Consider the following 57671-nt stretch of genomic DNA (forward strand, 5'->3'; position numbering starts at 1 on the left):
CTGCGGGAAACCTACGCCGAACTGGGCCGCCAACTCAAGGCGGAGTTCCCCGGCTGGCTTCTGGGGGTCTTTACCGGCAATCCGGAGCTGGGGTATGCCACTGGTTTGCGCGCACACAAGCGGTATCAGCTGTACAACGGCAGCATAGCGGCACAGTTGCTGCTGTTTCGTGTGCATGCACAGCCTGTGGAAGGGGATTCCAGCGCGACCCCGCTCCTGTCGCCCGGTGGTCAGATGGTGGCTAACCGGCTGCGCAAGAATCTGCGGGTCAACGGCAAGTGGGCGCAGAAACAGGGTATCGACTGTTATCGCCTCTACGATGCGGATCTGCCGGAATACGCCGCCGCCGTCGATCTTTATCGGGCACTCGACGGTGAGCTTTTCGCCCATGTGCAGGAGTACCGCGCGCCCGCCTCAATTGCGGAGGACCGGGCCCGGGCCCGGCTGCGGGATCTGGTGCGGGCGGTGCAGGAGGTGCTGCAACTGCCCCGGGGCAATATCAGCATCAAAGAGCGCCGCCGCCACTCCCACAAGGCGGCGCAGGGCAAAGCCGCATCCGCCCAATACGAGAGCCGGAGTGATGCGCGGCCCTCCCTGTGGGTCAATGAGTACGGCGCCGAGCTGGAAGTGAATCTGTGGCGCTACCTGGATACGGGTTTATTTCTCGATCACCGTCCTGTCAGGCAGTATCTGCGCCAGCATGCGCGGGACAAGCGCTTTCTGAACCTCTTCTGCTATACAGCCACAGCGACGGTGCAGGCGGCGCTGGGCGGCTGCAGCCAGAGCACCAGTGTGGACATGTCCAAGACCTATCGCGCCTGGAGCGCGAGAAACTTCCAGCGCAATGGGCTGGACCCCTACCGGCACCAGCTGGTGGAGGCGGATTGCCTGCAGTGGCTGGACGCGGCGCAGCAGAACCGGCGCGGCCACTACAACCTGATTTTTCTCGACCCGCCCAGTTTTTCCAATTCGGCCAAAATGCGCGGGGTGCTGGACGTGCAGCGGGATCATGTAAAGTTGATTCGCCAGTGTGTGACCCTGCTTGCGCCCGAAGGCATTCTCGTTTTCTCCACAAACCTGCGCAGCTTCAAAATGGACGATGCATTGCAAGGGGAATTCCTGCTGGAAAATCTTTCCGCGAAATTGCTGGACAGGGATTTTCAGCGCAATCCGAAAATTCACCAGGTCTGGAGGATCCGGGCACACAGCTGATGCACAGGGCAGGGCTCACTCAGTTAGTGTCAACAAGCCCTAACAGGTTGTTGAAAAAGGCATCCTGCCTTTTTCAACAAACGAAAAGCGAAAAATGTGATTTTCACTTTTCTCCCAAAATCAACGACTTAGGCGTCGCCGATTTTGCCGGAACATCCATATTCCGGTAGCAGGCGTCGAAATTCTTTGAATTTCAGCAGCCTGCTAAGGCAACTCCATGACCACGCGAAAACCCACTTCGCGGGACAGTGTGCTCTGGTCCAGGCCCTTGCGGTAGTCGGAGCTGGTATTGGCGACCGGGTCGCGCATGGAACCGCCGCGCAAAGTGCGCTGGGAGCAGTTTTCAATAGCCACCGGGCGGCCATCGCTGCGGCCGCGGCTGTGATTGGCCACAAAACAATCCTGAACCCACTCCGCCACATTGCCGGCGGTATCGTAGAGTCCGAACGGATTGGCCGGATAGTGACCCACAGGGGAACTGGTGGCGGTGAAGAGGCCGGTGAACTGACTGGCGCAACCGCGGCGGCAGTTTGCCTTTCCATTTGCTTTGCCCTTTCCCCACCAAAAGGGGCTGCTGCTGCCACCGCGGGCTGCGTATTCCCATTCCGCCTCGCTGGGCAGGCGATAGCGTTTGCCGGTTTTGCGCGACAGCCAACGGGTATAGTCCACAGCATCTCTCCAGGCCACGTTGATGACCGGTCGACTTTTCCGTCCCCAGCCGGCGTCGCCAGGCAAAGCTGCGCCGGCTTCTTTGGCGAAGAGATCGTAGTCGTCAAAGGTGATCTCGTGGGAGGATATGGCGAAAGCCCTGCCTATGCGGACCCGGCGCTCGGGTTTGGCGACAGCCCGTTTGTTGTTGCCCATGGTGAAGCGGCCGCTGCCGACGACCACCATTTCCGGGCCCCGACCGCCACCGGACAGGGGGGAGCGGAACCGGCTGCCGGGTACAAAGGCCCGCGCCAGGGTTACCGCAACCGACAGATCACTGTCCTCGATGGTGATCCAGCGCCGCTCGGTGACGTAGCCGGGCCTGCTGATTTCCAGGTCGTAGGGCCCCGGCGGCAGAGCCATGCCCGGCTCGTAGCGGGGCGCTATGTTCATAATCCGCACCCGGGCGTTGCCGGGGCTGGTTTTCACGCTCAAACTGTATCTGGGTGGCTCGGGAGTGGGGGCGGCCACTTCGGCTTCGTCCGCCGGGCCGTCTGCGCTCGGATCCGCAGGGGGTACTGCAACCCCGGCGGTATCCATCGGCGGGGCCTCATTTTCTTGTGGCGCCAACACGACATCCGCGGGTGTCGGTGTTTGCTGTGCCTGCCGCGCCTCGTGCGCGTCCCCTTGCAAAATTTCCCCGGTGAGATCCTCTGTAGCGGGCACTGCCGCCGGTTCCGGGGGCGCCGCTTGAGGTATGGGGGCAACAGGGTGCGCTTCGCCCGGCAACAGCAGGGTGGCAGTCAGCTGGCGCGCGGATTCCAGCGGGCCATAGTCGAAGCGCCAGGCAAATACACGGCTGTGCAGGCTGAGGCCCAGCCAGCAAACAAGTATCACCGCCAGAGCGACGGCGCCTGAAATCCAGCGTCGTCGCGGTTGCCGGGGCACCTGCTGCAAGACCTGCCTGACCCGAATGACGGTGGTCTGTTCCGCGCGCTCGGGATTTTCCTGCAACGGTTTGTCCCACCACCGGCGCCAGGCGCTGGACAACTGGTTCGATAGGGTTCCGTACAGTGTGATCAGCAATGCACGAATCAGGCTCGATGTGCCCACCGGATTGGAATCCTGCTGCATGCTCTGTACGGCGGGCTTGCCAGCCAGCGTCGCCAGCAGTTGGTCGATTGTGTCCACGGCTTCCAGGCCCCTCTGGAAGCGGTTGTCCGGGTCCTTGGCCAGGAAGCGGTCCAGCATAGGCTGGTAGAGAGAGTGGCGCGCGGGCAGTTTGGGTACCGGGTCGGTGAGGTGCTTGATGGCGATGGCTACCGCCTCCTCCGCCTGAAAAGGAACCACACTGGTGATCATTTCATAGAGCACCACCCCGAGGCTGTAGAGGTCCGCGCGGCCGTCAATGGCGGCGCCGCGGGCCTGCTCCGGGCTCATATAGTGGGGGGTGCCCACCACCATACCGGTGGTTGTCATACGGCTGGTGCCCGCCACTGTGCGGGCGACGCCAAAATCGGTAAGCACCGCCGAACCATCCTCGCGAAAGAGTATGTTTTCCGGCTTCAGGTCCCTGTGCACATAACCCTTGCCGTGTGCATGGTCCAGTGCCAGGGCGATCTCACGGGTGATGTTCAGCGCCTCCAGCGGGTCCATGGCACTTTTGGCGAGCCGGTCGGCAACGGAGCCCCCGGCCAGGTAGTCCATGGCGATGTAGTTGAGGCGCCGGTAGCAGCCGATATCGTGAATACCGATAATATTGGGGTGTGACAGCTGGCCGACAATATTGGCCTCGCGTTGAAAACGCTCGCTGAAAATAGGGTCCGCATTGAGAGCCGGCGACATGACTTTCAGTGCCACCTGGCGGCCGACACTGCGCTGTACCGCCAGATACACGGTAGACATGCCACCCTGGTTAATTTTTTTCAGAATACGGTAACCGGGGATTGCCAGTGTGGTGGAGCTGCTTGCGACTTCCATCGAATCCATTTCCCCGAATCAGATTTTGTCGATCAGCCAGTAGGCTGTCACTGCGATGGCAAGCGCTGCCCCCGCCAGCCACCGCCACCTGCGCAGGGCCGCGCTATAAGTGCACCTGAGCCACCAGCGAAAGGGCCAGCGGATATTGGTACCGGAACTGATGGTGGGGGCATCGATTAACTGTACGGTGACATTGTCCCTGCCGCCGGCATCCAGTGCGGCGGCGATGAGCAGTTCTGCGGCACGGCGGTTGTCGGCATTCTCCGCCAGGATTTTTTCGATCTGGTCCGCCTCGACCTCGGCGCTGAGGCCGTCGCTGCACAGCAGCAGCCGCTGACCCGGGGCCCAGGGGGAGGAGACCCGGTCCACCTCCAGTTTGGGATTGGTGCTGCCGCCGATACAGCGGGTGATGACGTTGCGGTTCGGGTGGCTGGCGGCTTCGGTGGAGTTGATTACACCCGAGTCCACCAGCATTTGCACGTAGGAGTGGTCGCTGGTCAGTTGTTGCAGCTGGCCCTGAATCCCCCCGGGCGTCCAGAGATATGCGCGGCTGTCGCCGACCCAGTATATGTGGAAATAAGCTCCATCCTCCGCCGCAACCACCACGGTGGAGCCCATATTGGTGCTGTCGTGTTCCTCGCCAACCAGAAGTGCATGGGCGCGCTGCAGGGCGCGCTCATAGTGCCTGTCAGTGGTGGAGGAGCGCCGAACCTCCTCGACGACGGTTTTGCTGGCAATCTCACCCGCCTGGTGACCGCCGAGGCCGTCAGCAACCACCCAGATGCCGCGATGCTCATCTCCCCAGAAGGCGTCTTCATTCTGTTCGCGGGTATAACCCGGGTGAGTCGCGCCAGCGCTGCGCTCAGCCAACCTGACCCGCTGCATTTCGCCGGTACTGCGGGGTACCTCACTTAGTTTGGCTTCACTCACTGCCCTGCAACTACCTTGTTGTTATTGTGGATTGTCAGATACGTCAGCTGGTACTGCTTATGTCTGCTACTCGCTGAAAACTCTCGTCATCTGCATTCGTCTGGTGGGAGGCCTATGGTTCAATGCATTAAAATGTACGTTGATACCTGTTATATAGGCCTTCACCCGGGCACAGCACAACATAATAATGCGCGAAGCCATTCTACGCTGCAAACCGATTCACATGTCAACAAAAGCGGGCGTGTTAAACTTCAGCGCCTGAGTGGGAGCGGGCCGACGCTGTTGGGGGTGATGCGCAGTCCGGGACCTATGTATTGCCGCGCTCGTCGCAGTCGATGAGGCGGGAGAAAAAAGGATAATGTTTCCATGCTCAAACTTTGCGATCTCAGCGATGCCAGCGTCAGCGTATGGTTGGTTGCACCAAAAGTGACTATCGGACGGGCAGCGGGTTGTGACTTGACCATTGCGGACGAAACTGTTGCCAAACTGCACGCGGAAGTGGTGATAGAAGGCGAGCAGTTGATGTTGCACAACCTCGCCGGCAAGCAATTGTGGATGAATGACAAACCGGTGGAGACCAGCTGTGCCGTCGGGCTCAACGACCGGGTCAAAGTGGGCAGTCGGGAACTGATGGTGGTGGATCCCAAAGTGACCAAGTTGCAGGCCTCCGCTGCCGCGGCGCCGGTGTCCTGGGCTTTGCGCGCCAACCACCCGGCGATCGCCGGCCGGGTATTCCCGATTCGTGAGAGTACCGTAGTGGGTCGTTCGGACGAGAGTGATATCACCTTTTCGCTGTCGCATCTGTCGCGCCGCCACGCACGCCTCGAAATCCGGGGCGGACTCTTGTTTGTGACGGATCTCGGCTCCGCCAATGGCACTTATTTGAACAATGAGCGTGTGTCGGAAACCCGTGTCCGCCGGGGCGACGAACTGCGTTTCGACACCTTGAGTTTCAGTATCGTGGGGCCGGCCGATGATCGCGACCGCACCACGGTGCGACCCGTGGTGACTGCGGCCGGCGAGCGCAGGGCCGGGGCATCGGTGGCCAGCCTGAGAAACGATATCCCGTCCCCCACCGAGGCGACGGTTGAGCGGCGGCGTTATGACGCCGGCCAGACTGCAGCCGATGGGGGGCGGGGTGTCTATTGGGTGCTCGGCATGCTGGTGTTGGGGGCTGTCGCCGGTCTCTACTGGGTCTACAGCCGGGGTCTGGTCTGAGTTTATGGCGCGCCCGTTGCTTCTCTATACAACACTCGGCTGCAGCTTGTGCGAAAAGGCCAAGGCCGAGATCTGGCCTTTGCTGAAACCCTTCGATCTAAGTCTCCAGGAAGTGGATATCGCCGACGACGCCCTGCTGTTGGAGCGGTTCGCGACGCAAATCCCGGTAGTGGGTCTGGGGGATCCCGACGATGTATGCCCCTGGCCATTCGATGGTGAGCAGCTGCGGCACTGGCTCGACAACCGGCTTTGAATCCGCCCTGGCCTCAAATCTCGTGCGAAAACAGTCAGAGTTTGGCCGCCGCCTCATGGTCCCGTACCAGCGGTTGCGCAGCGCCGCTGCGGTAGGCGTAAATCACCGTATAGGCGAGTACGTTTTGCACGTACTTTCGCGTTTCCCCGAAGGGAATTGTCTCGATCCAGACGTCGTAGGGCAGTCGGTGTTGGGTCTCACGCAACCAGCGGGCTACCCGCGCCGGCCCCGCGTTGTAAGCTGCGGTTGCAAGAATGCGGTTGTTGTCAAAGCGGTGGAGCAGGCTGCCGAGGTAGAAGCTGCCCAGCGCGATGTTGGTGCTCGGGCTCAGCAGATCCCAACTGCGCCTGTAGGGTACGCCGGCGCGCCGGGCCGTGTCGCGGGCGGTTGACGGCAGCAGCTGCATCAGCCCGAGGGCTCCGGCGGAGGACTTGGCGTCGCGGCTGAAGTGACTTTCCTGTCGTGCCACCGCATAAATCAGGTTGGGATCCAGTGGCGACTTTTTGCTGACTTCACCGACTATGTCGGCAAAGGCAAGGGGAAAACGGAGTTCCAGGTCGTCCAGGTAATCGGCGGCGAGTACGGACTGGATCGATTTGTGGTACCAGCCCCAGGTGCTGGCCACTTTACCGGCCGCCAGCAACTCCTGTGGTGACATGTTTCGCGTGGCGTATTCCCACTCCCGGCGGGCGTGGTAAAACTCGCCGATGGCCTGCAGTTCCCGCGCGCGAAGCAGAGCCGGGCGCCGTGCCATTTCTGCGACCTGGACCGGTGTCACGGGCACGGGCCGGTCGATAAAACGGTAGTTGTTGCCGATGGCATCGGCGGCCAGGAATCCGTAGTAACTGCGCTCGGCGGCAGCTTTCTGGTAAAGGTGTTTAGCCACCTCCGCGCCGCGCTGGCCATATAGTTCCCGTACCGCCCGCGCCTTCCAGTAAAGCCAGCGTTCCTGTTCCTGGATCTCTTGTGGCAGTCGGTCTATCCAGAAATTGACCTGTTCCCAGTCCAACCGGCGCAGCGCCTGCCGCGCGAGCCAAGTGGTGGTGCGGGCATCGGCAATATCGTCATGGCGCTGCATGAACTGCTGCAGACCCTGCAGATCCTCCTGCTGTGCGTAGCGCAGGGCCAGGTCGCGTAGCAAATCCTTGCGTTCGGCAGCGGAGAAAAGGAAGCTGGCTTCATAGCGCCCCCAGGCCCGGTCGGCCTGCTCGGCGTCGGTGCGCGCCAGGCGGTGCAACCCCAACAGCACTATGTCCCTGTCCTCCGGCTGACCGGTGCTGAACCGCTGGTAGTCCAGCAGCAGTTCCGGCTGCCGGTGTACCTGGCGCATAAGCTGCGCCCTGGCACCTTGGGCACTGTCCATGCGACGCGCGATGAACGCCGCCAGCTCCAGATTCTTCTCTTCCACTGCCAGCTTGTGACGCTTCCAGTTGAGTGCGGGGGTCAGCCCACCGTCGGCGATCCAGCGGGCGAACACCGGATCGCACTCCTCAGTCTGTGAGTGACCTACCATCCATAATTCCTGCACCAGGCCGTAGGCCTGGTCCTTGTCCCCATGTCGCGCCAGGGCATCGGCGTAATAGCATTGCAGTGAGGCACGCTTGACAGTGTCGGGTTGGTAGTACTTGAGATAGGCGCGGAAGCGCTTGCGCGCACCCAGCTCGCGGAGAAGGCGTACCCGCATCCAGTCACCGATGGCGGTATCGCGGTTGTCGGTCAGGAACGTATCTATCTCCGCCAGCGGAAGGCGGTGAATACGCCGGGTGATGGACCAATAATCCAGGTAGGGGCGCAATGGGTAATCTTGAAGTTGTGCCCTGAGCTTGCGGTAACTGCCCTGGTCGCCACCGGCAATGGCTGCACGGGCCGCTGCGAGTTGCTCGCGCTGTGTCGCCGCAGTTCCCGTCTCCGATGGAGCGGCGTCACTGTGTGCAGCAGCGACCATCAGCAGATAAAGCAGCGCAATTCTATGACTACCTGAAAACATCCAAACCACCTGATCAAAAAGCGCTCACTGGTGAATTTATCAGAACCCTGCGGGTAATTCTGCGTAAAATATCCCTCTTTACACTTGATCCGGTGGCTTGTCCCCTGTTGCCGGACCAGTCGCCGGCGGTGGGCCATGCCCTAAGGGCGATAGTTGAAACAGTATTTTTCAACAGTCTGCTGCCCCGGACAGAGGTGTTCGGGGGGCAAATCAAGCGTCTAACTGCTTGATTTGTAGGCAGATATGGGCCGCAAACCCGGCTTGGGGAAAGCCGGGCAAGGTTGTTTCGACAACCTGATAGAGTTTAGCAGGCCGCTGCAAAAGACTTGGCTAGCAGCTGGCGGCCCGGACAGGGGTGTCCGGGCCGCAAATCAAGTGTATGACTGTTTGCTCTGTCGTTGAGGCTTTGCGGACATGGGCCGCAAACCCGGGCTGAAAAAAGCCGGGGGAGGCTTTTCCAGTAACCTGTTAGTTTTTTAGTTGTTGTTATGTTGCTTCAGCTCGATAGTGTCGACCTGCGTTACGGCACCCAGGTGCTCGCCGACTGCGCCAGCGCAAAGATAGAGCGCGGGGACCGTATTTGCCTGGTTGGTCGCAATGGTGAGGGAAAGTCCAGCCTGTTGCGCCTGATAGGGGGCGGAATTGACGCGGATGGAGGCGAGGTGATCTACAGCACCGGCCTGGTGGTGGGGACCCTGGAGCAGGAGCTGCCCTCCGGTTGTCGCGACACTGTGTATCGACACGTGGCCGCTGGACTGGGGGAAGTCGGCCTCTGGCTGGCGGACTACCGCGACCGGCCGTGTGAGGAGTTGCAGACCCGGATTGAACGGGCCCACGGCTGGGAGTTGCTGGCGCAAATCGACAGTGTCATGGACCGGCTGGGTCTCGAGTCCGGTGCTCTGGTGGGCGACCTGTCCGGTGGCTGGCAGCGACGCGCAGCACTGGCGAGAGCGCTGGTGGCGGCACCGGATCTGTTGATACTGGACGAGCCCACCAACCACCTGGATATCGCTGCGGTGGAATGGCTGGAGGAATTCCTGGCGGGCTTTCGCGGCGCCCTGTTATTCGTCACCCACGACCGCGCTCTGGCCCAGCGGCTCGCACACAGTGTGTGGGACCTGGACCGGGGTCAATTGCGGGTGTTCCGGTGTCAGTTTGATCAATACCAGAAACAGAAGGAGGCGCTGCTGGAGGAGGAGGCGCGCAGCCAGGCACTGTTTGATAAAAAACTGGCGCGGGAAGAGGACTGGATCCGGCGGGGTATCAAGGCGCGGCGGACACGCAATCAGGGCCGGGTGCGCGCACTGCAGGAGCTGCGCCGCCAGAGAGAGGCCCGTCGCGGCGCCCAGGGTTCCGCCAAGCTGGTACTGGATGCGGGCGAGAGGTCCGGCAAACTGGTAGCGGAGCTGACCAGAGTCAATTTTTCATACGGGGGCTCTGAGCCCATCATCCGGGACTTGTCGCTGACGCTGTTGCGCGGCGAAAAGGTCGGCCTGATCGGCCCCAACGGCGCCGGCAAGAGCACCCTGATCAAGCTGCTGCTAGGGCAGTTGCAGCCGGATAGCGGACAGGTCCGGCTGGGTACCCGCCAGCATGTGGCCTATTTTGACCAGCGCCGCGACCAGCTGAATCCGGGGCTCTCGGTACTGGATAATATCGCCGAGGGGAGGGAGTCGATTTCCATCGGTGGCCGGGACCGGCATGTGATGTCCTACCTGGCCGATTTCCTTTTTTCCGGCGTCAAGGCGCGCACCAGAGTGGAAGCCCTGAGTGGTGGCGAGCGCAACCGGGCACTGTTGGCCAAGTTGTTCAGCCAGCCGGCCAATATTCTGGTGCTGGACGAGCCCACCAATGACCTGGACGTCGAAACCCTGGAACTGCTGGAGCAGCTGCTGCTGGATTTTGCCGGCACTGTTTTGCTGGTCAGCCACGACCGGGCTTTTCTCGACAATGTGGTGGGTTCCTGCCTGGCTTTCGAGGGCGATGGGCGAGTGCGCGAGTATGTGGGTGGCTACGCCGACTTCATCCGCCAGGGCGGCTGTTTCGGGGCCTGGCGGGACCCGGTGCCAAAGGCCGGTAGCACAAAAGCCCAGCCGGCCCGCGAGAGCGGCGCTGGGATTTCCGGGGCCCCGGCAAAAAAGAAAAAGCTCAGCTACAAGCTGCAGCGTGAGCTGGACGCGCTGCCGGGGCAGATTGAACAGTTGGAAGAGGAACTGGCTGCCCTGGAGGCTGAGGTGGGCGCGGCGGATTTTTACAGCCGCGAGCCCGCCGTCATCGACCAGCGGTTAAAGCGGTATGCGCAGCTGCAGTCGCAGCTGGACGCCGCCTTTGATCGCTGGGCGGAACTGGATTCGCACCAATAGACGGAAGAGCGGATGTTCGCCGTTACTTCTTATCCGCCTCGGCACTGTGCACCCTCACTGCCAGCACATCGCAACCGGCGCCGTGCAGCACGCCGTTGGCGGTCGAGCCGAGCAGCAGTGCCAGGCCGTGGCGGCCGTGACTGCCAATTACGATCAGATCAGAGGCAAATTCGTCTGCCAGCCGGTGGATCTCGGTGGCGGGCTGCCCCAATACCACCCGCTGGCGCTCCGCCGGTACACCCAGTGACTGTGCAGCTTTGTGCAGTTGTTCCCGGGCCTGGGTCTGCAGCTGCTCCTGCACTTCCGACAGGTCCATGGGAATGTCGCCGCCATAGGCGAAGGTAAGGGGTTCGATCACGTGGACAAGGCTGATCTCAGCACCGGATGCCTTGCCGATTTCTGACGCTTTTTGCAGAACCTGGGCAGATTCTTCGGACAGGTCCAGTCCCACGAGTATACGTTGATAGCTGGCCATTGCTGCATAGCTCCTTTTGGGTTCTTTTGCGGTGGCGCTGTGGCCCCACCAGAGTCTACTGTAAAAAAAACTTGTTGACATGAATAGCGCCGTTTCGCGCACAATGGGCGCCCTTTGACACCGGCACGGAGAAGCCATGGCCAGCTGGCTGCCCCTCATTATCGTCCTGTTTGCCCTTGTCCTGGTGGTTGGGCCGGTGATGTGGATCAAGCCTAGCCGCCGCGACCGCGATCTCGCGGCTTTGCGCCAGCGCGCAGCCAAAGCCGGTATGACGGTGCAGATGATGCCGCTTCCGGCGGCTCTGGGAGAGGGGTCCGCCGCGGTCTATTTCGGCCGTTGGGAGGACAATCGCCGGTTGCAAACGGACTGGGTGCTGGAGTTGCAGCGGGTCTCCCACGCGATGCATTTCGCCGGCAGGTGGGACTGGCGCAACGGGCGCGCTGCGCCGCAGAGCGCCCGAGCCGCACTGGTTGAAATGCTCGGGGTGCTGCCGGAGGACGCCTGTGCGGTGGTGGCCAGCCGCGGGGGCCTGGGGGTGCAGTGGCGGGAAACCAGCGGCGATCCGGGCCTGGCAGCGCTGGAAGCCGCACTGGGTCGCTTTCGACCGCTGATTGAACAGGCCATCCGGTTGCCACCGGGTCGGCCCGATGCGGCATGAGGCGCCTGGCGGGCAGTTGAAAACGTATTTTTCAACTCCACGCTGTCCCGAACCGGGATGTTCGGGCCGCAAATCAAGCGTGTAGCTGCTTGATTTGTCATGGACGGTTTGCGGACATGCGCCGTAAACCCGGGTTGAGGAAAGCCAGGAAAGGCTTTTTTAACAACCTGCGAGGGGCCCTGCAGGGCCGGATTATCGTCGCTCTGGCGACCACAAACGCCGCCACTGGCCGAATGGGAATGCAGCTGTTTGCTTGACCAAGTCGGGGACGGGGCTTATATATTCCTGCAGCACTGTGTAGAAAGTCTGCAGGTGTAGTAATTTTTTTTTAGCTAAATCAAGTGCTTATGGGTAAATCACTGGTTATCGTCGAGTCTCCTGCCAAAGCGAAAACAATCAACAAATACCTCGGCAAGGACTTTGTAGTGAAGTCCAGTGTGGGCCATATTCGCGATCTGCCCACTGGCGGTGGCAACAAGCAGCCCGTGGATGCCAAGGAGCGGGCCCGGCGGGCGGCCGAGACGCGCAAATTGTCGCCGGAACAGAAAGAAATTCATCGGCGCAAGAAAAGCCGCGAGCAGTTGATCAAGCGCATGGGTATAGATCCGGATCACAACTGGAAAGCCCATTACGAGATACTGCCGGGCAAGGAAAAGGTGGTCAGCGAACTGCGCAAGCTGGCACAGGACGCCGATTACATTTATCTGGCCACGGATTTGGATCGCGAGGGGGAGGCTATCGCCTGGCACCTGCGCGAGGCCATTGGCGGGGGTGGTGAACGCTACCGGCGGGTGGTGTTCAACGAGATCACCAAATCGGCGATTCAGGAAGCCTTTAAAGATCCGGGGCGGCTCAACATCGACCGGGTCAATGCCCAGCAGGCGCGCCGTTTTCTGGACCGCATTGTCGGTTATATGGTATCGCCGCTGCTGTGGGAGAAGGTTGCCCGAGGCCTTTCTGCCGGGCGGGTGCAGTCGGTAGCGGTGCGCCTGGTGGTGGAGCGGGAACGGGAAATCCGCGCTTTTATCCCGGAGGAATACTGGACTCTGTTCGCCGATACGCAAACCCGCAAGACAGAGCCACTGCGGCTGGAAGTCAAGCGCCAGGGCGGGGAAGCTTTCCGCCCCGTTAACGAATCCCAGGCCAGCGCTGCGGTCAGGGCGCTGCAGGGATCGGAATTCAGGGTTACCGCCCGGGACGACAAACCCACTCAGTCGAAACCCACCGCACCTTTCATCACCTCCACCTTGCAGCAGGCGGCGAGCAACCGACTCGGCTTCAGCGTCAAAAAGACCATGACACTGGCTCAGCGGCTGTACGAGGCGGGCCATATTACCTACATGCGTACCGATTCCACCAACCTCAGTGGCGAGGCGGTGGAATCGGCGCGGGCGTTTATCGGCGAGCAGTATGGGGACAAGTACCTGCCGGAAGTGCCCAACAGCTACAGCAGCAAGGAAGGCGCCCAGGAGGCACATGAGGCGATCCGGCCCTCGGATGTCCGGATGCAACCGGCAATGCTCGCGGGTGTGGAGCGTGACGCTGGAAGGCTGTATCACCTGATCTGGAGCCAGTTTGTCGCCTGTCAGATGACGCCGGCACAGTTCACTTCCACCTCAGTGGTGGTGGGTGCCGGGGAGTTCGAGCTGCGCGCCCGCGGGCGGGTGATCCGGTTTGACGGCTTTCTGAGAGTGGCGCCGTCGATCGGTAAAAAAGAAGAGGATCTGGTGCTGCCGGATGTGAAGGTGGGGGAGCAGCTGTCCCTGAAGAAACTGGACCCCAAGCAGCACTTCACCAAGCCGCCGGCACGCTACAGCGAGGCGACACTGGTCAAAGAATTGGAAAAGCGCGGTATCGGTCGCCCCTCCACCTATGCCTCTATCATTTCCACCATTCAGGACCGCGGTTATGTTCGCCTGGAGAGCCGGCGTTTTTACGCCGAAAAAATGGGCGATATTGTCACGGACCGCCTCGGGGAGAGTTTTACCAACCTGATGGATTACGGCTTTACCGCCAACCTGGAGGAGTCCCTGGACGCAGTGGCCGACGGGCACAGGGGCTGGAAGGATCTGCTGGATGCGTTTTATGCGGATTTTTCCCAGCGGCTGGAGAAGGCCCAGGCGGCAGACGGGGGAATGCGCCGCAATACGCCCACGGACACAGATATCGAATGTAGTAAGTGTGGCCGCCCCATGCAGATTCGCACCGGTTCTACCGGTGTGTTTTTGGGCTGCTCGGGTTACGCCCTGCCGCCCAAGGAGCGCTGTACCAACACCATGAACCTGGTGTCGGGCGATGAGGCTGTGGATGCGGATCAGGACGATGAGGCGGAGTCCCGCCAGTTGCGGGAAAAGCGCCGCTGTCCCAAATGCGGTACCGCAATGGACAGTTACCTGGTGGACGAACACCGCAAACTGCACATCTGCGGTAACAACCCGGATTGCAGTGGCTTCGAGGTGGAGCAGGGCACTTTTAAAATCAAAGGCTACGACGGCCCGGTGATAGAGTGCGATAAATGCGGCAGCGACATGCAGCTGAAGCCGGGTCGCTTTGGCAAGTATTTTGCGTGCACCAACGAGAACTGTAAAAACACCCGCAAGCTGCTCAAGAGCGGGCAGCCGGCGCCGCCAAAAATGGACCCGGTACCCATGCCCGAGCTGGCGTGCGCAAAAGTGGACGACCATTATATTTTGCGCGATGGCGCATCGGGACTGTTCCTGGCCGCCAGCCAGTTCCCGCGCAAGCGCGAGACCCGGGCACCTTTGGTCAAGGAACTGCTGCCACACCAGAGCGAGATAGATCCCAAGTACAGTTTTCTCTTTTCCGCACCCACTGAAGACGATCAGGGGCGCGATACGGTAGTGCGCTTTAGCCGCAAGACCCAGGAGCAGTATGTGCAGTCCGAGGAGGACGGCAAGGCGACGGGCTGGCGAGCTTTTTATCGCGACGGCCGGTGGCAGGCGGAGGCCGGTAGCAAGAGTCCGGCGGCAAAGCGCAAGCCGGCGGCCAAGAGGAAATCGGCCTCCCGTTCCGGATGAGCAATCCCTATACCGGCACTGTAACCTCGGCGCTGCGCAAGAGCGAGCTGCTGTTGGCGGGGCAGCCGGCCCAGGGGTTGCAGGCCGCGGCACTGCGGGAGGCGGCACTGATGCAGCTGTGGAGGGCATACCTGGCTTATCTGGCAGAGCTGTCGTTTCAATTGCAGCTGGGCCTGGAGCCTCAATCCGCCGCAGAGCTGCAGCAGCGCCTGCAAGCCAGCGCTAAAGCCAGTGGGGAAGTGGCTGAGCTTATCGCCCTGGAGGAGGATTCCTGCAGCTGGCTGACCCAGCTGCAGGCCTGCTGGCGGTTGCTGTGGCGCCCGGGGAAGGGTAACGCCGGGGCGCAGGGGGGTGTTGATCTTATTTCCACCGGTAATCGTGCGGCGGCCAACCCCGAATCACTCAATGACGATAGGTTGCGGGCCTGGCACCTGGCGTTGCAAGAGCTGGTACAGAGGCACCGGGCCCATACCGAGGAGTGGTAACTCCGCCGTCCGCTTTCCATCCCCAGAGTCTTTACACGGATCTGTCGTGAACGACTGCCCCCCCGTATGTTACACTGCCCCACAAGATGCCGTGTCAAAAGGGGAGAATTGCATGTCCTCCGAAACGTTTGAAATCATTGAGCTGGCCAATGGCGATATAGCGCTGCGCCGCGCCGGCCACAGGGAGGACCCGCTGGTGCGCATTCACTTTTCGGAGGAGAGTCTGCACTTTTTGCGCGAGCACAAAATCATCATTGCGCGCGCAATGCTGGAAGCGGGTATCGAGGCGGTGCAGAATATCGGCGATTCGGATGTGGACTTTATCGATGAAGAGGAAGTGGAGCCGGTCAACCACACCATCCATTGAGGGTGAACAATACCCCCGTCAGTACGGCATCCCGGCTAGAGAGCGCAAGGCAAGGGCGGACGGGCCGCCTCCACTTGTAAAGCTCAGGGGCTCTGTCGTATCACGCCTACAGCCAACCCTTCGATAGCAAAATTTTTGTCCCGCATGTCCACCTGGATCACGTCGAAATCCTCGTTCTCCGGCAGTAGCTGGACCATTGCCTGATTGCCTTTGCGCCGAAACCGCTTGACGGTCACCTCGTCCTCAATGCGCGCCACCACTATCTGGCCATTGCGCACCTGGTCAGTGCGCTGCACCGCCAGCAGATCGCCGTCCAAAATCCCCGCGCCGCGCATACTCATACCGTGGACCCGCAGCAGATAGTCCGCCGGGGGGTGGAAAAAGTCTGAAGGCAGTTCGCAATAATCCTCGATGTTCTCCTCCGCCAGAATGGGATTGCCGGCTGCCACCCGGCCCACAACCGGCAAGCCTGGCTGGTAGTCGGGAATGCGGATTCCGCGCGAAGCACCGGCCACCATCTCGATAGCCCCCTTGCGCGCCAACGCTTTGAGGTGCTCCTCCGCCGCATTGGGGGAGCGAAAACCCAGTTCCTGGGCGATCTCAGCGCGGGTTGGGGGGTATCCGGTCTCGTCCAGATAGGACTTGATCAATTCCAGTACTTGCGCCTGACGGGCAGTGAGGTTGGTCATGTGATCACCTGTCGTGTTTCTGTATTTATATACAGTTGCTGTGATTATATACAGATTTGCCTGCTGCGCAATGTTTGGCGCCCGACGGCTAACTGCTGCTAAAGTGGAACGGGACAGGTTGTAAAATTTGCGTTTAATTGCGCGACAAGAAAGGAACTATAACAATGCTTGATGCGAAAATGCCCGAAGCGTGGCGCGTTCTGCGCATCCAATCGGAACTGGTGGACGGGATCGAGCGGCTGATTGCCCTGAACGGCGCCGTGACCGTTTTCGGTGGGGCGAGATTTACCGAGGATAGTGCTGAGTACCAACAGGCTGTCAGGTTGGGAGAATTGCTGGCCGCGGAGGGAGTACCGGTGATTACCGGTGGTGGGCCGGGTTTGATGGAAGCGTGTAATCGCGGCGCTTACCCCCAGAAGGGCAAGTCTATCGGTTTGAATATTGAACTGCCGTTTGAACAGTTACCAAACCCCTATCAGGATATCAGCCTGAATTTTCGCTACTTTTTTGTACGTAAATTTATGTTTGTTAAACACGCCGTTGGCTTTGTCGGCATGCCCGGGGGTTATGGCACTCTGGACGAGCTGTTCGAAGCGTTGACCCTGGTACAGACGCAGAAGGTACGGCGCTTTCCGATTGTGCTGGTGGGTAAAAGTTATTGGTCGGGACTGCGGGACTGGCTGGTGGACACGGTGCTGGAGCGCCAGTGTATTGATGCCACTGACCTGGATCTGTTCAGAACTGTGGATACAGTGGATGAGGCCGCGGAGCTGATTCTCCATTATATCCGCGAGCGGGAATAGCAGTCCCCCACCAAGTGCCAGCGATCCATTGGCTAGCGGTGAAACGCAGCTGTGGGCGGAATTGGTCCGAAAATCTGCCGATCTTTTAGCGACAGCTCCAATTGGTTTGTGACCCCGGCGGATATTGCATGCTGCCATTTGCGTGCACGGTTTCAGGCCCGGTGATGGCAGGTTCTGGTAGTGCACCTGTCCAGCCTTCAGAGCCCCTGTTCCTGTCCTGTCTTCCTGTGTGGCTCTTTCTATCCCGACTGCCCCTAACAGCTTGTTGAAAAGACCCTCCCCGGCTTTCCTCAACCTTGGTTTGCAACGCAGGTCCGTAAGCCCTCCACGACAAATCAAGCAGTTACATACTTGATTTGCGACCCGAACATCCCTGTTCGGGACAGCGGGCTGCGGGTGTTGATATTACTGCCCGGCGCGGCTAGTGGCCACAGGGTGGGCGGGTTATGCTAATCTGCATCAGAACCGAACAACTGTTTTAATTGGTAGTTTGAATTTCATGAGCCAGCCGGACACCGTTACCCGAATTCTGGATGCGGCAGAAGTGTTGTTCGCCGAAAGAGGCTTTACCGAGACTTCTCTGCGCACCATTACCAGCACTGCGGGGGTAAACCTCGCGGCGGTCAATTATCATTTCGGTTCCAAAAAGGAATTGATTCAGGCGGTTTTCGAGCGGTTTCTCACGCCTTTCACCACAACCCTGGCGGATGAGCTGGACCGCCGCGCCGCACTGGAACAGCCGCTGCACCTGGAGGGACTGCTGGAGAGCCTCTACCGGGTCGGTCTGGGCAGCCTGGCCGCCGAGGGCCGCGACCCGCAGCGCTTTATGCGTCTGCTGGGACTTGCCTACACCCAGTATCAGGGGCATCTGCGCCGTTTTATCGTTTCCAGGTACGGTGACAGCTACCGGCGATTCGCCGGCCTGCTGGCCCGGGCGCTGCCGGAGCTGGATCCGGTGACTATCTACTGGCGGCTCTATTTCATGCTGGGTGCGACTATTTTCACACTGTCGAGCTTTGATGCCATCGAGGCTATTCTGAGGGAGGACTTTGGTGCTGAGAGCAGCCTGGGAGAGACACTGGAGCGGCTGGTGCCCTCCGCATCTGCGATGTTGCGCGCCGAGTAAAACCAACTGGGAGCCCTTTGTATGAGCGCAGTGATCGGGCCGGTGATGGCCGATATCGGTGGTACCTACCTGTTGCCGGAGGACCGGGAACTGCTGGCCAACCCACTGGTAGGAGGGCTCATATTCTTCGCCCGCAACTTCAGCGACCGGGAACAGTTGCAGCAGCTGGTGGGTGAGATCCGCGCTGAGCGGCCGGATATCCTGCTGGCCGTGGATCAGGAGGGGGGCAGGGTTCAGCGGTTTCGCGGTGACTTTACCCGTATTCCCTCCATGCAGCTGCTGAGCGCGCGTGCGGATCCCGATCAACTTAGGGACGCCGGCTGGCTGATGGCGTCGGAGCTGCTGGCGGTGGGGGTGGATTTCAGCTTTGCACCGGTACTGGACGCCGATGATCGACACTGCAAAATCGTCGGCGACCGCAGTTTTGCTGCGGATCCGGCCAAAGTTTCCGAGCGGGTGCGGCCCTTCATGGAAGGCATGCACCAGGCCGGCATGGCCACAACCGGCAAACACTTCCCCGGCCACGGCCATGTGCTGGAGGACAGCCACGAAGAACTGCCGCGGGACCAGCGGACGCTTGCACAGGTCATGGCTTCCGATGCACTGCCCTTTATCGAGTGTATTCGCGCGGGTGAGTTGGATGCGGTGATGCCCGCGCATATCCACTACGTGCAGGTGGACGACCGGCCGGTGGGCTTTTCCCCCTTCTGGCTGCAAAAAATCTTACGCACGAAGCTGGCCTTTAATGGGGTTATTTTCAGTGATGACCTGTCCATGGAGGGTGCCGGAATGGCGGGAACTTACGGGGACCGTATCCGGGCGGCGCTGACCGCCGGCTGTGACATGGGGTTGGTGTGCAATAGCCGCGTGGGTACACTGGAAGCACTGGCAGCGCTACGGAATTTCGTCCCCATCCCTGAATCGGGCGCACGCCTCGCGCGCATGCGCGCAAAAACAAAAATAGGCTCCTGGGAGGAGCTTGCCGAGAGCGACCGCTGGCGGCGGACCAAATCCTGGCTGGAATCAATTGATCCTCTGGCTGCCGGCGTTTAGTCGCGGGCCGGGCATAAGACCGGTGCGAGGGCGTACAGGTTGTTGTATGTGAATGCCAAAATTTTAAAGGCGGCAATCCAGTGAATTCAGAAATTACCCATTGAATTGTCGGATTAATAACAGTTGTTGATCGGGAGTAGGCAGTGGAATCGGCGCAGCAAATGATATTGTCCTGGATAGGGGACAATCGACTGTGGATAGTGGCAACCTTCATAATTGTGTTGGGGACCGCACTAGGGGCCTGGTTTTGTACCGGCTTCGTGCGGCGCCTGCATCGGCGTGCGGAGAAAACCGCTAATCCCTGGGACGACGCGCTGGTGGCGGCTCTCAATCCACCGGCAATGGTACTCATTTGGCTGCTGGGCCTGACCCTGGCGGCGGGGCGGGCCGGCAGTGCTACCGGGGCAGAAATATTCTCCCTGGTGGTGCCGGTGCGACAGATCGGACTAATCCTGGTGTTGACCTGGTTCGCATTGCGGTTTGCACGCAATGTGGAGGCCAATTTACGCAACCCCCAGTACATGAGCAAACCGATGGACGCGACCACTGTGCGCGCCATGGGCAAGCTGGTACGGGTCTCCATCCTGATTACCTCGGCCCTGGTGTTGATGCAGTACCTGGGTTACAGCATCAGCGGTGTGCTGGCATTTGGTGGTATCGGTGGGCTCGCAGTCGGATTTGCCGCGAAAGATTTGCTGGCCAACTTTTTTGGCGGCCTGATGGTTTACCTGGACCGGCCGTTTGCGGTGGGAGACTGGGTGCGCTCGCCGGACAAGGAGATCGAGGGGACGGTGGAGGATATCGGCTGGCGCCTCACCCGGATAAGGACTTTTGACAAGCGACCACTGTATATTCCGAACTCGGTATTCAACCAGATTGCGGTTGAAAATCCCTCCCGTATGTTGAATCGTCGAATTTTTGAAACCATCGGTGTCCGCTATGAAGATGCGGGGCAATTGTCAGCTATCGTTACCGATGTGAAGGCGATGTTACAGGAACACCCCGAAATAGACAGCAATCAGACGTTGATCGTCAACTTTAATTCCTTTGCGCCTTCATCGCTGGATTTTTTTATTTATTGTTTCACCAGGACCACCGAATGGGTGCGTTTCCACGAAATCAAGCAGGATATTCTGCTTACGGTACTGCGGATAATTGAAGGGCATGGCGCCTCCTGCGCTTTCCCAACCTCCACCGTGCATATCGCGGAAGTCCCCGAAGGGTTCGGGGAAACGATTGCGAAGGGGTGAGACGTAGTGCGAACGATCACTGTGTCGCGAAAAGCATATTTTGACAGTTTATGTGGGATTGACCCGCCCCCAGGGACAAATCATTGCGTATTTCCTTGGAAATGGCGAAATAATTTTATCGGCAAATCTGGACACTGGCATCGTTTTATCTAAGAATCAGACAGCCGCATCGAGACTGACTTGGTGGGCAGTATAAGTGCGGTGACGGGCTCGCTACCCGTGGCCGGAATTGGGGTGGCGTTTGCCCCTGTTTTCCGTAGGGGTATAGTGGTAAGCGCAATAAAAATAATGAGGTTGGCTCAATGAGTGATCGCGTTACGGGTACCGTCAAATGGTTCAACAATGCCCGGGGTTATGGTTTTATCACCCGGGGCGAAGGGGGTGGTGAGGATATTTTTGTACACTATCGCAGTATTCGCGGCGAGGGGTACAAAACTTTGAACGAGGGACAGATGGTGGAGTTCGAAATGCAGCAGGGGGATAAAGGCCTGCTGGCGGAAGACGTGGTTCCCTGCGAATAGCGGTTGCCCCTGCACATCTGACTGAATATTTCCCTTCCCCCCGACAGGGTCCGGCCGCTGCCCGAAATTTCTCGGAAAGCGGCTGAAATAATCTTGTCGCTAACCTGGCAGGTTGTTGAAAAAGCCCTTCCTGGCTTTCCACAACCCGGGTTTGCGGCGCATGTCCGCAAATCCTCCACGACAAATCAAGCAGTTACATGCTTGATTTGCGGCCCGAATATCCCTGTTCGGGACAGCAGGCGGCTGAAAAACACTTTTTCAACAGCCTGCTAGGGCCTGTGGCCCGCCTTTGCGCGTTCTCGCTACATAGCGCTTACCATACGCAACAACTGGCCGCAGAACCAGGCGGCGTAGGTTCCTAAGGCGTAGCCCAGCACCGCCAGCAATACGCCAACCGGCGCCAGCGAGGGGTGAAAGGCCGCCGCTACCACCGGGGCAGACGCGGCTCCGCCCACATTGGCCTGGCTGCCCACCGCCATAAAGAAGGTCGGGGCCTTGATCAGCTTGGCCACCAGCAACAGCAGTCCCGCGTGTACCGCCATCCAGATGGCGCCCAGTACGAACAGCTCGGGGCTGTCGCGCAGGGCAGTGATATCCATATGGGTGCCTATGGTGGCGACCAGAAAATAGATGAAGACTGAGCCCACTTTGGAAGCGCCGGCGCCCTCGAGTTTTTTCGCCGGAGAAAAGGCCATGGCGATACCCAGAGTAGTGGCGATGATGATCAGCCAGAAAAACTGGCTGGTAAAGCTGAAGCGGGCCAGTTGCGGTGCGTGGGTCTGGAACCAGGGGGCCAGCTGGTCGGCCCCGGCATGGGCGATGGCGGTAATTCCAAATCCCACTGCCGCGATCAGCATCAGGTCCGGTAGCGAGGGGTTGCGCGAGTGCTTTTTCTGCAATGCCTCGACTTTTTCGCGCAGGGAGGTGATGGCTGCAGTGTCGGCACCGCGGCGTTGATCGAGTTGCTTGGCGTTGCCGGCCATAATCAGCAGCATCGCCATCCAGATATTGGCGATAATCACATCGACCGCCACCATGGCTGAAAATATCTGATCGCCAACACCGAAGATTTCCTTCATAGCGGCCTGGTTGGCGCCGCCACCGATCCAGCTGCCGGCGACGGTGGTCATGCCCCGCCAGACGGCTTCCGGGCCGCTGGTACCGAGCATGTCCGGATCTATGCTGGCCATGATCAACAGGGCGATTGGCCCGCCGATGACGATGCCCAGGGTGCCGGTAAGAAACATAATCAGGGCTTTTGGACCCAGGTTGACGATGGCTTTCAGGTCAATACTCAGGGTCAGCAGAACCAGACTGGCCGGCAGCAGGTAGCGCGAGGCCACGTAATACAATTGGGACGACTCGGCGTCGATAATGTCGAAGGTGGTCAGCAGGGATGGAAGGAAATAACACAGCAGCAGGGCTGGCACGAAACGATAAAAGCGTTTCCAGAAGCGGTGCTCGCTACCGGCCGTGTAAAACACAAAACCGAGGATGGCGGCGAGCATGCCTAGAATAATGGCATCGTTAGTAATCATAAAAAGGACTTCGTTTTTTATTTTTGCAAGAGTGGTTATTCGGTGGCGGTGGTCGGCGCTTCGGGTGCTTCGACGGTGCGCACCTGAAGCAGTATGCCAAATTCGGGGTTGTCCAGATAGTGCAGTTCGCCGCTGCGCAGACGCCGTTCCTGACGGAGCTGAGTGACATGACGGGCAAAAACCGGAGTGGGAAAGTCGACCTCCGCGGGGTAGGCAGTTGCCAGTGCCCCACCAGCCTCCAGGCCGGTGTCCGCCGGTACCCGGGTCAGTCCCAGGGGCTCTGCCGTGGGTGGGGGCGGCGGCACGGGCTTGCTGGGCAGGGGTATGGCATCGACTTCCGGACCACTGGCGAATTCGCTGAACCACAGATTGGTGCTCAAGTGGAGGTAGCGCGCCACACTCAGGGTAATGCTGCCCTCCAGTTGGTGCAGGCCTCCCAGGCTGGTGCCGCCGGAAATCAGTATCGCCGGAGAATTCTGTTTGTTTTGCAGAACCTGTCGCCAGGCTTTGTGGAGAAGCACCCGGTAGCCATCCCGGTCCAGTGCGGCGGCCTTGTTGTCCAGCTGTGTCATGGCCGGCGTCAGCAGCGGAGTCCCCTCTTCGGTCAGGGTGCTGAAATCAATCCACTCGCGGGGATATTGCATCTGCGGCGCTGTCGGCCAGGTCTCGCGGGACTGGGCCATGCCGCTATCGCGGCTGAATGCGATCAACTCGATCTCGAAGGTGGTGCCTGCATAGCCGGCGGCCTGGCTGCCGGTACTCAGCAGCAGTAGCGACAGCGTCGCGCAAAGGCAAAGGGTGCGGGTCATGGCGATACCAGTCTCATCGTTATGGCTGTTGCGAAACCCGGGCGGGCTGGTGCCGGCCCCGGAAACAGGCGCGATTCTAGGCCCGGCACCTGTGCTTTTACGGCGATCACCAATCCGGTCACAGAGTCCCGGCCTGATTACCGCGCCCATAGTATCATTGTGCCAGTTGCTCCAACACTCCCGAAACCTCCTCCAGCCGCTGTTCGGCTCCACCCTCGTCGAGGGAAAAATTGAGCTGGTTGGCGCCGGCCAGTTGGTAGCGCCCCGGCTGGGTCTGCACCAGCTTGACCAGAGTCAGCGGGTCGACCCGGGTGTCCTCGGCGAATTCAATACGTCCGCGGGCCGCAGAGGCCTCGAGCTTGCGAATGCCCATGGTATTGGCCCGTAGCTTGATTTCGGTGGTGTGGAACAGGTGTTTTACGGGCTCCGGCAGCAGCCCAAAACGATCGATCATCTCCACCTGCAACTCTTTCAGGGCGGACCTGTCGGCCGCGTTGGCGATACGCTTGTACATGATCAGGCGGCCGTGGACATCCGGCAAATAGTCTTCCGGAATAAGCGCCGGTACCCGCAGATTGACCTCTATGGCGGGCGATTCCAGTGGCTGGTCGATATTGGGCGTGCGGCCCTCGCGTATGGCTTTGACCGCGTGATCCAGCATATCCATATAGAGATTGAAGCCCACGCTTTGAATCTGCCCGCTCTGCTCCTCACCCAGCAGTTCCCCCGCGCCGCGGATTTCCAGATCGTGGGTGGCCAGCGTGAAGCCGGCGCCCAGGTCCTGGGCCTCACTGATCGCCTCCAGGCGTTTGGTGGCGTCGGTGGTCATGACCTTTTGGTTGGGGGTCAGCAGGTAGGCGTAGGCCTGGTGATGGGAGCGGCCGACCCGGCCCCGCAGCTGGTGCAGCTGCGCCAGGCCAAACTTGTCGGCGCGCTCGATGACGATGGTGTTGGCACTGGGAACGTCGATTCCGGTTTCGATAATGGTGGTGCATACCAACAGGTTGAAGCGCTTGTGATAAAAATCGCTCATCACCTGTTCGAGTTCGCGCTCGCGCATCTGCCCGTGACCGATGGCGACCCGCGCCTCGGGAATCAGTTGCTGCAGCTCCTGCGCCGCGCGCTCGATACTTTTCACTTCGTTGTGCAGAAAATAGACCTGTCCACCGCGCAGTATTTCCCGCAGTACCGCCTCCTTGATCAGGCTTTCGTCCCGTTGCCGCACAAAGGTTTTTACCGACAGGCGCCGCGCCGGTGGCGTTGCAATAATAGACAGGTCGCGAATTCCGGCCATGGCCATATTCAGGGTGCGGGGAATCGGAGTCGCGGTGAGGGTGAGGATGTCCACTTCGGCGCGCAGGCTTTTCAGGCGCTCTTTCTGCCGTACACCAAAGCGGTGCTCTTCGTCGATGACCAGTAAACCCAGGTCCTTAAAATCCAGGTCGCTCTGCAGCAGCTTGTGGGTCCCCACCAGTATGTCCACCTTGCCGGACGCGACCCGCGCCTTGACGCTGTCCACCTCCTTGCTGGTGCGGAAGCGCGAAATCAATTCGATATTGATCGGCCAGTCGGCGAAGCGGTCTTGAAACGACTGAAAATGTTGTTGTGCGAGCAGGGTGGTGGGGACCAGCATCGCCGCCTGTTTGCCGGCGTGGGCGGCGACGAAGGTGGCCCGCATAGCCACTTCCGTTTTGCCAAAACCCACATCGCCGCAGACCAGCCGGTCCATGGGTCTGGATGACAGCATGTCTGCGACTACCGCCTCGATGGCCTGCTGCTGATCCGGAGTCTCCTCGAACGGAAAACCCGCGGCAAATTCCCGGTAGGACAGTCCCGGGTCGGCGAAGGCGTGGCCGACCCGCGCCTCCCGGCGGCCGTAAATGTCGAGCAGCTCGGCGGCGGTGTCGCGGACCTTTTCCGCCGCCTTGCGCTTGGCTTTCTGCCATTGCTCGCTGCCCAGCCGGTGCTGGGGGGCCAGGGTCTCGTCCGCGCCGGAATAGCGGCTGATCAGGTGCAGGCTGGCCACAGGTACGTAGAGCCTGGCCTGGTCGGCGTACTCCAGGGTGAGAAATTCGGCCGGCTGGCCGTCGATCTCCAGATGCTGCAGGCCGCGGTAACGTCCAACGCCGTGATCCACATGGACCACCGGCGCTCCGATTCTCAGCTCGGCGAGGTTTTTAACCGCATTGTCCACCTCGTCCTTGGCTTTGCGGCGGCGGCGTTGTTGCAGTACACGATCGCCAAACAGCTGGGGTTCGGCGATCAGGCTGATACTGGGGTCCAGCAGGCAGAGTCCCTGGTCCAGCGGTGCGACGGTGATACCAAAAGCGACATCGCCAGCGGTGAATTCCTCCCAACTGGGAAACTGGCCTGGCCGCAGCTGGATTCCCTGCAGCAATTCCAGCAGCGCCTCGCGGCGCCCACTGCTCTCCGCGCAAAACAGCACCCGCCCGCGGAATTCCTCCAGGTAGCGTGCGAGCGCGGCCAGTGGCTGATCCGATTTGCCACCCACCGGCAGTTCCGGCGGAGACAGGCTGCCAAAGTTGTGGTTGCCCACCGCCTGCGGCAGTTTTTGCTCGGAAAAAACAGCCCTGGGCAGGGCTTTAAGCGCCCGGTTGAGTTCGTCGATGTCGAGCAGAATCTGCTGAGGCGGCAAAATGGGGCGGGTCAGGTCACCGCGGCGGCTTTCATAGCGGCTGTCCACTTCGCGGCGGAAATTCTGCAGAGGCTGCTGAATATCCCCGTCCACAAACGCGATGCTGTTTTCCGGAAGGTAATCGAACAGGCTCGCACATTGATTGGGAAAAAAGAGCGGCAGATAGTACTCGATTCCGGCGGGCGCTATTCCCGCGCTGATATCCTTGTAAATGGGTACCTGGGCCGGGTCCGAGTCAAAAGCGTCGTGCCAGTTTTCCAGGAAGTCCGACAGGCCCCGCTTGTGCAACGGAAATTCCCGCGCCGGCAGCAGCTCCACCTGTTCTACCTTATCGATAGTGCGCTGGGATTCCGGATCGAAGGTCCGCAACGAGTCGATCTCGTTGTCAAACAGGTCGATCCGGTAGGGCAGGTTGCTGCCCATTGGAAAGATATCCATCAGGGCACCGCGCACGGCGAATTCGCCGTGTTCATAAACAGTGTCCACACAGTGGTAGCCCGCCTGCTCCAGCAGGCGGCGCTGTGTTCCCGGGTCGAAACTCTGACCGGTCCGCAGCATCAGCACATTGCCTGCTACATAGTCCTTCGGCGCCAGCCGGTGCGCCAGTGTGCTGGCCGATACAATTACTATACCGCTGCCCATCTGTGGCAGCCTGTACAGGGTGGAGAGGCGATCGGAAATAATGTCCTGGTGTGGGGAAAAGGTGTCGTAGGGCAGTATCTCCCAGTCCGGGAACTGAATGATCTCCAGCGGCCCTGTGCCCAACGCCGCGGCGCCCCGGTCCGGCCTCTCGTCATCTCGCCGGGGCTTGTTAAAAAACTTCAGCTGGGCCTCCAGGCGGTGCGCTCTGAGGCTGTCTGCAGCGATCAGCAGTGTGGGTGCGGCATTGCGCCGGGCCGCATTCAAAATCGCCAGCGCGGCGGCGGCACCGTGCAATTGGCCCCAGTACTGACGGTCGTTGGCTGAACGAAATCCGGGGGGCGACAAGGGGTTACATTCAACCATTTTTGGGTAAATTTCCGCGTATTTGTTCGGGGGAGGGGTGCGAGGGGCGCTATTGTAACGGCGAACGGCCGCGAGCGCAGGTGGCGGTGGAAAAATAGCGGCACCGATATCGCCCGCGGTTGTATTGGGCAGTGCTGCGGGGGGCTTTCCAGGGGGGCGCGGGTCGGTAGTTTTACTACAATTTGCGGGCGTTTTTTCCCCCGCTTGCGCCCCTTTGGGGGAATGCTGATAATGCGCAGCCACGCACTCGGGCCAGCCCCGAAAGGCGGAAATTTTCCTCCTATAAACCACCATGCAGAGGTGTCCGACTGTGACTCAGAAGCGACCCAAGCCCGCTGACTTCTTCAAGGATTGGAAAGAGCGCGAAGCGCTGGCCGAGACCATGATCCCGATGATCGGTAAGCTCAACCGCGAGCGCAATGTCGGCATCTATATGTACGGCCGCAATCTGGTCAACCGCTCGGTGTTGGACATCATGAAGTCGCACCGTTTCGTGCGGCAGGTGGAGGAGAATGAGCTGTCCGAATGGGAGACTTTTCCCGTGCTGGAGGCTATTTCCAAGATGGGTCTGGGGCCGGTACATATCGACCTTGGGACTCTGACCAACAAGTATATGCGGGATAATCGCGGACTGTCGGTCGACGACTTCGTGCGCGAGGAGCTGTCCGGGGCGGAAGGTGCCGGCAAGCCGATCCCCGAGGCCCGCGACGTGGTGATTTACGGCTTTGGCCGCATCGGTCGCCTGGTGGCGCGGCTGCTGGTGGAAAAGGCGGGCAGTGGTGACGTGTTGCGCTTGCGGGCCATAGTGTTGCGCAAGGGCAAGGCGGACAACGACCTGGTCAAGCGCGCCTCACTGCTGCGCCGGGATTCCGTGCACGGTGCCTTCAAGGGCACCATCCGCGTGGACGAGGACACCAGCACCCTGATCTGCAATGGCAACGAGATCAAGATTATCTATGCCAATTCCCCGGCGGAAGTGGATTACACCCAGTACGGCATCAAGGATGCGATAGTGGTGGACAGCACCGGAGTGTGGCGCGACGAGCAGGGGCTGGGGCGGCATCTGGAGTGCCCGGGGGCGTCCAAGGTGCTGCTGACCGCGCCCGGTAAGGGCGATATAAAGAATATCGTCTACGGCATCAACAACAATGACATTACCGAGGATGACAGGATACTGTCCGCGGCTTCCTGCACCACCAACGCCATTGTCCCGGTGCTGAAGGCGGTGATGGATGAGTTTGGTGTCGAACACGGTCACGTGGAAACGGTGCACGCCTATACCAACGATCAGAACCTGATCGACAATTATCACAAGGGCGAGCGCCGCGGTCGCGCCGCTGCACTGAATATGGTGCTGACCGAAACCGGGGCCGCCAAGGCGGTGGCCAAGGCGCTGCCGGCGCTGAAGGGCAAATTGACCGGCAACGCTATCCGGGTGCCGACTCCTAACGTCTCCATGGCCATACTGAATCTGCGCCTGGGGCGGGCGGCCAGCAAGGATGAGGTGAACGAGTATATCCGCAAGGTGGCGCTGCACTCGCCGCTGCGCCAGCAGATCGACTACACCAACTCCCCGGAAGTGGTGTCCTGCGATTTTGTCGGATCCCGCCGTGCCTGTGTGTACGACTCAATCGCCACCATAGTGGACGGCGACAATGCGGTACTCTACTGCTGGTATGACAATGAGTTTGGCTACAGCTGCCAGGTGGTGCGTTGCCTGGAGGACATGGCCGGCGTCCGCTACAAGCTGTTCCCGCTGCAGGACTGATCCGGCGACGGGCAAAGTGTGACTGTTGGGGTGGCCCTGGTCTCTCGTCGGCCCTGGCCAGCCCCGTGAACTGCGGCGGTGACTGCACCGCCGTTTCCCACCCCGGGCACAGCCCCAAGTGCCTGTTTTTACCCAGAAAAATTCCCTTGTCCGAGTCATTTTGGCCGCTTCCGCACTGGTAAAGATCCGGGCCGATCTTTATAATGCGCGCGATTTTAGCGGGGCCACCGTGCGCCGAGAAGTTCGCTTCCTCAAGGTCCGGTCAGTGGACCCAGCGGTTTAAGTCCTCAAAGAGCGAGAATTCCCGAATCTGGTTTTGTGCCTTCACGGTATACCCGGCCCCCGGATGTCGGCTGCGCCAAAGCCAGTTTCGCATGTTTTACAAACTAGAAACTTAGGCATAGGCGTATGAGAAAGATCCGTCGGGGATTGGATTTACCCATATCCGGCGCGCCCGAGCAGGTCATCCACGATGCCCCTGCGTCCAGGACTGTTGCCGTGCTCGGCCCCGATTACCACGGGATGAAGCCGACCATGGCAGTGGCCGAGGGGGATAGCGTCAAGCTCGGACAGCTGCTTTTTACCGATAAGAAGACCGAAGGTGTGCGCTACACAGCGCCTGCATCCGGCAAGGTGGTGGCGATCAACCGGGGTGCCCGCCGCGTACTGCAGTCGGTAGTGATTGAGGTGGACGGCGAGGCGGCGGAGGAGTTTAGCTCCTACTCCCCCAGTGAACTCAAGACCCTCACCGACGCACAGGTGCGGGACAACCTGGTTGAGTCCGGTCTCTGGGCCGCGCTGCGCACCCGCCCTTACAGCAAGGTACCGGCTACCGACGTAAAACCTTCGGCGGTATTTATCAACGCGATGGATACCAACCCACTGGCGGCGGACCCGGCGGTCATTATCCCGCAACACCGCGATGCCTTCGTATGGGGTGTGGAGGTTCTGTCCAGACTGGCGGATAAGACCTTTGTCTGCACCGCTCCCGATGCCGATATTCCAGTCCCTGACTCAGACCGCATCCGCCGCGAGACATTCGCCGGTCCTCACCCCGCCGGTCTGCCGGGTACCCATATTCACTTTCTGCACCCGGTGAAGCCAGGCCGCAGCGTGTTTACCATCGGCTATCAGGACGTCATCGCGGTGGGCAAGCTGTTCACTACCGGGCGCCTGTTCACCGATCGTGTGGTGGCTCTGGCAGGTCCGCAGGTGACCAGGCCGCGCCTGCTGCGCACCCGCCTGGGTGCCAGCCTGGCGGAACTGACTGCCGGAGAATTGAAGGAGGGGGACAACCGCCTGGTGTCCGGTTCCGTTTTTGGCGGTCGCACTGCCGCCGGACCACTGGGCTACCTGGGCCGTTACGACAACCAGGTGAGCGTTCTGGTTGAAGGCTACGAGCGCCCCTTCCTGCACTATCTGCGCGCCGGTAACAAGCGGTTCTCCATACTGCCGATCTACCTTTCGCGCCTGTTCAAGAACAAAAAGTTCGACTTCACCACCAGCACCAACGGTTCCGAGCGGGCCATGGTTCCCATTGGCACTTACGAGAAGGTCATGCCGCTGGATCTGCTGCCCACGCAACTGCTGCGCGCGCTGATTGTCGGTGACACTGCCACCGCCCAACAGCTGGGTGCGCTGGAACTGGATGAAGAAGACCTGGCGCTGTGCACATTTGTCTGCCCGGGCAAATATGAGTATGGCCCGATTTTGCGGGACAACCTGACCCGTATTGAGAAGGAGGGTTGAGAATGTTGCGCAAATTTCTGGATTCTCTCGAGCCGCACTTCCACAAAGGTGGCAAGTACGAAAAATTCTTTGCCTTGTACGAGGCCGTGGACACGGGACTGTTTCAGCCTGCCGAGCGCACCAAAACCACTGCCCATGTGCGCGATGGCATCGACCTCAAGCGCATTATGATTTCGGTCTGGGCCTGCGCCATGCTGGCGGCCTTCTTCGGCATGTGGAATGTGGGCTACCAGGCCAACACCATTATCGCCCAGTCCCTGCAGACGGGAGGTACCGCCGAGTTTGACGGCTGGCGCCACGCCATTATTGGCGCGCTGACCAGCTATAACCCGGCCAGCCTGTGGGACAATTTTGTCTACGGGGCCATGTTTTTCCTGCCCATCTATCTGGTGACTTTTGTTGTCGGTGGTATCTGGGAAGTTCTGTTCGCCGCTATCCGCGGTCACGAAGTCAACGAGGGCTTTTTCGTAACTTCGATCCTGTTTGCACTCACCTGTCCCCCGGACCTGCCGCTGTGGATGGTGGCCATGGGCATCAGCTTCGGTGTAGTGATCGGCAAGGAAGTCTTCGGTGGTACCGGCAAGAACTTCCTCAACCCGGCACTGACCGGCCGCGCCTTCCTGTATTTTGCCTATCCGGCCTCCATGTCCGGCGATACAATTTGGACCGCGGTGGACGGCTATACCGGGGCCACCGCCCTGTCTGTACTGGCCAGCGAGGGTGTACAGAATGGTGTCATCAATACCGCTAGTGGTCCCCTGACCTGGTGGGATGCCTTCTTCGGCAATATGCACGGCTCCATCGGTGAGACCTCCACCCTTGTGATTCTGATTGCCGGTGTCATCCTCATGAGCATGAAGATCGCCAGCTGGCGGATCGTAGCCGGCACCCTGCTGGGGATGATGGCCACCGCCACGCTGTTCAACTTCATCGGTTCCGACAGCAATCCCTTCTTCAGCGTGCCCTGGTATTGGCACTTGGTTGTGGGAGGCTTTGCGTTCGGCCTTATCTTTATGACCACCGACCCGGTATCCGCCGCCATGACCAATGTCAGCCGCTGGTATTACGGCATCCTGATCGGTGTCATGACGGTGCTGATCCGTGTGGTCAACCCGGCGTTTCCGGAAGGGATCATGCTGGCGATTCTGTTCGCCAACCTGTTCGCGCCATTGTTCGACCACTTTGTGGTGCAGTCTCATATAAAACGGAGGTTGGCACGTGGCTAATAAAGATTCCGTCAAAGGCACCCTCACTGTTGCGTTGATACTCTGTATCGTCTGCTCGGTATTCGTTTCCACCGCAGCGGTAGTACTGAAGCCGGCCCAGCAGGCCAATGCCGAACTGGATATGCGGCGCAACGTACTCATGGCCGCCGGCCTGCTCAAGGATTCCCATGCGGGCAGGGCAGAGGTCGAACAGGCTTTCGCCGACGTACAGGTCAAATATGTGGATCTGAACACCGGCAAGTTCACCGATGAGCCCCCCCCCGGTGGCAGCGGTCGCGCCGCGGCCAAGATTGCCTCCGCCAGCGAAAAGCTCACGCCCGAGCAGGACATCGCCAAGATAGTTCGGCGCGAGAATATCAAGGAAGTTTATGTGGTCGAGAAGGCGGGCAAATTGGAAAAAATCATCCTGCCCGTGCGCGGCTATGGCCTCTGGGGCCAGCTGTACGGTTTCCTGGCGCTGGACAGCGACCTGAACACCGTGGCCGGCCTGGGTTTCTATGAACACAAGGAAACCCCCGGACTGGGTGGCGAGGTCGACAATCCCAACTGGAAAGCCCTGTGGGTGGGCAAGAAGGTCTACGACCGCGCCGGCGACGTGGAGCTGAGCGTGATCAAGGGCAGTGTCGACCCCGACAGCCCCGGTGCGGAATACGAAGTGGACGGTTTGTCCGGCGCCACGCTGACCAGCAGGGGCGTCGACCACCTGATCCATTTTTGGCTGGGTAGCGAGGGTTACGGACCCTTCCTGAACAACCTCAGAGCGGGGGAGGCGTAAGCGTGAAAATCAAAGATATTCTCCTGGAGCCGATTTTTAACAACAACCCCATCGCCCTGCAGATTCTGGGTATCTGCTCCGCGCTGGCGGTGACCAGTTCCCTCAAGGTGACGCTGGTCATGTGTGTCGCGCTCACAGTGGTGGTGGCCTGTTCCAACGTGCTGGTGTCCCTGATCCGCAATCAGATTCCCAACAGTATTCGCATCATAGTGCAGATGACTGTGATCGCTTCCCTGGTGATTCTGGTGGATCAGGTGATCAAGGCAGTGGCTTACGATATTTCCAAGCAGTTGTCGGTCTTCGTCGGCCTGATCATCACCAACTGTATCGTCATGGGCCGCGCGGAAGCCTTCGCCATGAAGCACGGCCCCAAAGAGAGCTTCTTCGACGGCCTCGGCAATGGTCTTGGCTACAGCGTGATTCTGATCGGTCTGGCGGTGATCCGCGAGCTGTTCGGCGCCGGCAAGCTGTTGGGCGTGGAGATACTGCAGACCGTCAACAATGGCGGCTGGTATCTGCCCAATGGATTGCTGCTGTTGCCGCCCAGTGCCTTCTTCCTGATCGGCCTGTTTATCTGGGCCATCAGAGTCTGGAAACCCAGCCAGGTGGAGGAGCAGGAATTCAAGATAGCCCCCAATACCAATGCGCAGGAGGCCTGACGGATGGAACACTATATTTCTCTGGTTATCCGCGCTGTTTTCGTCGAAAACATGGCGCTGGCCTTTTTCCTCGGCATGTGCACTTTTCTCGCCGTGTCGAAAAAGATCGAGGCGGCTATTGGGCTGGGGGTGGCGGTCATCGTCGTCCTGACCCTCACGGTGCCGGTCAACAACCTGATCTACACCTATCTGCTGAAAGATGGCGCCCTGGCCTGGGCCGGCTATCCGGACGTGGACCTGAGTTTCCTGGGCCTGCTGTCCTATATCGGCGTTATCGCCGCACTGGTGCAGATCCTGGAAATGTTCCTGGATAAATATGTCCCCGCTCTGTACAACGCCCTGGGGGTTTTCCTGCCCCTGATCACGGTCAACTGCGCCATCATGGGGGCCTCCCTGTTTATGGTGGAGCGGGAATACAACTTTGGCGAGAGTGTCGCTTACGGTTTCGGCGCCGGTCTCGGCTGGGCGCTGGCGATTACCGCCCTGGCGGGCATCCGCGAAAAAATGAAGTACAGCGACGTGCCCGATGGCCTCAAGGGATTGGGTATTACCTTTATCACCGTGGGTCTGATGTCCCTGGGCTTCATGTCTTTCGGCGGCATCGATATATAAGCGGGGGTCTAATAGTATGAATATCGAAGTTATCCTCGGCGTAGCGATGTTTACCGTCATAGTGCTGGCACTGGTGGCGGTGATTCTGGTCGCCCGCTCGCGCCTGGTGAACACCGGGGACGTGCAGATACTGGTCAACGGAGAGAAAACCCTCACCGTGCCCGCCGGGGGCAAGCTGTTGCAGACACTGGCGGCCAACAATTTGTTTTTGGCCTCTGCCTGTGGCGGCGGTGGCAGCTGCGCCCAGTGTGTGTGTAAAGTGGTTGCCGGCGGCGGCGATATGCTGCCCACCGAAGCGGCGCACTTCACCCCCCGGGAAGCGAAGGAGGGCAAGCGTCTTTCCTGCCAGGTGGCGGTCAAGCAGAATATGGAAATCGAAGTGCCCGAAGAGGTGTTTGGTGTGAAGCAGTGGGAGTGCACTGTGGAATCCAACCCCAATGTGGCCACTTTTATTAAAGAGCTGACCCTGAAACTGCCGGAAGGCGAGAATGTGGACTTCCGCGCTGGCGGTTATGTGCAGCTGGAAGCGCCGCCGCACCATGTCAAATTCTCCGATTTTGAAATCGGCGAGGAGTATCGCGGGGACTGGGAGCATTTCGGCTTTTTCAATCTGGAATCCAAAGTCGACGAGCCGGTGGTGCGGGCCTATTCCATGGCCAACTACCCGGAAGAGAAGGGCGTGGTGAAATTCAATATCCGTATTGCCACGCCGCCACCGCGCACCGAGGGTGTGCCCCCGGGTCAGATGTCCTCCTATGTTTTCGGCCTCAAGCCCGGGGACAAGATCCGGGTCTATGGTCCCTTTGGTGAATTCTTCGCCAAGGAAACCGAAAACGAAATGGTGTTTATCGGCGGTGGTGCCGGAATGGCACCCATGCGCTCGCATATTTTCGATCAGCTCAAGCGGCTCAAATCCAAGCGCAAGATCAGCTTCTGGTACGGCGCCCGCTCCCTGCGCGAAATGTTTTACGAGGACGACTACAACGGCCTCCAGGACGAATGCGACAACTTCCAGTGGCATGTGGCGCTGTCCGATCCGCAGCCGGAGGACAACTGGAGCGGCTACACCGGGTTTATCCACAATGTGGTCTACGAGAATTATCTCAAGGACCACCCGGCGCCGGAGGACTGCGAATACTATATGTGCGGTCCCCCCATGATGAACGCCGCCGTCATCAATATGCTCAAGGACCTGGGTGTCGAGGACGACAATATATTGCTGGATGACTTCGGAGGTTGAGCGGAGTGCGTCATCTGTCAGGTGCAGTCAATCCGCCGATAACAACAAAAACAGGGTCCCTATTGCGGACCCTGTTTTTGCTTGGGTGGACTGCTGTCGCGGTCATTTTACTATCCGCCTGCTCCGGCAAGCGGGACTGGCAGCTCACCGGGCCCACCATGGGAACCCGCTACCATATCACCCTGGTGGCTGTGCCCGCGGAAGTGGATCGGGACAAGCTTCAACAGGCCGTCGACGCGGAGCTGCGCGCGGTCAATCAGGAAATGTCCACCTATATTCCGGATTCGGAATTGATGCGCTTCAACCGCTCCAAAGTCGGCCAGGCCATACCTGTGAGCGCGCCACTGGCGGATGTGGTCGCTCTGTCACTGGATCTCTACCGCCGCAGCGGGGGCGCTTTTGATATCACCGTCGGCCCGCTGGTCAATCTGTGGGGGTTTGGGCCGGAGCCGGAGCCGGAACAGATTCCCACCCCGGCCGAGATAGAGGCATTGCGCACTGTGATTGGTTCCGATGCCCTGCAACTGCAGAGGAATCCGGATCTCCTCACCCGCACCCGGGCGGTACAGCTGGACCTGTCCGCCATCGCCAAGGGCCACGGTGTCGACCGGGTAGCCGCTCTGTTGCGGCGCCGGGGAATCGAGAACTTTCTGGTCGAGATAGGCGGTGAGCTGCGCACCCGGGGCCACAACCCGGACGGACAAAGCTGGCGGGTTGGTATAGAGAGCCCAAATCCCAAGGGGAGGGTGGTGCAGGAGCCCATCAGAGTGAGCGGAAAATCCATTGCCACCAGCGGGGATTACCGCAACTACTACCAGCGCGACGGGGTGCGCTATGCCCACAGCATAGACCCCCGGACCGGCAGGCCACTGAAACACCGGCTGGCATCGGTGACCGTGATTGCCGACACCTGTGCCGAGGCCGATGGCCTCGCCACCGCCCTCAATGTGATGGGCGCCGAGGCGGGATTACAATTGGCAGAGCGGGAGGGTCTGGCAGTGTTCATGCTGGTAAAGACCGACGAGGGTTTTGAGGAGCGCTTTAGCAGCGCATTTGCACCCTATTTGGAAAGGTAGTGAGTTGGAGAGGTAGCTGGAATGACAATCTATATTTTTGCCTTTGTCGTCATGGTGCTGGTGGTAACCGGTATGGCCCTGGGGGCGATTCTGCAGAACAAGCCCCTCAAGGGCTCCTGTGGGGGGCTGAATAATATTGGCATGAAACAGGATTGCGCGATTTGCGGTGGCGATGACGACGAGTGTCGCAAAGAGCAGCAGCGGCGCCAGAAGGCCGCCCCCGGTGCAGAGCTGGCTTACGATGCAACCAAGGGTGCTTCTGATTGATTGGAAGCGTGCCGACACCGAATTTAGCAAGGATGCCCTGACAGGCTATTGAACAATTAGAGCTGAGCCTTGGGGCAGCCGGCTTGTCGCCGGGCCGGTTAGCGGTTCTGGCGACTGTAGCTGGGCACCGCAACCGATTGAATCGTTTTACATAGAGTTTGTTGATGGCAGAATTAAAATTCGACCTGGTAGTGATTGGTTCCGGCCCCGCGGGGGAGGCGGCGGCCATGAGCGCGGCCAAAAAGGGCATGCGTGTGGCCGTGGTCGAAAAGCGCCCGGCGGTGGGGGGCAACTGCACCCACAAGGGCACCATTCCCTCCAAAGCACTGCGCCACTCGGTAAAGCAGCTGATGCGCTACAACACCCAGCCGGTATTTCGCGCCCTGGGCGAGCCGCGCCGCCTGACTTTTCCGCAGGTGATGGAAACCGTCAACAAGGTGATCTCCTATCAGGTGGAGATGCACACCAGCTGCTATGCGCGCAACCGGGTTGAACTGATCACTGGCGCGGCTCATTTTCGCGATGCCAATACAGTGGAAGTGTCCCTGCCCGATGGCGCCACTGAAGTGATCACCGCGGGCCGATTCGTCATCGCCACCGGTTCCAGGCCCTATCGCCCGGCGGATGTGGATTTTTGCCACAGCAGGGTCTACGACAGCGACACCATTTTGGAGATGCAGCACACCCCCCACTCCATGATGATTTATGGTGCCGGTGTGATCGGCTGTGAGTACGCCTCCATTTTCGCCGCCCTGGGTGTCAAGGTGGACCTTATCAACACTCGTGGCAGCCTGCTGGAATTTCTCGACGATGAAATTTCCGATGCCCTCAGCTATCACCTGCGGGACATGGGGGTAACCGTGCGGCACCGGGAGGAGTATGCCCGGGTGCTGCCCGGCGACGACGGGGTGGTTATGGAGATGGAGTCCGGCAAACGCATTCACGCGGATGCGCTGCTCTGGTGCAACGGCCGCACCGGCAACACCAGCTCCCTGGGCCTGGAAAATGTTGGCCTGGAGGCCAATCACCGGGGCCAGTTGAGCGTCGACGAGCACTACTGCACCAAGATCGACAGTATCTATGCGGTGGGGGATGTGATCGGCTGGCCCAGTCTCGCCAGCGCCTCCTACGACCAGGGTCGCGCGGTCGCCGCCGCGATTGCGGGTCGCGGCCACCGCGTGGTGGAAGATGCGCCCACGGGAATCTATACCCTGCCGGAAATTTCCTCCGTGGGGCAGACGGAATCCGAACTGACCGCCGCCAAGGTGCCCTATGAGGTGGGGCGCGCACTGTTCAAGCACACGGCGCGGGCGCAGATTTCCGGTGAGCGGGTGGGTATGCTCAAACTGCTGTTCCATATTGAAACCCACGAAATTCTCGGCATTCACTGCTTTGGTGCCGAGGCCGCGGAAATCGTGCATATCGGCCAAGCCATCATGAAACAGCCTGCGCCCCACAATGTGATAGACTATTTCGTCAATACCACTTTTAACTATCCCACCATGGCTGAAGCCTACCGCAGTGCGGCGCTGGACGGACTGAACCGGGTGATGCGCCTGTGAGCGAGCCGTCTCCCAGTGAGTTTCGGGATCTGGTCAAGGGCTTCTTCGACCAGATTCCCTTCAATCGGGAGATAGGGCTCGAAATGCAGGAGCTGGACCTGGACCAGCTCACCATCTCCGCATCTTTTGCCCAGCGTCCGCAACTGATCGGCAATATCTGGAAGAATATCCTGCACGGTGGCGTGATCGCCACCGCTCTCGATACCGTCGGTGGGCTCACCGCCATGGTCGCCGCCTACCAGCGCCTGGGGGACATCAGTTGGAAAGAGAAAGCCGAGCGGCTGTCCAAACTGGGTACCGTCGATATGCGTGTCGACTATCTGAAACCCGGCAAGGGGGAGCAGTTTATCTGCAACGGAGCCATACTGCGCACCGGTAACAAGCTGGTGGTGGCGCGTATGGAATTGAGCAACGACTCCGACCAGCTGATTGCCACCGGAACCGCAACCTATCTTTACTAAGGCCTGTTCACACTAACTGAGATAGTCCTGCTGCCGACTCTTTTTTGATTATTTCGCCGGCGGAATGTGATTGCCACAGGGAAAAACCCAAGGAGCCCGGGATACCGGGCTCCAACTTAACAACTATTTTTTCAGCGTGGCTATTATCAGGCCGGCAACTGCACAAGTTGCCGGCTCGATAAATCCCAGAGCCGGGTTTTGGAAGCTAACGGCTCCTGTCAGCCACCTCTGAGCATCCAGATTCAGTACACATAGACAGCGCCAGAATTTCTAGCAGTACTATTGTCCGGATCACCACCGATTCCGGTGGCACTGCTGTCTTCATACGGTGCCCCCACCGCCAGTGTATTGCCGTCATCACTTAAACTGACTCTACCAAATGCTTCCAGTTGTTTCGTATTGCTGGGCTTGACGTAGGCCTTTTGGAACCAGCTGCCCGCACTGCGAGTAAAAATATAGGTGGCGCCGGTCCTAAAGCCATCCCCACCAGTCACAAATTCTTGGTCGCCATTGATTCCGGTGGCAGCGCTGGATTCATTGCGTGCGCCTACAGCCAGGGTGTTGCCATCCGCATTTAAACTGACAGTCCAACCGAACTCGTCGCCCCCATTGGTATCGTCGGCTTTTACATAAGCCTGCTGCTGCCAGCCGGTACCAGTTCGACTAAACACATAGACGGCACCGGCGTCATCGGCATCATTATTATCCCCGTCGCCTGCGATTCCCCCAGTACTGGTTTCCGTAGTACTGCTATCCTCTTGCCTTGCACCAACGGCCAGGGTATTCCCATCCGCGCTGAGGCTGACGGCTGCACCAAATCCGTCACCTTGACCGGTGTTGCTGGCTTTTATATAGGCGTCCTGTGTCCACGCAGCATTTGCATCGCGACTAAACATATAGACGGCACCGGCACCCGAGACAGAATTATCGAGTTGGTCACCATCGATCGCGGTGGCACTGCTGTCTTCTCTGAATGCCCCCACGGCCAGGGTATTGCCGTCACCACTTAAACTGACGGCCGCACCAAATAGGTCCCCAAAACCCGTATTGCTGGCCTTGATATAGGCATCTTTTTTCCAGGTGCCGTTTTCCTGAACAAACACATATACGGCTCCAGAGTCATTGAGGTCGGTATTGTACGGGTCCTGGTTGTCGACCCCGGTGGCATTGTTGGATTCACCTTGTGCCCCTACCGCCAGGGTACTGCTATCGGCACTCAGGCTCACAGACCTTCCAAAGCCCATATACTCCTCCGTATTACTGGGCTTGATATAGGCCTGTTGGTCCCAGCCATCTTCATCGCGGGTAAAGGTATAGACGGCACCAACTAAGAGATAGTCATTGTTGCTCTGGCCATCACTGTTGACGCCAGTGACGCTGCTCTCTTCGTTTGGTGCCCCCACTGCCAGGGTATTGCCATCGGCACTCAGGCTCACAGAAGTACCAAACCGATCGTTTGCATCGGTATTACTGGCCTTGATATAGGCTTCCCAGGTCCAGCCACCCGCACTGCGACTAAAGATATACACAGCTCCGGATTCCACAGCACTATTATCGCTCTGCCCCTGATCGATCTGCCCCTGATCTATCCCGGTGAAGTTGCTGTCCTCAAAAGGTGCCCCCACCGCCAGGGTGTTACCGTCGGCACTCAGGCTCACAGACGAGCCAAACTGATCGTCACGCTCGGTCTCGGTATTAGTGGCCTTGAAGTAACCGATACTGTCCACCAGGGTGTCACTCACCGAGAGGATACCCGAGTCGCTACACACTTCCCGAGCGCCCTGGCCCGCACAGGCTCGCAGCATATATTGCGCATTGGCGCGGGCATAGAGAGGCACTTCCAGTGTCAGGGTCTCGGTACCCTGTACGACCTCTTCGCCAACCGGGCTAAAGCCGGAAATACCATCGGGGTTTTCCATAAGCCGATAACGGCTGGCGCCGGCCACATCGGTCCAGCCAAACACAAAACGCTTGACGGCCTCAAAACCCAGGGTGACATCCTGCACCTGTTCCAGGGGTACAGTGACCATCACAGTATTGCTGGCAATGTCTCCCTGGGTGGCGCTAACCGCCGCTTTGCCCGCACTCACCGCTGTGACGTTACCCTGGCTGTCCACACTGGCAATGGCGGTAGCATCGCTGCTCCAGTCCACATCGTCGGTGATATCGGCGGTGCTGTTGTCGCTGTAGCTGCCCTGGGCGGTAAACTGTTGGCTGTCTCCCTTTGCCAGAGTTATATTGCCTGTGGTGTCTTGTGATGGGGATATCTGAATCGATACTAGTGTCGGTTCCTCAGGCTCGGGCGTGGGCGTGGGCGTGGGCGTGGGCGTGGGCGTGGGCGTGGGCGTAGTATCGGAGCCATTCGAACCGCCGGAGCCACCACAGCCGGAGAGAATTACACTCAGTAAAATGGCCATGGAGGCCAAAAGAAAATTCCTGATTGGCATACTTTGTCCTTTTGCGCCGATGTCGGGTAGCGCACTGTTCAATTATTGATAGTTCGGAAAGTTCGAAGTTATTGTTTATGGAAAAACCCTGATCTGTCGTCCAGGGGTATAAACGGATATAAATAAAACTGCTTTAATTCGTCCGTGTGAACGATACAACCTTTATCTATAGTATTTGATGACTTTCCTGAGCCAAGGTATCAACAAACTACGAGGATGAAGGGCAATCGAATGCAAATCCATAGTCAAATATCTTAAAATGAATTCTACGCCTAACGGAGTTGGTTTTGCAACCAGGGTGGGAGTGAAAAGCTAGCTGGGATTTAAACGATTGCCCGTTGGAATGCTTCACAGCCTTTTAATTGAACGCAGATAAATACTGGAATTCTTTACGCTATATATTAGGTCTGGGTTGTTTTGAACAGTTTCTGTTCGGCTTGATGATTGAATAACCTTTTTATTATCTTTGTGCGACTTGCCGATGACCCGGTGTATTTATCTATTAGTGGGAAATCTCTCAAGGTTACCAGCAACAGAGCAATAAGCTCGTTCATTGACCAGTATATTTTTCTGCTATAGGAGCAATTCCTGTCCAGGGAAATGAATGTGAACCACTTCAGTCAATCAGTGATCGAGCCCCTAACCTGGGCGGGCAATCTCCTGTGGTTTGGGTCGGCGCTGGTAAAATACTGAATATTTATTCGGTATTAAGGGCCTTGGGCGGATTCTTATTTACCTATCCAGCAAAGGCGTGCCCCTTCACAGCAGCGGCCCGGCCCCTTATGGAAGTGCCGAGCCGGGTGCTATATTTTAAAAGCAAACCTTGTCTTCATTGAAAGTTCGGCTTATTGAGCCAGGGGATCGTCCTGCTAGTTTGAAATTACCCTGTAGATTTCCCCACCAATATCGCAGATATAAAGCTCGCCAAAATAATCCTCACCGAAGCTTGAAATACTATCGATAGAGCCCACAGTGGGTGCCAGCTCACCGGTGCGTTCGGTGAATTCCGACAGAGTGGTGCCGTCATATTTCAGCGACCAGATCTGGTCGGAGCAGTAATCGGCAAAAAAATAGGTTCCGTCCAGGGAGGGGATAGCGCTACCTCTATAGACATAGCCGCCGGTAACGGAGCAGCGAAAAGGAGAGCCGCCGCGGCTGTATTCCCAGATAGGGAACTCCAGGGTGCTGGGGCTAGGGCATCCACTGGTATTAAATGGGTTGTTGCCTTCATAGCAACGCCATCCCCAGTTGGTGCCGCCGCTGCTGGAAGCGGGCTGGAAGTTGACTTCTTCCCAGCTGTTCTGGCCGACGTCAGCGATCCATAGATCGCCGCTACTGCGGTCGAAGCTGGGGCGCCAAGGGTTGCGTAGCCCATAGCTCCAGATTTCATCGCCGAATGGATTGCCCACGGGAATCGAATAGGGCAAGGAGCCGACATCAATGCGCAACATCTTGCCCAGCAGATCATTGAGGTTCTGGGCGCGATTGGCCGGATCGCCGGCTGAGCCACCATCGCCCATAGCGATATACAGATAACCGTCAGGCCCAAATGCTATCCAGCCACCATTGTGATTGCTAAAAGGCTGGCTGATGGAAAATACCACTTGCGCGGAGCCTGGGTCCGCCAATTGTGGATTTAAGTTTGAGCGTTGATAGCGGGTCACAAAGGTCCGACTATTTTGCGTGTAATTGACGAAGAAGTAGCCATTATTTGCGTAATCCGGATCGAAAGCGAGACCCAGAAGGCCCTGCTCGGAGCCGGTATTTAAACCGCTGATTGACAGAAAGGTCGAGACCAGGGCACCACTGGTCCGGTCGAGAATCTTGACCCGCCCGGTGGAGCTGGAGCGCTGTTCGACCACGTATATCCAATCGGAATTTACTCCATCGTGGGTTACATACACTGGCCGGGTTAATCCGCTGGCTACCCGAACAGATGACAAAGTGACAGCGTTATTGGCCTGTATTGTCGTTGTCGGGTCAATATTGATTATAGGGGCAGAATTTGGTGATAGTTGAGAATGCTGTTGTGCCGTTGCGCTCAGACTTATCAGGGCCAGAGCGAGCATTATTTTTATTGACATTTTTACCCTTCTCCTTGGATTTTCAGTTAGTGAATTGGACTCAGTCGATAGTATTGCGACCCCGCTTAGATAAGAGACCAAGCAAATTTGACGGAGTGGAAGCCATTCTCTCTACAAGGCGGGCCACCCATTGTGCTTTCCAGCGCAGGGGCTTTTTGTTTATACCGTATTATCTACAGCGTAAGTAACCCCGAATAAGTCAGTATCGTTGCTTACAAGATGAAATTTGCGTAATTAATACGATTCGGCGCCAATATTGGTTTGAATGACTCTGTCAAAATTTCCCCCAAAGTGTATTTAATACCTAGGTCAAAAATATTTGGAAATGGATCTTAGGTGAAGTCTCGCTAAATTTTTGTAGATAGTATCTGCATAACGGAATTCTTATGTCACTTTGCAAAAAATTTCTTGTAGCGTAAATATTTTTTAAACTGCTTGAACTGATATAAATCAATGGAGATCCGAAAAATTTTTATCGGCTGGATACTGATATTCAAGATTTTATATGCTTCTCCAAAACTGGCAGTAGTACTATAACTAAGTTTAAATTTCTACTGGCGGTGATAAGACTATGTAGAGTTTTGTTGGGATTGCTTTGGATCTGTTCTTATTGCATTGAGCCGTTTATGCCTATTCATAGCTAAGGAAGTCACTCGCAGTGCCAGGGGAAAGTTACAGTGGCAAGCTTCCATCCCCTTATTGGCTGAAACCCTCTCCATCCGATCCTGTCTGAAAGCCGCAGCTGGATTTTCGACAGCTCGATAATGGCTTGTAATGATTTGTAATGGAAGTTTTATTGCACTTTTACCGGTATTGTGGTAAGGCTATGCTGAATCTTTGAGTTGTATGGGTTTTTTTGGGGGTAATTACTGCAAACGCTTAGTGCAAAGTGGAACTAACAATAACACAAATTACGCTTAGTTCAGCTTGCTGATCACTTAGCCTTACAGTGAGAAAATATCTAACTTTAAACTGCTAACGCACATTCTTTGTTTCTGGGTATGACGATGAATAATCAGGTCTGTCAGTAGGATTAGGTTGCTGACATGGTATTCGCAAATGGTCGAATATCTGACCACACAAAGTTCGTTAAAGAAACCTTGAGTAGCTTTAAGAAATTATTTAACTTAAGGCTAACGATTGTAAAGAGGCCCTGGTAAAACTACAGGTCCGAGTGTTAACTGATAAAAATGAGGATTGACTAATGCAGCTATCCAAAGAGAGCAGGTTGGTATCGGGTGTGATACTACTTACGATTCCAACCATTATGTATGGTGGGATAACCCTGTTGAGCATTCTCACTCAAGGTGCGGTCGGTTTTGGCGGTAATATAACCTTGGATGAAGCTCAATTTGCGCTGTGGCGGGCGGGGCATGCCCATGCGGGTGTCTGGGTGATACTATCAATAGTAATACAATTGCTTATTGATTCTAGCAAGTTATCCTCTGCCAATAAGTGGATAGCCCGTATCAGTGCACCCTTAGCAGCGATTGCTGTTCCTGGAGGTTTCTTTGGGCTCGCTTTCTTGCCGGGATTTCGCTGGTTGATATACTTTGGTGTTTTGAGCTTATTGCTATCACTGCTGCTAACAGGTATTGGGCTGCTCAGAAATTTGCATACCAGTGAGCTGCAGACTTAGTAGAAAGAAATTTAGAATTAATTTTAGCTGCAGATTAATAATTTGCTTGGAGAGTGAGAGCCTTGTCAGAAGCACCGCTAATAGTCAAGTTTTAGCCGGCCATAGTTTAAACATTCAAGGCTATATAACGACGTGGTCATTACAGTGGGGAAGAGAGATGAATGCTGGGAAAGTCAGCCGTTCGGAATTTGGCCAAACCATTCGAGTGCTTCTTTCACATTGACGGTGACGAAGCTGACTGGGGTAGAAAGTAGGGTAATTAACTCGTACCGGAAAGGGGTGGAAAATAATTCCCATAGTTTACGCCGCCCCCGGCTCCCTTCCTGAATGTCCGCACCAACAAGTCAATAGTCCGGGTATGGGGTTGATAAGGGAGCCTAAACATTGATCTTATTGCATTCATATTGCCTGTATGGTAGCTTAAAATGTTTAATTTTAGGGTTCGGGTCAATATTCTAATGAGAACTATACTGTCCAGGTTTATACTTGTTGTTGCCTTTCTATGGACTGCTGTATCAATTGGTGCCCAGGTACCATTATCGGATTTGGTGCGTCACCAGGATATACAGGAAGTAAAAATTTCCCCGACTGGCTCTCATATAGCGGTCAAGAAGCTTTATGAAGGAGAGCGAGTTCTTTACTTTATGTCATTGGACCCATTAAAAGTCGTTGGCGGGCTGCGGTTTAGTGGCAAAGAGGAAGTTGGCGACTTTTATTGGGCGAATAACGAGCGTGTTGTTGTTGAGGTCATGTCTCGTAAAGCGGCACTGGAAACACCAATTAGCTATGGCAGCCTGTATGCGGTTAATTACGATGGAACTCGCGGTAAAAACATATTTGGTCATTTGACAGGGAAAATGCAAACAGGAAGTAGAATAAAGCGGGCAGAATCTACCTATGCCCATGCAACAATCATTGATCCCCTACTTAATAGAAAAAATGAAATTATGGTGTCAACCTCACCCTGGGCGAGAGATTGGGAAACCCTTGGTGAGGTTCTTAAGATCAACATATACAATGGAGTCAGGAAGCGAGTAGCTGACTTGCCAGTAGTAGGTGGACGTGCCTATACAGATGGTAATGGAAAGCTAATTTTTGCGGACGGTACTGACATAAAAAATGAGCACGAAATTTATAAGAAATTAAAAAATGGTTGGGAAAAAGTAGATGATCCAATTTTAGGGCGAGGCCGGCCTGTAGGTATTGATCAAAACGCCAATGAAATCTATTTTGAAATAAATCGACTCAATGAAACTGAACAATTGGTAAAATTCAATAGAAAAGCTAATAAGATTATTCCTGTCTTGCAGCATGAGATATCCGATATTGAAGAAATTATAAAGGATCCTAAGGATAACAGGCCTATAGGGGTTTATTTGAATCCGGATTATCCGGAAGAATCTTTTTTTGATGAAGAAGGAGGTTTTGCTGCTTATTTTCGCGGTCTTAAAAAAGCCTTTGAGGGGTTCCGAATTCGGTTCACCAGTTTTACTGCTGATGGAAAACTTGGGGTTTTGGAGGTGCACGGCGACAGACTTCCGGGGGATTTCTTCCTGGTAAATACGGAGACAAAAAAAGTAGATTTTCTTATATCTTCTTCGAATTGGCTTGACCCGGCTCAATTAAACTCCATGAAGGCTGAGTCATTTATCACTGACGATAAATTTAGAATAGGTACCTACTTAACTTTCCCAGACGGGCAGAAAGAAGATCTTCCTATGGTTGTAGTGCCCCACGGTGGACCTCACTCCCGCGACTATTGGGAGTATAGCCAAGATGCTCAAATTTTGTCCCAGAACGGTTACCTGGTACTCCAGGTTAATTTCCGGGGCTCCACTGGTTATGGTGACCATTTTTATACCGCGGGCGAGAGGGAATGGGGTGGAAAAATCCAAAAAGATATTGCCGATGCCGTGAATTGGGCGGTTGCGGAAGGCTATGCCGACCCTGATCGTATTTGTATCTACGGCGCCAGCTTTGGGGGTTATTCTGCCCTGATGAATCCCATAAGATATCCGGGCCTGTACAAATGTGCCATCGGTTTTGCGGGTGTATATGATTTGGAACTTTTGTATACAAAGGGTGATATAAAGCGCAGGGATCGTGGATTAGCTTATTTGGAGTCAGAATTAACCAAAGACAAAGATTTCTTGAAAGAAAATTCACCCCTGCACAATGCAGATAAACTCGACCTGCCTTTATTTATTGTTCACGGGGAAAAGGATGAGCGAGTCCCTGTGGAGCATGCTAAACAGTTGCTCCGCAAGCTTGAAAAAGAGGGGAAACCAGCAAAGAGCCTTCTGGTCGCCAATGAGGGGCATGGTTTTTACAGCGAAGAAAATAACTTAGAACTATATACCGAGATATTGGCATTCCTGGATCAGTATATCGGTGTCGGTTCGGTAGAAAAAGGGAATGATAATAATCAAGCGCAACTGTCGGAGTAGATAATAGGGTTGGTGTCCGCTCAACTAATGAGCTATTGGGAGACTGTCTGATCTAGTTAATTCGCATCATGCTAGTTTCTGCAGTCTCTCAACTTGGGCAGCTGCTTGTCCGGTACAGGAAGAGGTTATTCGTATTTATATTAGAGTTTAGCTTCTGCACCACAGGTTATTCTCCGTTGTAATAGAAATATAAATCAAATCGAATATAGGAGTTGGCTCGGACAAATTCTGGTCGTTCTTATTAGCCTCCATAAATCGATGGGGTGGGAGAGTAATATGAGGCTATTTGGCTGCCTTGTTTTCTTTAATTTCGGTTTAATCGGTTTTTTTGTTTCACCCATTGTTGTTGCTCAGGGCTCGATTGATGCAGAGACCCTGCAAAGGATGAAGGAGTTAAAAGAAAAATATCAACTGCCGTCTGTTTCTGTTGCAGTAGGCTTGGTAGAAGAGATTGTTTTTGCCGAGGCAATTGGATTCTCCGATATTGAAAAAAACCGCCCGGCGACCCGTGAAACCCAATACTCTGTGGGCAGTCTGGCAAAGCCAATGACGGGAATTGCATTGGCCAGGCTTATGGATTCCGGACAAGTGGATCTACAGGCTCCAGTAAGTAAGTATGTTAAGCAGCCTGAATATACGCAGCAATTCTCGGTCCGCGAGCTTGCCGCCCATATTGCCGGGGTTCCCCATAATACCGCTGAGCGCCATACGGCCGAATTCGTTGATATAAAGGATCACATAAGCCCCTTTGATGCATTCTATGTTTTCGATTCACATCCCCTGCTTTTTCCCCCTGGCACTGACTATGAATACTCGTCCAATGGATATATTTTATTGTCCGCTGTGATTGAGTCCGCAGCGGATATGAATTATGTGAACTTCCTGCAATCCTCCTTGTGGGATGAACTTGGGATGAAGAGCACTGAGCTGGATACTTTTCTCGCCGGCAGGGAGCATGAGGCATCCTATTACCAGGCAATAAAGCCTGATGGTAATTTTGCCATTTCTCCGGTCAACCGGGACAGGAGTTTTCTTTTTGGCGGAGGCGGATTTATTTCAACACCCAGTGATTTGATCAGGCTTTCCAGGGCGACTTTCCCCGAGGATTTCCTGTCGGATGACGCCCGGCTCGCAATGGCCACCCCGGCCAGGCTTAGGAATGGTGAAATCAATTCTGATCGATACTCCCTCGGCTGGCGGGTTGCGGCTATCCGGCTGACAGAAGATGCAAAGGAGGAGTGGCTGGCTTTGCACCATGGCGGAGTTACAGATAAGGCATCGACAGCCTACCTGCTGGTTGTTCCGGAGTGTAAGGCTTCCATAGCCTTTGCGACAAATTATATTCCTGAAAAATTTTGGCGGATGCGGGGCGATATGGCGAAAGTCCTGAAGGGGTATATTAATCAGGAGCAGTGCCGAAGAAGCTTTAAAGCATCGTAAACCGGTGTTTTACGGCTTTGTGGTGAGATGCTGGGGGAATTGCTGTTACTCTTCCAGTCTTCAGCTGCGCCGATAGAAGCCGTTAGCTTTAAGTGTGATCGACAATTGATTTTGATACCTCCGGATTCACCTCCGGAGGTATCGCTGTTTGCATTAGTGATTTAAATTACAGCCGAATCCAGGCGTCCTGCCAGTTGCTTCCAGTGCCGGGTGCATAGTGATAAGGGCTGTTGATGTTACACCAGCCTCCGTGGGGAAAGGGACGGCATCGGTAGCGATTGCCGTCTGTTCCAAGGACGATGGTCTGTCCGACCACATAATTGCCTATGCCCTGGGGGTAGACATAGTCGTAATTGTCACCGCCGCCAGAGGGGACATTGTGGCGGATGTTTATGGTGGCTGAATCGCTGAGGCTGCCATCGCTGACGGTTACCCCAACGGTTACTGTCTGGCTCTGAGTGGGCGCACCCAGGTTAAGGGTAGTTGAAACACCACTATCGTTGCTGAGGCTGACAAGGTTTCCGGAAACCAGGTTCCAGGTGTAACTTAGCGGGTCACCGTCCGGATCACTGGAGCCTGCGGCGGATATGATGACGGTGCCGGCCCCTTCCACCGTGATCGACGAGGCTTCGATGCTGGCCCGCGGTGACTGGTTGCCATTGCCGTCAAAAAGCAGGATATCAATTTCGTGGCTCAGGCTCTGACTGGCTGTGGTGTAAATGCGGTTGGCGCTGGCGGAACGGGTTGGATTTATCTGTCCATTGTTGGGGTCCAGCACACCGATGCGGGCATACTGGGACTGACTGTTGACACTCTGGGCAAAGGCGTAGGCCCAATCCGCTGCGCTGGTAGCGCCGTCCAGTACTGTATGTTGTACACTTTCCACGTCATTGCCGGATTGGTTGAACAGTCTCAGGGTGACGGTGCTGTTTGCGGTGAGGTTTGTCTGCGCTGTGAGTGGACCTTCATCGGTCCAGCTGCTGCCGCCGCCGCTATCTCCCAAAACCACGTCCGTGCAGGTATAGAAGGCTTCAGCACTATCGGAGCGTTGCCAGGTAGTGTAGATAATGTGCTTGCCGGTGACCGGGGGAAGCGGACAATTGAGAATATAGAGGTTATCAGCACTCAAAGGGACATTTCCAAGTCGGCAAAACTCAAACAGGTCGCTCCATTTCAAGGGGGCACTCGGGATATAACCCTGCCGGGTGACATAAAACACCCAGTCCCGGGTGGCATGGGGCGCTGTACCTTTAAACTGGAAATCAAAGGTTCCATCGGCTTTGGGGGCAATGGGGGTCGCCTCCCAGTCACTGCGAGCCAGATCGAGACCGGCAAATTTGGCCTGGCCGCCGGCGCACAGGGTGCCGTCCGGTACAACGTCGCGATGGTTGCCGTTGGCGGAACCCTGGTTGACCCCATTCCAGTCGTAGAATGCCTGCGAGCTGGCGACGGCTTGTGCCGCCGCGCAGGCGGGGTCTGTTGGGTTTTCCGGGTTGTTAAGGTAGCAGTTATAAACGCGGCTCTCCGGTACCACCATACTGCCGTGGGCAAGGGCCTCCACTGGCGCGAGCGTCAAATATGCCGGTAGTGATAGTGTGGTCAGGGACAAAAAAAGATGTTTTCGCATAAAAACCCCAATAGGTTGTTTATTTTGATTGTCGTTTGTAAAAATTTTTGAACGGCCAGCCTGCCTTTTATTTTTATCCTGAGAATCAACCAGGTTTTCCAAGTTCGGTTGAAATAGAAAAGCCGACAAGACAGCGCTGTCGCTCACGATTGATACTACTGAAGAGGCGGAGTGGCATTAGTGACTGGTTTGGCGTATCCAGATTTGGCGCCTACTTCTTCTTTAAATTAAATACTGGCGCACGGCTCAATGGAGGAGGAGTTGGCAAACAGTGAAAATCGCTTTTGCTAATTTTCGCGATGCTTCAAATTCATCCCGCGAAATAAGCCCAAGGTGGGCAAAAGTGGTTGGGCTTGAGGTGCGGGCTTCATTTTATTCAGCTTTTCGCCTGGTTTCGGACCTTCAGGGCGACAATTCTGGGTGCAGGTATGGCGGCAACCTACAAAGACTTTGTGCGAAAATCTATCACTCGATACTTAGCAGGTTGTTGAAAAAGGCATCCTGCCTGTTTCAAAACACGAAAAGCGAAAAATGTGAATTTCACTTTTCTCCCAAAATCAACGACTTAGACGTCGTCGATTTTGCCGGAACATCCATATTCCGGTACCAGGCGTCGAAATTCTGCGAATTTCAACAGCCTGTTAGAGGGAAGCCCGGACGGAAATTTAAACGGGTTTACGCAAAAGGTGTGCCCCAGGCTAGTGTTGGGGAAAGCCGGGGAGAGCTTTTTCAACAAACTGCCAGGGGTTTAAACGGTCGGGAGTGGCCCCGGCCACTTGTTTTTAGCGGTTCAATACCCAACTGCCTGAAGCCGCTTAAATTGCTTCATAGGCATTGAGTGGGGCTTGCGCCCGGTGAGGGGGAATCCTTATACCTGTTGATGGGGCAACTTGTCTGGTTGCCCCGTCAATAATTTCGCTGCAGGGTGTCTCCCGGTTACTTTTACAGGGTGCTGTCCGGTTGATTTTCCGGCCTGGCGTCTACAAAAGCCGGTATTTGCGCACAGGCTTGCTGGATGCTGTTGATGGCCGGGTAATCCGCAATATCCAACCCGAATCTCTCGGCACTGTAGATTTGCGGAATAAGGCAACACTCCAAGAGCCCTGGCTGCTCGCCCGCGGCGAAGGGGGCGGGGGAGAGCTGTTGTTCCAGGGCTGAAAATCCGGCGTGAATCCAGTGGCGGATCCACTGGAGTTTGTCTTCCTCGCTGATGTCCAGTTCGCTTTGCAGGTATTTCAGCACGCGCAAATTGTGCAATGGCTGGATATCGCAGGCGATGCCGTAGGCGAGGGCGCGAATTCGGGTGCGCTGGAGGGGCTCCCCTGGTAACAGGGCGGGGATTGGATGCTGTTCATCCAGCCATTCCAGTATCGCCAGGGACTGGGTCAGCACCTCGCCGCCTGCTACCAGGGCCGGTACCAGTCCCTGGGGGTTCAATTCGCAATAGTTGCTTTGACGCTGCTCCCCCTTCAGCAGGTTGACCGGGAGATAGTCGTAGGGCAGGCCCTTCAGATTGAGCCCGATACGTACTCTATAACTGGCGGAAGAGCGGAAGTAGCCGTGAAGTTCCATGGTTTATCTTCTCCGCTGGCGGCGGTGTGACCCGGCGCGAGCCCGAACAGTGGTTCAGGGCGGTCAGCACTGCGCACAAAAAATGCGTGTTGTTGGGTTTTCGATAACAAAAATGGCGCTCGGAGTCGTATAATGCGCCCTCGATTTTTCTGCAGGCCGGCGCCTGTTCGGGATAAAGTCCCTGCCACTTTGTTGTTGCAGTGGTTACAATTGAAACCAATTTTAGCTACATTTGTAATCCTACACAACCAGTGGAATGCGGGTGCGAGAGTAATGACCAGTGACAAATCGGTGACCGACAGCCCAGTGCGAACTGATGGCCTGCACCTGGAGAATTTCCTGCCTTATCGCCTCTCAGTGTTATCGAACCGGGTGAGCAACGCCATTGCCCAGGCCTATGGGACCCGTTTTCGCCTTACGATCCCAGCGTGGCGGGTAATGGCGATCCTGGGCCGTTTCCCGGACCTGTCTGCCGCTGAACTGGTTGAGCAGACGGCCATGGACAAGGTGGCCATCAGTCGGGCCGTGTCCACTTTGTTGTCCAACGACTACATCACGCGCAGCGAGGATCCCGCCGACCGGCGCCGGCAGGTGCTCAACCTGTCACAACTCGGGCGCCAGGTTTACGGGCAGATTGTCCCTCTGGCCCAAGGCTACGAGAATGACCTTATGTCATCGCTGAGCGCGGAGGAGCGCCACCAGCTGGACGGAATTATTGACAAGCTGATGGACCGCGCCCAGGCATGGGCGGATCGCGGTCTGATCGATTAATGGAATCATGTGAATTGCAGGAGTTTTCCATGTTCAAACATCTGAGTAGCCTTTCACCGGATCCGATTCTGGGCCTCCTGGCCAGTTATCGAGCGGATGAGAATCCCCACAAGATTGATCTCGGTGTCGGTGTATACAAGGATGAGTCCGGCCATACCGGCGTGCTGCAGGCAGTAAAAGAGGCGGAAACCCGTCTGTTGCAGAGCGAGGAGACCAAAGCCTATATAGGCCCGGCTGGCACAGTGGGTTTTAACCGGGCGATGCAGGAATTGATTCTGGGTGCCGATCACCCGGCGCTGGCGGCCAATCGGGTGCGTTCGGCGCAGACCCCGGGCGGTTGCGGAGCCCTGCGGGTGCTGGCGGAGTTTGTCAATCGCGCCGAGCCCGGCGCCACTATCTGGGTCAGTGACCCCACCTGGGCAAACCATGTACCGCTGCTGGGCAACGCCGGCCTGCAGATCAAGACTTACCCCTATTATGATCGCGCCAGCAGCAGTCTCAGATTCGAAGCCATGGTGGAGGCGCTGAGTGAGGTGGGCCGGGGCGATCTGGTGCTGTTGCACGCCTGCTGCCACAATCCCTGTGGCGCGGACCTGAGCCGTGACCAGTGGCGTCAGCTGGCGCAAATGGCCCAGAAGCAGGGGTTCACCCCTTTTATCGACATGGCCTACCAGGGGTTTGGCGAGGGCCTAGCAGACGATGCTTGGGGCCTGCGGCTGATGGCGGAATCGGTTGATGAGATGTTGGTGGCTGCATCCTGCTCCAAGAACTTTGGTCTCTACCGCGAGCGCGTGGGATTGGCGATGGTTGTGTACGGCGATGCTGCGTCGGCGGACAGGGGCCAGAGCCAGTTGTTGAATGTGGTGCGCGGCAACTACTCCATGCCGCCGTCACACGGCGCCGCCATTGTGGAATCCATCCTCTCGGATGCCGGGCTCAGGGCCAACTGGGAGGAGGAGCTGACCGAGATGCGCGAGCGGATCAATGGCCTGCGCCTGGGCCTGGTGGAAAATCTCGCAGCCGCTGGAGCTTCCGGTGATTTCAGCTTTATTCAGCGCCAGAAGGGTATGTTCTCATTCCTCGGAATTACCCCTGAGCAGGTACAGCGATTGCAGCAGGAGTACTCGATCTACATGGTGGATTCCAGCCGTATCAGTATTGCGGGACTCAGTCAGTCCAATATGGAATACTTTTGCAGGGCTGTGGCCTCCATACTGTGAGCGGACTGCGCAATCCGGTGCCGCCGGCCCGCTATATCGACGTTAGTACCCTTTGGAAGTTGAGGTGATGTTTCCCGTGCCCCGATCCCTATCCGAGAGCTGGACCCCCGATAGCTGGCGCAAGCTTGTGACTCTGCAGCAACCAGTCTACACGGCACCCCAACGGGTTGCCGAAGTCACTGACCAGCTGTCCGGCTATCCACCCCTGGTATTTGCTGCGGAAGCGCGGGAACTCCGGCGCCAGCTGCGCGACGTGGCCGAGGGCAGGGCTTTTTTGTTGCAGGGTGGCGACTGCGCCGAGTCCTTTGCCGACTTCAATGCGGGCCGGATACGGGATACCTTCAAAGTGCTGCTGCAGATGGCAGTGGTGCTCACTTTTGCCGGAAATCTGCCTGTGGTGAAGGTCGCGCGCATGGCTGGCCAGTATGCCAAGCCGCGCTCTGCGGATACCGAGACGATTGATGGAGTAGAGCTTCCCAGCTACCGCGGCGACATCATCAACGGAATAGGTTTCAATCCCAGGGACCGGCAACCGGATCCGGACCGAATGCTGGTCGCCTATAACCAGTCCGCTGCGACCCTGAACCTTTTGCGTGCCTTTGCGCAGGGGGGACTCGCGGATCTGCACCAGGTCCACGGCTGGAATCTCAGCTTTCTGCAAAACAATCCCCAGCGGGAACGATATGCCCAGCTGGCCGAGCGGCTGCAGGAGGCGCTGGAATTTATGGCCGTCTGTGGTGTGACTTCGGCCAATACGCCGGCAATTCGCGAAACGGTACTCTACACCTCCCATGAGGCGCTGCTGCTTGACTATGAACAGGCGCTGACCCGTATCGATAGTCTTACCGACAAATGGTATGACTGCTCCGCCCATATGCTGTGGATCGGTGAACGCACACGCCAACTGGATGGGGCGCATGTGGAGTTCCTGTCCGGTGTCTGGAATCCCATCGGGGTCAAGGTAGGGCCGGGGATGCAGACCGATGAGCTGTTGAGGCTGATTGACAAGCTGAATCCGGACAATGAAGCGGGGCGGTTGACTCTGATCACCCGTATGGGGGCGGACACCATTGGCAAGCGGTTGCCGTCATTGCTGCGGGCGGTGCAGAGGGAGGGACGGGCGGTGGTCTGGAGCACGGATCCCATGCACGGTAACACCGTTAAGGCCAGCAGCGGCTACAAGACCCGGGATTTTGACAAGGTCCTGCGCGAAATTCGCGACTTTTTTGCCGTGCATAATGCAGAGGGCAGTCACCCTGGTGGTATCCATCTGGAGATGACCGGGGAGCATGTCACCGAGTGCACCGGAGGTGCCTGGAAAATTTCTGAGGCGGATCTGGCCAGTTGCTACCGTACCCAGTGCGATCCCCGCCTGAATGCGGACCAGGTGCTGGAGCTGGCGTTTTGCGTTGCCGAGTGGCTGCGCGACGGGCGCGCTGCCTGACCCGTTCCCTGTGTTGCACTCCGGTTAAATAAGCGCCTGCCTGCTGTGCTTTGGGAGCTGCCGAAAGCGGATGTATCAACAAGAATCCCGGTAAAACACGGCAGGAGGAGCACCAACTTGGTGGGCTCCTCTGCAATCGAAAGTCTACAGCTTAGGGATGGGTAAACTGTAGACGGGCCTTCTGGAATCTCAGCAGGCTTGTCGCCGCATCAAAGCGCACCCGAACCAAATAGTAACAGCTCTGTGTGTCGATCGGCCGGTTCGGTATAACGACAACTGCGGAACCGTTGGCGGCATCAAAGCTGGTGCTGGTGGCTACTGTGGTGAAAGTGACGGGACCTCCGCCAAATGACGGCTGGCATACCTCAAACAGAAAAACCCCCATGGCCGAATTTGGGTCATTGTCGGACCACCACCACCTGAAAAACTGCAGCACGCCCCCATTGGGTAGATCCTCTACCTGGGCATCGGCAAAGCGCTCCGTACCGAGGCGGCTGAGTTCCAGGCTGTTTCCTGCGGAGAATTGCCACTGGGTACCCGTGGAGTCCACCCGGCCGAAGAACTCCTTCGCCGAAACCGGAGAATAGTCGGTACTGCCGGAGGGAAACAATTCCGGTTGAACACTGGGGCTGCCGCTGGACCAAAGTCCGGCATCCATACTGTCCGCGTTGTTGTCCAGCTCAATGCCGGCCGCCATATAAGCCTTGTCCATATCCCTTGCAAAGCCCATAGCCTCCAGTAGGTCCAGATCTGTAATAAGAACGTCATCACTTGCTGCCAGTGCTGCCAGTGCTGCCGGGGTAGAAAAGTGGAAGCCCAGGATGAAGGCGCAACCAAACGACAGGGTTTTGAGGCGCTTGAACATATATAAATCCTCCGTGATCGGTATTTATAAATTGACCCGCTTCGCCTGGGGCTGCAAGCCCGAGGACAGTGGCTGTCCCTGGCGAGCTTCGGATCTGATTTGGCGATAGAAACAATTACCGGCGGAATGCAAGCAAAATACTTTCTATTTATTGCGATAGAACTTATCGCTGCCTGGTCAATGACATCCGGGTGAAGAGCCTTTATTACATAGCCGATGAATTTATTAGCTGTTCAACCTTAATCATAGAATCAGGCTGCCCGAATCCGACCGCTGTATACCGCAATTGCTCATTAGCACGGCGCGGTGGGAGTGTCAAACCAATCGGGAGGTGAAAAATAGATGGGGTAAATGCTTTATGCGGCAAGAGGCGTTGCCAAAAACTACACCGCATCGAGAAGTGATCAGCCGGTACAGCTTGTGTGTTTGGCGAAAAAAAGCGGGTGATATTCGAGTCTTCGCACATGGTAGAAAAGGAGAGGGTCTCTGGCCACAGGGGGTTAAATAGTTAGCCGCTGGGGTACTAAAGCAGGGAGGGACTCAGGAAACCGGGGCTATGGTTTCGAATTGATGCCAGGGAAGGAAACTTAGCTGAGTCGGCTGTTAGATGTCTCTCGGCCGCTAACAAGTTAGCCATTTTTGGCTTGTGCCTCCCAACCAGGGCCGTGCAGGGCGCTGTTTAGCCTGGCAATTGGCGTCAACTCTAATGCGCTTTTGATTCATCTGCCGCCTTGCCTCCCCAGTTGTCACGTAATGGGTGACTGTTTTGGGATCGCAGTTCAGTGAGAAATGAAAAAGCAGGTTAAAAGAATACACTTAAAAAGCCGTTATCATCATAGCCTATGATTCAGTGTATATTCTTTGACCAGGTTGATCAGTTGAGTCGAAGAGTGGGGAATTCATCGCGTGGGCAACTCCAGCTGTCCCGCAACCCGGGGCCAATGCCTGCGGAATTGAGACAAAATTGAACAGTCCGGTTACACTCCGGCGGTTCAGAACGAGAAAACTATGAAAAAAAGGAGAGTACTGATGCGTCAACCATTGATCGCTTTATCCATAGCCGCCCTCGTGGCCACGGGGAGCGGTTTGACCAGCGCCGCCGAGCGAGCATCGGCGACCGGATCTGCTGTGGCCAAGACAGAAGCTGCGGCCTCCAACCCGCTGCTGGCGGAGTGGACAGGCCCCTATGGTGGCGTTCCCGCTTTCGACAAGATGCGTATCGCAGACCTGAAGCCGGCGATGGAATTCGCGATGGCGGAAAATCTGCGTGAACTGGACATCATCGCCAACAATGCGGAGCCGGCCACTTTTGCCAATACCATCGCCGCCATGGAGCGTAGTGGCGCAGAACTTGACCGGCTCTTCTCTTACTATGGAATCTGGTCTGCCAATAGATCCTCTCCCGAGTTCCGGGCAGTACAGGGCGAGCTGGCCCCGAAACTGGCGGACTTCCGATCCAAGATCATCCAAAACGACGCTTTATTTCAGCGGGTTAAGGCCATCTATGATGCGCGGGAAAAGTCGGACCTGGATGCCGAGCAGAAGCGGGTCGTGGAATTGCTCTACAACCAGTTTGCTAACAATGGCGCGACCCTGACCGGTGAGGCCAAGCAGCGCTATGCCGGAATCAACAAGCGCCTGGCGGGGCTACACACC

45 protein-coding genes (2 of these 45 cut by a window edge) are annotated in these 57671 nt (G+C 57.1%); 32 read left to right on the plus strand and 13 right to left on the minus strand.

Annotated elements, in window-relative coordinates; genetic code table 11:
- Positions 1–1212 carry the 3' portion of a bifunctional 23S rRNA (guanine(2069)-N(7))-methyltransferase RlmK/23S rRNA (guanine(2445)-N(2))-methyltransferase RlmL gene (gene rlmKL / locus ABVT36_RS05165; protein WP_367148752.1) on the plus strand. 996 nt of this gene lie to the left of the window's left edge, so the window shows 1212 of its 2208 coding nt (coding positions 997–2208); its start codon lies off the left edge, out of view; its stop codon occupies positions 1210–1212.
- A gap of 204 nt (positions 1213–1416) precedes the next feature.
- Here the strand turns inward: rlmKL and ABVT36_RS05170 are convergent, their stop codons facing one another.
- Together ABVT36_RS05170 and ABVT36_RS05175 are read right to left on the minus strand one after the other, a co-directional pair.
- Positions 1417–3840, minus strand: a complete 2424-nt coding sequence (locus tag ABVT36_RS05170; RefSeq protein WP_368455582.1) for an SUMF1/EgtB/PvdO family nonheme iron enzyme — start codon at positions 3838–3840, stop codon at positions 1417–1419.
- 18 nt (positions 3841–3858) lie between these two features.
- On the minus strand, positions 3859–4770 hold the full coding sequence (locus ABVT36_RS05175) for a PP2C family serine/threonine-protein phosphatase (RefSeq protein ID WP_368455583.1): 912 nt from the start codon (positions 4768–4770) through the stop codon (positions 3859–3861).
- A gap of 366 nt (positions 4771–5136) precedes the next feature.
- Between ABVT36_RS05175 and ABVT36_RS05180 the strand changes: the two genes are divergently transcribed.
- On the plus strand, positions 5137–5988 hold the full coding sequence (locus ABVT36_RS05180; RefSeq protein WP_368455584.1) for an FHA domain-containing protein: 852 nt from the start codon (positions 5137–5139) through the stop codon (positions 5986–5988).
- Positions 5989–5992: 4 nt separating this feature from the next.
- Entirely contained in the window at positions 5993–6241 is a 249-nt protein-coding gene (locus ABVT36_RS05185; RefSeq protein ID WP_368455585.1) for a glutaredoxin family protein, read from the plus strand.
- Between the two features lie 34 nt (positions 6242–6275).
- Here ABVT36_RS05185 and ABVT36_RS05190 read toward each other — a convergent pair whose 3' ends face one another.
- The gene (locus ABVT36_RS05190; protein ID WP_368455586.1) at positions 6276–8228 is read right to left on the minus strand and encodes a transglycosylase SLT domain-containing protein; all 1953 of its coding nucleotides are present in this window, start codon (positions 8226–8228) and stop codon (positions 6276–6278) included.
- Between the two features lie 488 nt (positions 8229–8716).
- Here ABVT36_RS05190 and ABVT36_RS05195 point away from each other — a divergent pair, with 488 nt between their 5' ends.
- The gene (locus tag ABVT36_RS05195) at positions 8717–10591 is read left to right on the plus strand and encodes an ATP-binding cassette domain-containing protein (RefSeq protein WP_368455587.1); all 1875 of its coding nucleotides are present in this window, start codon (positions 8717–8719) and stop codon (positions 10589–10591) included.
- A 22-nt stretch (positions 10592–10613) separates the two neighbouring features.
- On the opposite strand, the gene ABVT36_RS05200 is transcribed toward ABVT36_RS05195, so the two are convergent.
- Positions 10614–11066: a universal stress protein gene (locus ABVT36_RS05200; protein WP_368455588.1), complete on the minus strand. Its 453-nt coding sequence runs from the start codon at positions 11064–11066 to the stop codon at positions 10614–10616.
- 136 nt (positions 11067–11202) lie between these two features.
- Here ABVT36_RS05200 and ABVT36_RS05205 point away from each other — a divergent pair, with 136 nt between their 5' ends.
- The 4 genes from ABVT36_RS05205 to ABVT36_RS05220 all read left to right on the plus strand — a co-directional run bounded on the left by ABVT36_RS05205 (position 11203) and on the right by ABVT36_RS05220 (position 15614).
- Positions 11203–11724 carry a hypothetical protein gene (locus ABVT36_RS05205; RefSeq protein WP_368455589.1) on the plus strand — a complete coding sequence of 174 codons (522 nt, stop codon included), beginning with the start codon at positions 11203–11205 and terminating at the stop codon, positions 11722–11724.
- 347 nt (positions 11725–12071) lie between these two features.
- Complete coding sequence (gene topA, locus ABVT36_RS05210) at positions 12072–14762, plus strand: type I DNA topoisomerase (RefSeq protein ID WP_368455590.1); 2691 nt, start codon at positions 12072–12074, stop codon at positions 14760–14762.
- Entirely contained in the window at positions 14759–15247 is a 489-nt protein-coding gene (locus tag ABVT36_RS05215) for a DUF6586 family protein (RefSeq protein WP_368455591.1), read from the plus strand. The genes topA and ABVT36_RS05215 overlap by 4 nt, the downstream gene beginning before the upstream one ends.
- Before the next feature lie 112 nt (positions 15248–15359).
- Positions 15360–15614, plus strand: coding sequence for a hypothetical protein (locus ABVT36_RS05220; RefSeq protein WP_367148741.1), 255 nt, complete (start codon positions 15360–15362; stop codon positions 15612–15614).
- Positions 15615–15697: 83 nt separating this feature from the next.
- Here ABVT36_RS05220 and lexA read toward each other — a convergent pair whose 3' ends face one another.
- Positions 15698–16303, minus strand: a complete 606-nt coding sequence (gene lexA / locus ABVT36_RS05225; RefSeq protein WP_367148740.1) for a transcriptional repressor LexA — start codon at positions 16301–16303, stop codon at positions 15698–15700.
- Between the two features lie 164 nt (positions 16304–16467).
- Here lexA and ABVT36_RS05230 point away from each other — a divergent pair, with 164 nt between their 5' ends.
- From ABVT36_RS05230 to ABVT36_RS05250, 5 genes are all read left to right on the plus strand, one after another.
- Positions 16468–17106 (plus strand): TIGR00730 family Rossman fold protein, encoded by a 639-nt coding sequence (locus ABVT36_RS05230; protein WP_368455592.1) that lies wholly within the window; start codon positions 16468–16470, stop codon positions 17104–17106.
- 499 nt (positions 17107–17605) lie between these two features.
- Complete coding sequence (locus ABVT36_RS05235) at positions 17606–18232, plus strand: TetR/AcrR family transcriptional regulator (protein WP_367148738.1); 627 nt, start codon at positions 17606–17608, stop codon at positions 18230–18232.
- Between the two features lie 21 nt (positions 18233–18253).
- The gene (nagZ, locus tag ABVT36_RS05240; RefSeq protein WP_368455593.1) at positions 18254–19285 is read left to right on the plus strand and encodes a beta-N-acetylhexosaminidase; all 1032 of its coding nucleotides are present in this window, start codon (positions 18254–18256) and stop codon (positions 19283–19285) included.
- A gap of 161 nt (positions 19286–19446) precedes the next feature.
- The gene (locus tag ABVT36_RS05245; protein WP_368455716.1) at positions 19447–20535 is read left to right on the plus strand and encodes a mechanosensitive ion channel family protein; all 1089 of its coding nucleotides are present in this window, start codon (positions 19447–19449) and stop codon (positions 20533–20535) included.
- Between the two features lie 302 nt (positions 20536–20837).
- Entirely contained in the window at positions 20838–21056 is a 219-nt protein-coding gene (locus ABVT36_RS05250; RefSeq protein ID WP_368455594.1) for a cold-shock protein, read from the plus strand.
- A 302-nt stretch (positions 21057–21358) separates the two neighbouring features.
- On the opposite strand, the gene ABVT36_RS05255 is transcribed toward ABVT36_RS05250, so the two are convergent.
- Genes ABVT36_RS05255 through mfd form a run of 3 tightly spaced genes read right to left on the minus strand, consistent with a single transcriptional unit; the run spans position 21359 to position 27064 of the window.
- The gene (locus ABVT36_RS05255) at positions 21359–22594 is read right to left on the minus strand and encodes a DUF819 domain-containing protein (RefSeq protein WP_367148735.1); all 1236 of its coding nucleotides are present in this window, start codon (positions 22592–22594) and stop codon (positions 21359–21361) included.
- 35 nt (positions 22595–22629) lie between these two features.
- Positions 22630–23553, minus strand: coding sequence for a CsiV family protein (locus ABVT36_RS05260; RefSeq protein WP_368455595.1), 924 nt, complete (start codon positions 23551–23553; stop codon positions 22630–22632).
- A 4-nt stretch (positions 23554–23557) separates the two neighbouring features.
- Positions 23558–27064, minus strand: coding sequence for a transcription-repair coupling factor (gene mfd / locus ABVT36_RS05265; RefSeq protein WP_368455596.1), 3507 nt, complete (start codon positions 27062–27064; stop codon positions 23558–23560).
- 310 nt (positions 27065–27374) lie between these two features.
- Here mfd and ABVT36_RS05270 point away from each other — a divergent pair, with 310 nt between their 5' ends.
- The 11 genes from ABVT36_RS05270 (at position 27375) to ABVT36_RS05320 (ending at position 38459) form a co-directional block, all read left to right on the plus strand.
- Positions 27375–28832, plus strand: coding sequence for a glyceraldehyde-3-phosphate dehydrogenase (locus tag ABVT36_RS05270; RefSeq protein WP_368455597.1), 1458 nt, complete (start codon positions 27375–27377; stop codon positions 28830–28832).
- Between the two features lie 408 nt (positions 28833–29240).
- Positions 29241–30581, plus strand: coding sequence for a Na(+)-translocating NADH-quinone reductase subunit A (locus ABVT36_RS05275; RefSeq protein ID WP_368455598.1), 1341 nt, complete (start codon positions 29241–29243; stop codon positions 30579–30581).
- Between the two features lie 2 nt (positions 30582–30583).
- Positions 30584–31807: an NADH:ubiquinone reductase (Na(+)-transporting) subunit B gene (locus ABVT36_RS05280; protein WP_368455599.1), complete on the plus strand. Its 1224-nt coding sequence runs from the start codon at positions 30584–30586 to the stop codon at positions 31805–31807.
- Positions 31800–32582 (plus strand): Na(+)-translocating NADH-quinone reductase subunit C, encoded by a 783-nt coding sequence (locus tag ABVT36_RS05285; RefSeq protein WP_367148729.1) that lies wholly within the window; start codon positions 31800–31802, stop codon positions 32580–32582. The genes ABVT36_RS05280 and ABVT36_RS05285 overlap by 8 nt, the downstream gene beginning before the upstream one ends.
- A gap of 2 nt (positions 32583–32584) precedes the next feature.
- Entirely contained in the window at positions 32585–33241 is a 657-nt protein-coding gene (locus tag ABVT36_RS05290) for an NADH:ubiquinone reductase (Na(+)-transporting) subunit D (protein ID WP_367148728.1), read from the plus strand.
- A 3-nt stretch (positions 33242–33244) separates the two neighbouring features.
- Entirely contained in the window at positions 33245–33853 is a 609-nt protein-coding gene (gene nqrE, locus ABVT36_RS05295) for an NADH:ubiquinone reductase (Na(+)-transporting) subunit E (RefSeq protein ID WP_368455600.1), read from the plus strand.
- 16 nt (positions 33854–33869) lie between these two features.
- Positions 33870–35093 carry an NADH:ubiquinone reductase (Na(+)-transporting) subunit F gene (nqrF, locus tag ABVT36_RS05300; protein ID WP_368455601.1) on the plus strand — a complete coding sequence of 408 codons (1224 nt, stop codon included), beginning with the start codon at positions 33870–33872 and terminating at the stop codon, positions 35091–35093.
- Between the two features lie 77 nt (positions 35094–35170).
- Complete coding sequence (locus ABVT36_RS05305) at positions 35171–36169, plus strand: FAD:protein FMN transferase (protein WP_368455602.1); 999 nt, start codon at positions 35171–35173, stop codon at positions 36167–36169.
- 21 nt (positions 36170–36190) lie between these two features.
- Positions 36191–36436 (plus strand): (Na+)-NQR maturation NqrM, encoded by a 246-nt coding sequence (nqrM, locus tag ABVT36_RS05310; protein ID WP_368455603.1) that lies wholly within the window; start codon positions 36191–36193, stop codon positions 36434–36436.
- A 164-nt stretch (positions 36437–36600) separates the two neighbouring features.
- Complete coding sequence (gene sthA, locus ABVT36_RS05315; RefSeq protein ID WP_368455604.1) at positions 36601–37998, plus strand: Si-specific NAD(P)(+) transhydrogenase; 1398 nt, start codon at positions 36601–36603, stop codon at positions 37996–37998.
- Positions 37995–38459, plus strand: a complete 465-nt coding sequence (locus tag ABVT36_RS05320) for a thioesterase family protein (protein ID WP_367148722.1) — start codon at positions 37995–37997, stop codon at positions 38457–38459. Before sthA ends, ABVT36_RS05320 begins: the two co-directional genes overlap by 4 nt.
- A 242-nt stretch (positions 38460–38701) precedes the next feature.
- Here ABVT36_RS05320 and ABVT36_RS05325 read toward each other — a convergent pair whose 3' ends face one another.
- Positions 38702–40906, minus strand: coding sequence for an Ig-like domain-containing protein (locus tag ABVT36_RS05325; protein ID WP_368455605.1), 2205 nt, complete (start codon positions 40904–40906; stop codon positions 38702–38704).
- An 869-nt stretch (positions 40907–41775) separates the two neighbouring features.
- Positions 41776–42810: a sorbosone dehydrogenase family protein gene (locus ABVT36_RS05330; protein WP_368455606.1), complete on the minus strand. Its 1035-nt coding sequence runs from the start codon at positions 42808–42810 to the stop codon at positions 41776–41778.
- A 1384-nt stretch (positions 42811–44194) separates the two neighbouring features.
- Between ABVT36_RS05330 and ABVT36_RS05335 the strand changes: the two genes are divergently transcribed.
- The 3 genes from ABVT36_RS05335 to ABVT36_RS05345 all read left to right on the plus strand — a co-directional run bounded on the left by ABVT36_RS05335 (position 44195) and on the right by ABVT36_RS05345 (position 48516).
- On the plus strand, positions 44195–44629 hold the full coding sequence (locus ABVT36_RS05335) for a hypothetical protein (protein ID WP_368455607.1): 435 nt from the start codon (positions 44195–44197) through the stop codon (positions 44627–44629).
- Positions 44630–45087: 458 nt separating this feature from the next.
- On the plus strand, positions 45088–47076 hold the full coding sequence (locus ABVT36_RS05340; RefSeq protein WP_368455608.1) for an alpha/beta hydrolase family protein: 1989 nt from the start codon (positions 45088–45090) through the stop codon (positions 47074–47076).
- 276 nt (positions 47077–47352) lie between these two features.
- On the plus strand, positions 47353–48516 hold the full coding sequence (locus ABVT36_RS05345) for a serine hydrolase domain-containing protein (RefSeq protein WP_368455609.1): 1164 nt from the start codon (positions 47353–47355) through the stop codon (positions 48514–48516).
- A 166-nt stretch (positions 48517–48682) separates the two neighbouring features.
- Here ABVT36_RS05345 and ABVT36_RS05350 read toward each other — a convergent pair whose 3' ends face one another.
- The gene (locus ABVT36_RS05350; RefSeq protein ID WP_368455610.1) at positions 48683–50143 is read right to left on the minus strand and encodes a lytic polysaccharide monooxygenase; all 1461 of its coding nucleotides are present in this window, start codon (positions 50141–50143) and stop codon (positions 48683–48685) included.
- A gap of 271 nt (positions 50144–50414) precedes the next feature.
- On the opposite strand from ABVT36_RS05350, the gene ABVT36_RS05355 reads away from it, so the two are divergent.
- A complete protein-coding gene (locus tag ABVT36_RS05355; protein WP_368455611.1) occupies positions 50415–50981 on the plus strand; it encodes a hypothetical protein in 567 nt (188 codons plus the stop codon).
- Positions 50982–51085: 104 nt separating this feature from the next.
- Here ABVT36_RS05355 and maiA read toward each other — a convergent pair whose 3' ends face one another.
- Positions 51086–51715 (minus strand): maleylacetoacetate isomerase, encoded by a 630-nt coding sequence (gene maiA, locus ABVT36_RS05360; RefSeq protein ID WP_368455612.1) that lies wholly within the window; start codon positions 51713–51715, stop codon positions 51086–51088.
- 273 nt (positions 51716–51988) lie between these two features.
- Here maiA and ABVT36_RS05365 point away from each other — a divergent pair, with 273 nt between their 5' ends.
- The 3 genes from ABVT36_RS05365 (at position 51989) to ABVT36_RS05375 (ending at position 55150) form a co-directional block, all read left to right on the plus strand.
- Entirely contained in the window at positions 51989–52486 is a 498-nt protein-coding gene (locus ABVT36_RS05365) for a MarR family winged helix-turn-helix transcriptional regulator (protein ID WP_367151672.1), read from the plus strand.
- Positions 52487–52515: 29 nt separating this feature from the next.
- Positions 52516–53706, plus strand: a complete 1191-nt coding sequence (locus ABVT36_RS05370; RefSeq protein ID WP_368455613.1) for an aromatic amino acid transaminase — start codon at positions 52516–52518, stop codon at positions 53704–53706.
- 67 nt (positions 53707–53773) lie between these two features.
- On the plus strand, positions 53774–55150 hold the full coding sequence (locus tag ABVT36_RS05375) for a class II 3-deoxy-7-phosphoheptulonate synthase (RefSeq protein ID WP_368455717.1): 1377 nt from the start codon (positions 53774–53776) through the stop codon (positions 55148–55150).
- Between the two features lie 151 nt (positions 55151–55301).
- On the opposite strand, the gene ABVT36_RS05380 is transcribed toward ABVT36_RS05375, so the two are convergent.
- On the minus strand, positions 55302–56015 hold the full coding sequence (locus tag ABVT36_RS05380; protein ID WP_368455614.1) for a hypothetical protein: 714 nt from the start codon (positions 56013–56015) through the stop codon (positions 55302–55304).
- Between the two features lie 1029 nt (positions 56016–57044).
- Here ABVT36_RS05380 and ABVT36_RS05385 point away from each other — a divergent pair.
- Positions 57045–57671 carry the 5' end (the start) of a M3 family metallopeptidase gene (locus tag ABVT36_RS05385; RefSeq protein WP_368455616.1) on the plus strand. It continues 1572 nt past the right edge of the window, so only the first 627 of its 2199 coding nucleotides appear in the window; its start codon is at positions 57045–57047; the stop codon falls past the right edge of the window.

It is taken from the genome of Microbulbifer sp. TYP-18 (genome assembly GCF_040932045.1).
Taxonomy (GTDB): domain Bacteria; phylum Pseudomonadota; class Gammaproteobacteria; order Pseudomonadales; family Cellvibrionaceae; genus Microbulbifer.

Coding starts and splice junctions, on each gene's coding strand:
- mfd (WP_368455596.1), bottom strand. CDS start 27,064: ATGGTTGAATGTAACCCCTTGTCGCCCCCCGGATTTCGTTCAGCCAAC.
- ABVT36_RS05230 (WP_368455592.1), top strand. CDS start 16,468: ATGCTTGATGCGAAAATGCCCGAAGCGTGGCGCGTTCTGCGCATCCAA.
- ABVT36_RS05205 (WP_368455589.1), top strand. CDS start 11,203: ATGGCCAGCTGGCTGCCCCTCATTATCGTCCTGTTTGCCCTTGTCCTG.
- ABVT36_RS05245 (WP_368455716.1), top strand. CDS start 19,447: ATGATATTGTCCTGGATAGGGGACAATCGACTGTGGATAGTGGCAACC.
- ABVT36_RS05340 (WP_368455608.1), top strand. CDS start 45,088: ATGAGAACTATACTGTCCAGGTTTATACTTGTTGTTGCCTTTCTATGG.
- ABVT36_RS05275 (WP_368455598.1), top strand. CDS start 29,241: ATGAGAAAGATCCGTCGGGGATTGGATTTACCCATATCCGGCGCGCCC.
- sthA (WP_368455604.1), top strand. CDS start 36,601: ATGGCAGAATTAAAATTCGACCTGGTAGTGATTGGTTCCGGCCCCGCG.
- ABVT36_RS05380 (WP_368455614.1), bottom strand. CDS start 56,015: ATGTTCAAGCGCCTCAAAACCCTGTCGTTTGGTTGCGCCTTCATCCTG.
- nqrE (WP_368455600.1), top strand. CDS start 33,245: ATGGAACACTATATTTCTCTGGTTATCCGCGCTGTTTTCGTCGAAAAC.
- ABVT36_RS05260 (WP_368455595.1), bottom strand. CDS start 23,553: ATGGGCGCGGTAATCAGGCCGGGACTCTGTGACCGGATTGGTGATCGC.
- ABVT36_RS05215 (WP_368455591.1), top strand. CDS start 14,759: ATGAGCAATCCCTATACCGGCACTGTAACCTCGGCGCTGCGCAAGAGC.
- ABVT36_RS05280 (WP_368455599.1), top strand. CDS start 30,584: ATGTTGCGCAAATTTCTGGATTCTCTCGAGCCGCACTTCCACAAAGGT.
- ABVT36_RS05255 (WP_367148735.1), bottom strand. CDS start 22,594: ATGATTACTAACGATGCCATTATTCTAGGCATGCTCGCCGCCATCCTC.
- ABVT36_RS05235 (WP_367148738.1), top strand. CDS start 17,606: ATGAGCCAGCCGGACACCGTTACCCGAATTCTGGATGCGGCAGAAGTG.
- ABVT36_RS05190 (WP_368455586.1), bottom strand. CDS start 8,228: ATGTTTTCAGGTAGTCATAGAATTGCGCTGCTTTATCTGCTGATGGTC.
- ABVT36_RS05250 (WP_368455594.1), top strand. CDS start 20,838: ATGAGTGATCGCGTTACGGGTACCGTCAAATGGTTCAACAATGCCCGG.
- nqrM (WP_368455603.1), top strand. CDS start 36,191: ATGACAATCTATATTTTTGCCTTTGTCGTCATGGTGCTGGTGGTAACC.
- ABVT36_RS05325 (WP_368455605.1), bottom strand. CDS start 40,906: ATGCCAATCAGGAATTTTCTTTTGGCCTCCATGGCCATTTTACTGAGT.
- ABVT36_RS05365 (WP_367151672.1), top strand. CDS start 51,989: ATGACCAGTGACAAATCGGTGACCGACAGCCCAGTGCGAACTGATGGC.
- ABVT36_RS05220 (WP_367148741.1), top strand. CDS start 15,360: ATGTCCTCCGAAACGTTTGAAATCATTGAGCTGGCCAATGGCGATATA.
- ABVT36_RS05375 (WP_368455717.1), top strand. CDS start 53,774: ATGTTTCCCGTGCCCCGATCCCTATCCGAGAGCTGGACCCCCGATAGC.
- ABVT36_RS05345 (WP_368455609.1), top strand. CDS start 47,353: ATGAGGCTATTTGGCTGCCTTGTTTTCTTTAATTTCGGTTTAATCGGT.
- ABVT36_RS05180 (WP_368455584.1), top strand. CDS start 5,137: ATGCTCAAACTTTGCGATCTCAGCGATGCCAGCGTCAGCGTATGGTTG.
- lexA (WP_367148740.1), bottom strand. CDS start 16,303: ATGACCAACCTCACTGCCCGTCAGGCGCAAGTACTGGAATTGATCAAG.
- maiA (WP_368455612.1), bottom strand. CDS start 51,715: ATGGAACTTCACGGCTACTTCCGCTCTTCCGCCAGTTATAGAGTACGT.
- ABVT36_RS05350 (WP_368455610.1), bottom strand. CDS start 50,143: ATGCGAAAACATCTTTTTTTGTCCCTGACCACACTATCACTACCGGCA.
- ABVT36_RS05370 (WP_368455613.1), top strand. CDS start 52,516: ATGTTCAAACATCTGAGTAGCCTTTCACCGGATCCGATTCTGGGCCTC.
- ABVT36_RS05185 (WP_368455585.1), top strand. CDS start 5,993: ATGGCGCGCCCGTTGCTTCTCTATACAACACTCGGCTGCAGCTTGTGC.
- ABVT36_RS05170 (WP_368455582.1), bottom strand. CDS start 3,840: ATGGAAGTCGCAAGCAGCTCCACCACACTGGCAATCCCCGGTTACCGT.
- ABVT36_RS05335 (WP_368455607.1), top strand. CDS start 44,195: ATGCAGCTATCCAAAGAGAGCAGGTTGGTATCGGGTGTGATACTACTT.
- ABVT36_RS05195 (WP_368455587.1), top strand. CDS start 8,717: ATGTTGCTTCAGCTCGATAGTGTCGACCTGCGTTACGGCACCCAGGTG.
- ABVT36_RS05200 (WP_368455588.1), bottom strand. CDS start 11,066: ATGGCCAGCTATCAACGTATACTCGTGGGACTGGACCTGTCCGAAGAA.
- topA (WP_368455590.1), top strand. CDS start 12,072: ATGGGTAAATCACTGGTTATCGTCGAGTCTCCTGCCAAAGCGAAAACA.
- nagZ (WP_368455593.1), top strand. CDS start 18,254: ATGAGCGCAGTGATCGGGCCGGTGATGGCCGATATCGGTGGTACCTAC.
- nqrF (WP_368455601.1), top strand. CDS start 33,870: ATGAATATCGAAGTTATCCTCGGCGTAGCGATGTTTACCGTCATAGTG.